The sequence below is a fragment of the Nostoc sp. NMS8 genome, from assembly GCF_017115045.1.
Classification (GTDB): Bacteria; Cyanobacteriota; Cyanobacteriia; order Cyanobacteriales; family Nostocaceae; genus Nostoc.
In genome coordinates this window covers 1-57,015 of the sequence record NZ_JABXKK010000034.1, presented here as the reverse complement: position 1 = coordinate 57,015, position 57,015 = coordinate 1, and the positions used below count along the sequence as shown (strand labels likewise).

The window sequence follows — 57,015 nt, the reverse complement described above, 5'->3', positions numbered from 1 at the left end:
TCTTTTTTAAGCTGTTCTTTCGCTAAAGCCAATGCTTGATGAGCATTTTTGAACTTAGTTGCATCTGTAAAATTATGACCAAAACGCTGTAAATAAGCTTCCAGATACCGAATACGTAAGCGTGGATCGGCTGGACTCACAAGAAAAGGGAGGTCAGCTTCAACCATAAACCGGATAGCTAATAAAGGTATAGGGCTACGAAGTGGACGAAAGTTGGGATTGTGCAGACCAGGACTTTCATTACGTTTATGAAATTCTCCTATCATCAATCCTGACTCAACAAATAAAGGTTTGAGTTTTTGTTGGATACGATCTACTACTTTAGAAGCATCGTCTATATCGATATCAGGCAAAATCAGTAAAAAAGCTTTATTAATTGCTGATTCCTGCTCATTATTATCTATTTCTAGAAATATATCTCGGTAGCGTCCAACAATCTCTTCTAATTGTTCTAGATACAAATTTTCTGTGTGAATAACTGCTAAACGAATACTATTTGACTTGAGAGAGTAAGGAACAAAAGGGCAAACTACGCCGGGTCTGCCTAAGTTAGGATGAGGTCTTCCTAAAAAGTTTTTCACCCACTCCATAATTTCAATTAAGGAAGAAAGGTCTTCGTGCTGTTGAAGTTGTTCGATTTCACGAGTTGTATAGAGTTGCATAGGCTGAAGTTAAATTGAGTAATTGTATAATTGTGAAATCCAGAATTATTTTTGCTATATTATCTGCCTGAAAATCATTATTGTGTTAGCAAGAAAACCAAGATAATTTTGATATTTTTTATGTTGTATTTATCTATAGTTTTTAGTAGATAAAAAGGCTCTGGCATCTTGATAAATTTGAATAATTTTACACTACAAAAGACATGAACATATTTTGCGATAAGCAACTTTTGTTCATTTATTTTTAGCATTTTACTTGGAATACAGATGTATTATCCAGCAGATGCTCTTTATTTTTACACTCTCAAGCTTCTATTATTTTTAACGAAAATATTATGAAGTTTATATCTAAATAGTTATTTTTACTGTGAAGGTTTAGTATTGCTTTAACAGCAACTATAAGCTTATAGCAGTTCTCGTTCATGTGAGGTACACCCGTAGGGGTAATTCATGAATTGCCCCTACACCTTTCGATATAATTTGGTACCGTATCTGAGTGAAAACCGCTATAATAACATCAATTGTTTTTAACAAGGATATTATGAAGTTTATATCTAAATAGTTATTTTTACTGTGAAAGTTTAATATTGTTCTAACAGCAACTATAAGTTTATTAGCAGGTTGGTATACTTTTATCTAAGTGAAATTATCAAAAATTCAGCTCAATTTTATTGTGCAAACTGACTTACAACAGTTTGCACGTAAGTGAGGTAGAAAATGTAAGACTTACGCATTAGATATAAAGAGTTTCTATCTCCTGCCTTGAAAGTGCTGAGTGAAGAGTTAGGAGTTATGAATTCTCGCCCTGCCTCCTGCCTCAAAATCTGTAACTTTATACTTCATGTAAGAGAAAACTGCTGTATCTATAGCGGTTCTCGTTTGGATGCAATACACAATAGGGCACAGCAATGCTGTACCCCTACAAATAGTCTGTATTCTATGCAAACCGCTATATTAATCGTAGGGAAGGCAGGATGAGAGGCAATACTTTTCGGTTAAGACAAGAGACGCGATGAATCGCCGTCTTTACAATAATCAGTCTTTCGTCTTGAGGGCGATTTATCGCGTCTTTGTATTGGATATTTTTTTATTTGGAAGTCCTTTAAAGCTTATTTGTCAACAAATTCTTTTACTACTGCCATAGCATCAGGAGGAATCTCTGTAATAAGGCGAAATGGAAATGCAGCAGTTGAAGCAAACTGAGCATAATCTGATGTCAAAAAGACAGCGTAGTTTTTAGCTTCTGGAGTCATCTGGAAAGCAAAGGCTAAAGCTATAGCTTTAACGTACTTGCGAACATCTGCTGCTTGTTCACCCACAACTTCACCGCCACTAATCGGTGTATTGGGTTGTCCTATCTGATCCAAAGTGGTGCTGGGGTCTTTGACGCTCAAATGAGTGCCTCCAACTATACCAACTAGCCATTTTGGGGATGGGATTTTGTTAAATCCTACAATCTGTTCAGTTAAAGCTGGGGTGGTTTTATCGGCGGAACCTGTTAACACTAGGGTAGGAACTTGTATCTTAGTTAACCCAGTTTCGCCAAAAATCAGAGAAGTTGTCGGATTGAAAGCGATCGCCTGTTTTATTCTGGCATCTCGTAGCTGATAACTATTTTCTGGTAGTTCTTGAGCTATGCACTGCATATCTTCTCCCAGACTCAAGATAGCCAAGTTCTTTTGACAGCGTTGTTTAAGATGTTCTAGTTGTAACTCGGCTCCAGCGAGTGCTAAAGCTGTACCACCGCCAAAAGAATAGCCAATAATCATTGCTTTATTGGTTGCAAGTTTCCCTTGCAGGGGATGATTAGCTGTTTGGTTGAGCTTTTCTAATTCGTCGAGAACAAAACTAATATCTTGAGGGCGATCCAAAAACTCCTGAGGCTTCATAACTCTGGTTTTGCCTTGGAATGCTAAGTCAGTATTTGCCTGATTACTACCGGGATGTTCTAAAGCTGCGACTACATAACCGTGGGATGCTAAATGTTCTGCTAGGTAACGCAAGTCTGTGCGGACTGACGCGAAGCCATGAGAAAGGACAATTACGGGTTTGTCGGGAGTTGCAGCAGTTGACCAATAAATATCAACTGGAATTTGGCGATTACGGTTTTGGTCATTCAGGCTTAAATTGAGTATTTTTACTTGAGCGTTTCCTGGTTGGCTGGGATCAAAAGAGAAAGCAATCTGTGGTGTTTTAGAGTCAAGTTGCGGAGCGATCGCTAGCATAAATTGTTGAGTACGCCAAAAAGCTGTATTCAAACTCCCTGCAACTAAAAAAGCCTGTGGCAAATCAATTTCTAGGCGTTTACTGGGATAAGCGGCGATAAAACTTAGTATAGAAAGACCCTGAGGTGCCGCAGAGCCTAATACCAATCCGGCTCTCAGTGCTTGTACCCCAGCTTTATCCTTTCTGGCTAAGGCCGTAGCGAAGTCATTGAGAATAGTTGTGCCAATTCGACTATTAACTAACTTATCAACGGTGACAATATTCATCGGTATATTCATACCCAACGCCCCCAGAAAGAAGCGGCGTTGTTGTTCAGATAATTCTTTAGTGTAAGGCTGCAAACTCTCAGGCAATTCCCCAGTTTTTGCAGCCTTTTGCAACTCAGTAAGAGAGATGGACTCTGTAAATAAGCCCAAACGCACAATCACTGTGTCAGCCGCAATGGCCGAAGCATTTCCCCCGAACTGTGTAAGTACAATCGCACCTAAGAAACCCGCAACTGTTTTAAGACTTCCCCAATTTATTCCCATAAATATTTATACCAAGTGTTACTTACGGGAATATAACGGATATTTGTGTATTTGACTACCCTATTAATGGCTGAGAAATAAAAGTAAATTTTTTCCTGAAGTTGATGGCGATGTCTACGACAGGCTACGCCTACGTCCAGATATGCTCAAAGTATCTGCTGATGGGAAAAAAGCCGATAAAAAGCAACAAATTGTAGAATTCATCACAGCTAAAAAAATGAGCATAAATCAGTGTTAATAGCCACAAAAGCCTAATTGTTTCTCCGCTAGGTTTAATACTGTAACAGTGACAATTAAAAATGATTTATCCAGAGCAATTTATATATGGAATTAATCCAAAATCTAAGACTGAGTATAAGTTTTGATAACACGAAAATTTAAAGACAAGTTAATGTTTTGTCTTTGACCTTTAGAGCATGTTGCAGGTAGATAGTCTTAGTGCTGTAGCTGCATTATCATTACTCATCAAATTCTACTAGCCGCATCAACAATTTCTCTTGGTTTTATGCGTCGCAGACTCCGCTATATTTTACTTTTGCTGCTCTCCCTGAGTATTATTACATTGTGGTGGACTGTGAATGATTCTGATTGCAACTTCGAGCCTTTTTTAGCATCAAAAACTACAAAATTCCAAGTACATGCTACTAAAGTTATTATTCAGCCGTGGCGTGGTCGTCACCACGTATATGGAATATTTATGATTCCTGATGAATACAAACAAGCTCCATTTTTTATAGTGACAGTTCAAGGTGCTGGTAGTTATTGTTCCAAACAATCTGGTTATAAAAAAAACTTTGATGATATCTTTGCTGAACCAGGAACTTATGTGGTCAGAAAGTTTATTAGAACTCGAATAGCTCTGCGGCTAATTCTCCAAGGTTTGTACTTTCAACTCAATGATAAACAGAACTGGACATTGACTTTCCCGGAAGCAAAGACTATTCAGTAGTGCTGAGTAATGAGTAATGAGTAATGAGTAATGAGTGGGGAATCTCGCTTCTTTACTCAGAACTGGGAACTAGCTCAACGCCCCGTTACCGCTAACGAACTGTTTTGCCCTCTGCCCCCTGCCTCCTTCAAAAGTCGGTCTTCTCTAACAAGGTAGTCGTAGCATTGACTACAATCTGTGCTGCTCCTGTGAAGAACGATCGCTCGATAGTAGCTGGAATATCGCTAGGTTTATGATAGTGCGGAGTACGTAAATTTGCGGTATCTGTCACTAGCACAGCACCTACGCCCTGATACCAAAATGGTGCATGGTCGCTGCGTAGGGTATCGGGTGTCAGTAAACCTTTAAAAGGAATCGGCAATGTTAGCACTGCTGGCAGATTTGATTCCTGTTTATTCAGGGCAGTTAATGGGATATTCTGTGAGTTTTGAAAGGCACTCAGTAAAGATAAATGTTCTGTATCAGCGATTACTGCTAAAAAATCGCCTTTGTCGCTAGGTGGAGTAACAGGCAATCCAGCAGGGTATTTCTGACATCCAGCAGTGTAACACGCATAACCTACCATATCCATAACGATCGCTCCGCCTAAGTTTTGCAAGCGTGCTGTCTTGCTAACGAAAGCCTGACTACCTAAAAGTCCTGCTTCCTCTTGGTCAAAAAAAGCTAGCTGTAATGTTCGTGGCGTGGGACGGGAACCCAGTAACCGGGCGACTTCCAACACTACAGCTACACCACTGGCATTATCATCAGCGCCGGGGGATGAGGCAACAGTGTCGTAATGTGCTGCTACCAGAATTGCTTTTGCGGCTTTGTTAGTTCCTGGACGTTCGGCAAAAATATTCACACCATCGGAGAACTTTTCTAATTTAGGCTTCCAGCCTAATTTTTTCAGTTCAGTTGTGATATAAGTGCGAGTAAGCGATCGCTCTGTTGTTGTGTAGCGCTGAAAATTTAACTTTTGGATATGGGTTAACAGCTTGTCAGTAGATACTTGTAGGATATTGTCAACTTCTTTCGACTCTGGCTGTAGTTGAGGTGTTTCTACTGGAATGCGCTCAACAATCGTCGGTGAGGGAGGCTGTTCAAAAAACGTGCTACCTCTGCTACCCACCACCACAACTGCCATCAGCGCTAACAGTATCAGCCAAATCCATTTTTTCATTATGATTGATCCTTGGCTTCCTGACTTAGGGTAACGCAAATCTACAAGCATAACTTTCCAGAATTGCTAGGAAGGGTTTAATATTTCGGTTCCCTAAATTATTAAGGAACAAACAATCAATACATTAGCGTCTGTCTTTACATCTGTTTCAAAAGACAAATATTAAATTAATTCCAACTCGTAAAGTTTTGGAATTATATGCTTTATTATCCATTAGTAGCTGGATACCATTTTTTTGTTCTATATTAATATGAAATTCATGTTTAAAAACTACTTTAGCAACAATCAAGGGCGGGTTTTCACGGCTTTAATCCTGAGTGGAATTTTATCTGTTTCTAGCGGTTTTACACTTATCAAAGGTGCTGTGGGCGCTTCTGCGAACTTTTCCCTAGAAACAAGCAATGAAGTTCTTAAAGACAATATTAAACCAAACCGCTTGCCACGTCTAGTAACTAATGCAGTACTGGGAGATTTAGCCAGTAGACAGGGAATTTCAACCAGAGAACTGCAAATTATTGACTATAATCAACAGACTTGGCGCAATGGTTGCTTAGAACTGCCTCAACCGGATGAAATCTGTACCCAAGCATTAATTCCGGGTTGGCGAATTGTGGTATCTAATGGCAAACAAAACTGGATTTATCATACCAATAACAATGGGCGCTCGCTACGTTTAGCTTCGGCAAACACTCCCTCAGAAAATCTGCCAGATAAACTACCCACATCTGTAAAAAATGCTGTTTTGCAAGCTGCATCCAGACGTTTGCAACAGCCAATCTCTCAGCTAACGATCATTCAGGCTCAACAGCAAACTTGGAGAGATAGCTGTTTAGAATTAGCTAATGCTGATGAATTTTGTACTCAAGCTTTAGTATCAGGTTGGCGGGTGGTTATCGGCGCGGTTGACCAAAACTTGGTTTATCATACCAATCAAACAGGTTCTTTACTCAGACTCAATCAAAAGGCTAATGAAAGTACACTAACTCCTGTGCAAATTCCAGTTAGCGAGTTACCACCACCCTTAGATAGAGATATAGTCTTTCGGCAAATCTCCAGTGGTGGTTTTACTGGTAGAACCTACGAGACTGTTTTACTCAAAGATGGGCGATTGATTCGCGTGCGGATTGGTGATGCCAATGATTCTGAGCGTAGTGTTCGCCGCGTTTCTGTACAACAGGTAAAACAATTTGTGCGATCGCTAGAACGTTCTAAGTTTAGTAAATTTAAGAATTTGAGTTACCCAGCCCCCAGTGGCGCTGCTGATTATATCACCTATACTCTGACCAGCCAAGAGGGTACGGTTCAGTACAACGATATTTCTCAAAATAACCTACCCAAGAATTTACAGACAGTAGTTAAAGCCTGGAATCAACTCGCAGCCAGCGCACAATCTTGAAGAAGAATTCAGAACCGTTAGCTCCGGTCAGAATCAAGATGCGACTCGAAAATACTCGCTAATGCTGCGCTATCTGTTAGTCGCTAGAATTCACTTCTAAATTCTAGCAACTTCTATTTTGTTAAAGTTAAAGATGAAGACCATTATTGAGTACAAATATTCAAAAAACCACTATTCTATTCAATTGTCAATCATCCAAAAGAAATACATTATAAATATTACGCGAGCTTATTTATGCCCACTTACTTAAGCAAGGTGTAGGGGCAATTCATGTAGACGCAAAGCGGCTATTGCCCCTACGGGTTTACCTCACATGAACGAGAACCGCTGCATCGTAAAAATTAGAGGTTTTGTCTTCCTATTTCTTAAAATCTTCTCTTTCCTCTAAATCTTTCTTTTAAAGATAAGTCTAAAGTCTGTTTCCATACCATAATGAAAGACCAAGTATTAGACTGGATTTTTAACAAACCTTCTTTTCCCCTTAAATTTGAACGCTTGGAACTGGATGAGAATTTCTGCATCATCGATACATCCGAGCAAGTGCAACGGTTTGCAGAACATCCTGAGGACGTGATTCGCGGAAAAGACATCCGGCTAAGTTTTCCTGAGTTGAGAGGACTGGAAAATATCCTGAAATCTCTTCTACAAGGGGACAAAGAACTGTTTGAACTACAAGCAATTGAACGATATTCAGAGCATAATCTTTATGTATATATAGATATATATATTATCGGCGAACAGCAAGAAAATAAATTAATTATCCTGATTGAAGATATTACCGACAGGCTTGTTTTAAAGCAAAAGCTAGCACAGCAAGCTAATGAAACGAATCTGCTATCAAGTGCTTTAATCTCATGTGAGAACTACATGGAACAAGTAATCACTTCAATGGCAGATGCTTTGTTAGTAACAAGTAACACAGGAAAAATAAAAAGAATTAATCATGCTGCTCAAAAGCTATTTGGTTTTAAAGAAGAAGAATTAATTAATCAACCAATATCACTGATTATTGACAATAATCAGATATCATTAAAAGCTATTTATCAGCATTCTTATTTGAAGCGAAGTTTACAGAATATAGAGGTAGTTTGCCGAACAAAAACTAGAGAAAAGCTGTTGATTGCTTTTTCTTGTTCAGTGATTGCGAAACAAACAGAAGGACTAGAAGATATTGTCTACATTGGTCGAGATATTACTGCTTGGCAGCACCGAGAACAGCGTACAAGTGCCCAATATGCTATCACTCGAATATTATCAGAATCTCAAAGTATCAAGCAGGTAATTCCGCAAATTTTGCAGTCGATTTGTCAAAACTTAGGGTGGGATTTAGCCGAGCTTTGGACACCAAGTCAATATATTGGTACTTCAGTACCAGGAGATAGCCTGAATGCAGTACTAAGGTGTGTGGAAATTTGGTCAAGTCGATTGATTTCTGTCCGAGAATTTAAAGCAATCACGTGGCAAACTACCTATACGCCTGGCGCTGGCTTACCTGGTCGAATTTGGATTAGACGTTTGCCTTTGTGGATTAAAGATATCACAGAAGATGCAGATAAAAGGCGATCGCAAGCCGCGACTGAGGCTGGATTACACGCAGCTTTTGGCTTCCCGATCTTAGATGATAGTGAAATCTTAGGAGTGATGGTTTTCTTCAGTCGGGATGTACAACCAAAAGATAAAGACCTCTTGCAAATGATGGGTTCTATTGGTAGCCAAATCGCCCAGTTTATCAAACGCAAACAAGTAGAAAATGCTCTTATAGAAAGTGAAGAACGATATCGAGATTTATTTGAAAATGCTAATGATTTGATTCAAGCTGTCAATGCTTATGGGCGTTTTTTATATGTTAATCGTGCTTGGCGAGAAACTTTGGGATACAGCGAAGCCGAAATTGCGAATATGAATATTTTTGATATTATACATCCAGACTTTAAACAACACTGTTTGCAAAGATTTTATCGGGTGCTATCAGGAGAAAAGCTTGGGCAAGTAACAGCTACATTCGTTACTAAAAATGGTCAAACAATATTTCTAGAAGGTAACATTAACTGTAAATTTGTCGAAGGTCATCCGGTTGCAATTCGCGGCATTTTTCGTAATGTCACCCAGCGACTAGCAGCAGAAGCAGCGCTACGCCACCAGCAAGTAGAAACCGAACGTTTATTGCTGAATCTTTTGCCAGCAGCAATTTCCAAAGAAATTCAAGAAGAACCAGCCGACATTGCCGAAGATTTTACTGATGTCACAGTTTTATTTGCAGATATCATCGGCTTTAGCGAAATTGCTGCTTCTATGAGTGCAATTCAACTAGTGAACTTACTCAACCCAATTTTCTCAGCTTTCGATCGCCTCACCGAAAAACATGGTTTACAGAGAATCAAGACTATTAACGATGCTTATATGGTAGTTGGGGGCTTGCACACACCCCGCCAAGATTGTGCTAAGGCGATCGCTATTATGGCACTGGATATGCAAACTGCGATCGCTCTCTTCAATACTGAGAATAACCAAAATTTCAGCATCCGTATCGGCATCCATAGCGGTTCCGTAGTGGCAGAAGAAATTGATCTAAACGAGTCTACTTGCGATCATCTCTGGAGAGACACAGTAAACATCGCTAGCTGTATGGAATCCCAAGGTATTGCTAATAAAATCCAGGTTACAGAAGATATTTATAAGTCCTTGTGTAATGAATTTTTATTTGAAAAGCGGGGCGAAATCGAAGTTAAAGGCAAAGGGAAGATGACAACTTATTTATTGATTGGACGGAAGGGATGAGGGGCATTGGGCATTGAAAAGATGCAGAGGGGCGGGGGGCGGAAGGGAAAACTCTTCTCCCTGCCCCCTGCCCCCTGCCTCTTCCCTAGTGAGTATTGGGAATCAGCCGACCACAGGGATAAGTCGCTGTTTGCTGTGAAGCACTTTCAGCAACTACTGCTGGAATCTGATCAGAGGGTTGGGTTTTGGCTGCTAGATAGTCTTTTTGCAGTTTATCGAAAATGACTTCTCGTCTGTCGTAAATACGCTTCAGGGGACGAGGCTGGCATTTGTTCAACACATACGCTGTCACCAGTGGTAAAGCGATCGTGCTATCGGTATAACAAACGATTGTGTTAGGTAACTCATCTGGGTCAATCTTACCCCAACTGACTGCTTCCGATGGGGTTGCCCCAGATAAACCGCCTGTATCTGGACGCGCATCGGTAAACTGCACAAAGTAATCGTGTCCTCGTTCTTCTAGTCCTAAGACCTCGTGAAGTTGCGGTTGAGTTTGTAGTAAAAAGTTCTTAGGACTACCGCCACCGAGAATTACAGCCGCACTTTTACCTCCTGATTCACGGGCATTATATGCGATCGCTGCTGTCTCATTCACATCAATTGATGGATCTATCACCAACTGCGAACCTTCCAATGCTAAAGCCGCCACGTTCATCCCAATTGAGCTATCTCCTGGAGAAGACGTATAAATCGGTACGCCATATTCATAAGCTGTAGCTAATAAGCAGGAATGCTGCACACCCAATTGCTTTTCTACTTCCCGGACATATTTACCTAATAAATGGTGAAACTCAGCTGTTCCCATCCGCTTTTGAAACGCTTCTCCTTGGAGAATTTTGCGGATAAACGCATCAGTTTCTAGCAGCACATCGTAGCCAAAGATAATATCGTAAATGCGAATAGTGCCTTCTTGGCGCAGTTTCACATCATCCAAAAATGGATTACCAGCAAAAAGTTCAAAACCTAATCCGTAGTGCATATCGTGGTAAAGATTTGCACCAGTACTAATCATCCAGTCAATAAAGCCGTTGCGAATTAAGGGTGCAAGCGCTGAAACCCCAAATCCTGCTGGCGTCATCGCACCAGAAAGGCTAACTCCCACCGTCACACTTTCGGTTAGCACATCGCGACTCAGTAGCTGGCAGATTTCCCGCAACCGCGCTGAGTTGTAAGCGGTGAAGTATTGATCGATCAAATCCACCACATTGATATCATTCGATATAGGTGTGGGTGCGATTTTTTGACCCAGCTGTTTAGACATTTTGGTACTCCCGAACAGTAAACACGCCCGAATCAATGTTATCTAGCTTTCAGCCCAAGTGACAGCAATACTTTTTGAGCGCTAGCTTGAAAAAGAGGCAAGGGAGCAGGGAGCAAGGGGGAAAGTTCAAATGGGGATTCGACCCAATCAAATCGAGAAGCACTTGTAAAAAGTGGGGGAATCAGTCCCATGTTCCGCTCCACAGCAAGAGTCAGGGGTCATTTTCCCCCGCTCCGTGCCCCATTCCCCCTGCCTCTTTGTTGAAAAAGTAATTCAGGAGTCCTGAGTACTGTTAGTGGTAACTCACCTTAGCGTCGCAAAAGCACCAGAGTCGTAGTTACTCGTGAAGTTTTGTAATATGCGTAATCTCATCAAAACAAACAACTTTTTACTTAAAGTTTTGATAAAGTCAGCGTTTAATTACGTAGTTGAATTGATTTTTTCCAACCAAGTTGGTATGATAGCTTCAATCGAAAATACAAACTTGTATAAAAAATACGCCATAAATAATGTTTCATGTTAATAAAAACAAAGTTTTTTCAAAAACCATTATAAGCAGGTGTCTACAGTTATTCTATTATCTAATTTTTTAAATATTCAATAGTAAACGGAGAATTTTTTATGCGTTTTAACCGCAAGATACCCATTGCATCTTTAATATTATCGATGCTGGTTTTATGGCAGCCTACTTTAGCTGAATCAAGGCGCGATGTTCGCTGGAATCGAGGAGAGAAAACACCTTCTGTCTGGAATCAAAATAAGTGTCTTGGAGGTTCTTCGCCGAGTTTTCGCTTGGGTGGAGAACTCAATAATCCAGCCACCTATAACTTGCAAAACCTAAGAAATTTGCGAGATTTATTAAAAAACCAAAATCCAGCATTAGTTACTGAAATTACTGTGAGCTTTCAAACCGGAGCAGGGCCACAAACAGAAACATACTATGGAATCCCCCTATGGGAATTGATTAATAATTCCAAAGCCGGAGGTGGTCTCAAACCTGGGAATTCTGGGGTGAATCCTAAAAACTCTTTTCTGAGGCAATATGTTCTAGTTGAAGCCACAGATTGTTATGGTGCAGTCGTAGCTATTGGTGAAATTCAACCTAACTTTGAAGGGAAAACAGTGCTAGTTGCATTTGAAAAAAAAGGTAGTGATGGTAGAGTTGTGCCTTTAATAGATGAAGGATTTGCTCGTTTAGTAGTTCCAGGTGATAAAGCTGGAGGTCGTTACGTTAGTAATGTGAGAAATATCGTTATATTATCTGCTCCTGCTTCTCCTTTAAAACCAAAATATTTCTGAAAAATCGTCTGATTCAAGATGCCTATAACGGAGAGTTTATTACAGAATAGCTCGAAGTGAGTAGATAAGTTGTGGCGCTTTAATAAGCAGATCGCCACAACTTATCTAACTATTTTGGTAATCTCTGTAAAGTATATAGGACTGATATCTGATTATAAATAAGTGTATTGTAGTTCTATATACACTTTTCTGATTCATTACCTGTAAAATTGGTATTTGTTCTAGACAATATTAAGGGAGCTATATATAAATATAGCGATGTCTACGACGGGCTACGCCTACGCGAATCAATACTGTTCAGTTATGTCTTTGTGATGATTCATCGCATCTTTGCAATCTATAATTTTCATCAAAAAATCTTAACCGAACTGTATTGGATTGCGAATAATGAAATAAACCCCAAAGCTTTGCTTTCGGGGTTTATTTCTCTCTAGTGGGATATACAGGAATGGCTAATGCAGATATTAGTGTGGCATCTATAACTGCTGCCTTTGGGTCATTTTGGGCGCGTCAAAGGACTTGTGCATATATACTACCTCGACCTACTGTAGCGATCGCAATTCTATGAGCGATCGCTCTACACGGGGCAATCAAACTGCCCCTCTTAATAGAATCCAAACAATTACTTTAGTCTACGGCAATTATTACGTCTGATGATTTGACTATGGCATATACTTCTTTGCCTTCAGTGAGTTTCAGACTTTCTGCTGATGATTTGGTAATAATTGAAGTTACTTCTACTCCAGGTGCAATTTCTAATGTCACTTCTGTATTTACAGATCCTATTACGATGCTTTTAACTGTACCTTTGAGAGCATTGCGAGCGCTAACTTGCATTTTATGATTCTTCCTCGTGTTTCTCTTAATACGTTAACAATAACAGCTAGTTACAGTAAATGGGACTGGGGACTGAGATTAGAGATTAGATGCTAAACCCTTAAAACTATGGTGGGAGAGGAACGCCGCGACCAGTTAAGATGCTGCAACAACAGCACGGTCATTTACTAGCTTGCCATCTTCCATGTAGACGATGCGATCGGCAATATCTAGAATGCGGTTGTCATGAGTAACCAAAAGAATGGTGCAATCTTGCTCTTTAGCTAATTTTTGCATGAGGTTGACCACATCTCGTCCCGATTTACTGTCAAGGGCGGCGGTAGGTTCATCCGCTAAGACAATTTTAGGACGACCAACTAAAGCACGTGCGATCGCAACTCTTTGTTTTTGTCCCCCAGATAAATCATCAGGATAATAATTCAGGCGATCTCCTAATCCTACGTCTTCTAACATTTGGGCTGACCGAGTTTTCATTTCTGCCGGCGAAATATTTTTATGCACTTCCAAGCCCATTCTGACGTTCTGAAGTGCTGTCAAGCTACCGTGCAAGTTGTGCGCTTGGAAAATATAACCGTTATTGCGTCGCACTTGGGTAAGTTGTGCTGTCTTAACGCCACAAAGTTCTTGTTCCAATATCTGCAAACTACCAGATTGGGCAGAACGCAAGCCGCCTACTAAGGTGAGAAGTGTAGTTTTCCCAGAACCAGAAGGCCCAGTCATTATAATAATTTCGCCAGCGTTAATATCCAGGTTGATATCAAAGAGAACTTGCTTGCGGAGTTGACCATGACCAAAATAGTGGTCGAGATTTTTAACAGAGATTACGGATTGACTAGTCATAAATAGCTCGATTATTCCTGATGATTGTCATTTGTCCTTAGTCATTTGTTATTACCAAGACTTACGCTAAAATGGCTAATTTCCTGTCGTAGATAATAATTCATAGAGTCTCCGTAAGTCCTAATTAAAAAGGACTAATGACTAATCACTAATGACAATTTTTAAAACATATCTGCGGGGTCGGCTGATTGTAATTTCCGGGTGGCGACCACACCAGAAATTATGCACATAATCATAGTCAGTGTTAATACCGTCAAGGCTCGTGCTACGGTCATGTAAACTGGTAAATTGGTGGCATTACGAGTTAAATGATAAAGTCCTAAAGGTGCGATCGCTCCTGGGATAAAGCCCAAAATCGCCAAAATTATCGCCTCTTCAAACACCACACCTAATAAGTAGAGATTGTTATATCCCATTGCTTTGAAAGTGGCATATTCTTTGATATGGGAATTCACATCTGTAGAAAGAACTTGATAGACGATAATCACGCCCACCAGAAACCCCATTGCTACACCCAGGCTGAAGATAAACCCGATGGCCGTATTTGTTTTCCAGTAATTTATTTCAAATTCGATAAATTCTGCTTTGGTTAAAACTTTAACATCATCATCTAAATGAGATTCTAAAGCTGTTTTCATCTGCTTTGGGTCGTAGCCTGGTTGTAGTTGCACCAAACCGAGACTGACACCGCTGGCTTCTCGTCTAGGAAATAGTCGCAAAAAGTTCTGGTCGTTGGTAATTAAAGTACCATCGGCGATGAAAGAAGCCCCGACTGAAAATAAGCCGCTAATGGTAATTGTCCGGCGTTCTATTTCGGTTGTAACAGTTTTACCTTGGTCAATTTTGGCGATCGCTTCGTTATAATCTCCTCTAGAGGCGCGATCAAACAAAACGGTATCTGGTAGCTTAACAGCATCTATCTGGCGATTTACATCTGCTAAGTTAAACACTTGCCGATCGGGATTGAATCCCATAACTAATATTGTCGTCTTCTGATGTGTTTGGGGATTTTTCCAATCAACAATGTTGAGATACATTCCTTCTACCGACTTGACACCTGGTACATCCATTGCTTGATAGAGCCGCCGCCGCGTAAAGCTAGACATATTTGCTAGGTTACGTGCTTGGGGACTGATGACAAACATATCAGCCTGCATACTCCGATGCAGCATTGTGTTACTTTCAAACAGGGCATTCTGAAACCCTAGCTGCATGAACATTAGAACATCGGCAAAGGCAATACCTGACAATGCCACCAAAAGACGACCTTTTTCATGACTCAGTTGCAGCCATCCTAAAGGCGTTCGCCGCCGTAGTTGCTGGATAAATCCAATCACAATTCAATCACCGCCTTCACTTGCAAATTAGTTAAGTTAGAAGCATTTTGGCTGGATAGTTTATTCAGTTGCACATGGACTTCCACTACTCTGGCATCAATATTGCTAGAGGGGTCAGCATTGATCAGATTTTGCCGCTTTACCTGCATACCAATCCAATCCACTCTTCCCTTTAATTCATTGCGGAGGGAATCACTGCTTACCAACACCTCCTGTCCCGGACGCACTCTCTTGATATCACTTTGGTAGACTTCTACTACTGCATACATCTGGTCGGTTTGACCTAAAGCCACAATGCCTTCATTGCCAACCGTTTCTCCGGCTCGTGTATTAATCTCCAAAATTCGACCGGCTTTAGGAGCCACAACGTATGCCTGTGCCAGTTCTACTCTAATTTTCTCCACAGTGGCTTGAGCACTGTCTATCTCTGCCTGTGCATTTGCTATATCTGTAGGACGAACTTCAGTGGTTTGATTTAGGTTAGCTCTTGCCTCGTTAATCTGCTGTTGCAAGCTGGCGAGGGTTTGTTCCTGGTTGGCTTTTGCCTCGTTAAGCTGCTGTTGTAGGGTGGCGACAGTTCTTGTCTGGGTGGCTTGGCTTTCAATTAACGCTTGAGTGGAAGTTTCGGCGCTTAGGCGTCTGTTACCAACTTCCTGGCTAGAAATTGCTCCTTGTTTATATAAAGTCTCGTAGCGCCGCACGTCAGCTTGGGCATTACCTTTCTCGGCTGCTACGCGAGCCACTGTTGCTTGCAAGCTGCGTTGTTGTCCAAGGAGTTCTGCTTCTAAACGATTAATTGTAGCTTGCTGAGTTTTAATGTTTCCTTGTAGTTCTACTTGTACACGATTCACCGTAGCTTGACGCGCTCCAATTTCTCCCTGTTTGGCTCCAGCTTTTACCTGGTTAAAGCGGGATTTGGCAACTTGAACTTGTTTTTGTGCTTCCCCCAAAGTAGCTTGTAGGCGATCGCGGTTGTCCATAATCGCAACTACCTGCCCAGCTTTGACGCGATCGCCTTCTTTCACCAATAGTTGCTCCACTCGGCTTCCTTCACCATTTAAAGAAGGTGCTGACAGTTTTATTACCTCTCCTTTTGGTTCCAACCGCCCTAATGCTGTGACTGTTTTGACCACAGGCTGAACTGCTACTGGTGTTTTTTGCTTTTCATTAGCTGTAGCCTGAAGCTTCATCACCGCATAAACACTGGTTCCACCTATTGCTAGCGATGCAATTATTGCAAGTAGAAGAGGCGATCGCAAAAGATTCTGAGAAGACGTTAAACTCTCTGCATTCCTGTTTTCCCTCATACTATTCCCCCCTTACCACCAGTAGCAACCTGTACTAAACTGTCCAGTTCAATTTATGCTAAACTAAACGGACTAGTTTAGTCAAGAGGATACAGCGAAAATTCTCAAGCGATTTGCTCGGCATTATACGGCGAAATTCGATTCACAATGCTGATAATAGAGGCTTTTGGGCTTTATTGAAGGGTATATTTATTTTCGCCATTTTGTACTGGGGTATTTTGCAGCATCTATTAATATTGTTTATAAGAAAGGATGATTAATAAATGGTACGTATCAAAACTGACGAAGTTGATCGAGATAATTCCGTTGATAAAGTAGAGCAAATTCTGCAAGGTGCAATGCAAGAGTTTCTCCAAAATGGCTATGCTGGTACAAGCATGGATCGGGTAGCAGTAGCAGCAGGTGTTTCTAAAGCGACAGTCTACAGCCACTTTCAAGATAAAGAAGGACTTTTTAAAGTACTGTTAGAGCAACTGACAAGTAAGAAGAATAGCTCAATTTTTGGCACAGAACCGATTGAGGGAGAACCAGTTACCATACTGCGCCAGGTAGTAACCAAAGCATTAGAGCAGATGCTTAACGACAAAGAACATAGTGCATTTATGCGAGTACTAATCGGGGAATCTGGCCGTTTTCCTGAGTTAGCTCAAATTTGTATTCGGGCAATGATTAAGCCAGTAGCAGAAACTCTCACTCACTACTTGGCGGCTCCAGAATTGAAGATACCTGATCCAGAGGCGACAGCGAGAATTCTCTTAGGAGCATTGGTGCATTTTCATATTACTCAAAATGTGATGTATGGACAGGATATTATTCCAATGGAAAGCGATCGCTTGATTGATGCCTTGACACACCTAATCACTAAAAGCGCCGATTGATTGGTTATATCCCGGCGCGTGGCGCTTGTTTGGTCGGAAAGTCAAATTCACCTTGAGTAACAGTTGACTGTTTTTTCCATAGAAGCTACAGTACTGTGTCCGGCTTTTTTCGTTCCTTACAAGCTGCCACAATACATCCTTCAGCGATCGCCAGATTAACTAAGCAGGAATAACTTGAACAATTAGTGCGCGTTTATCCAACGACTGGATTTTACCTACTTGACTGAGATCGTTTGCAATTCGGTCTAGCAGTTCTCCTGCTTGATCGCGATATTGATGTTCTCGGCCTCGTAAACGGATGGCAAATTTCACAGAATCGCCTTTACTCAACCACTCAACTGCTTTCTGAATGCGTAAATTGTAATCAGCTACACCCACGTTTAGTCCGAACCGAACTTCCTTTACCGTGGGTCTAGCACTCTGGCTCTGACGTTTTTTCTTTTGATACTGAAGCTTCCCATAGTTGAGAATCTTCGCGATCGGAGCATCTTTGCCTTGGGAAACTACAACTAAGTCAAGCTCTAAGCTTTCGGCTAGCTGTAGCGCCTCATTGGTATCGATCAGACCACGATTATTATTTTCATGGTCAATCAAGAAGACGCTAGGTGACTTGATTTGTGAATTAATCAGTTGCTTTTGGATTGCGATAATGAATTTCTCCTATTTGTTCAATACTTTGCTTTATAAGCAGGTAATGCCAATTTAACACAACACTGAATCAGAGCAACTTTAACAACACAATGGACGGCAATCTGTTAAAATAAAATACTGGGGTACTCGCTCTCAGTCTTTGCGCTAGTGCCCATCCAGCTTTTCAATAATTTTTATCCGTCCGCCTAAGACTGACGCCATCATTGGCGACAGGCCGATGTTATTTTTGGAGTCTTATGTCTTTTTCTGATCTCGGCTTGTCCAATGAAATTATCCGTGCTGTTACCGAACGAGGGTACACGGAACCCACCCCAATCCAGATGCAGGCGATTCCTGCTGTATTGTCGGGTAGCGATTTGTTAGCTGGGGCACAAACTGGCACTGGCAAGACCGCTAGTTTCACCTTGCCGCTCTTGCATCAGTTGTCTTCTAACAAAAGCAAAGGTACGCCTAATGGATACCCACCAATCCGAGCCTTGATTCTCACCCCGACTCGCGAACTCGCGGCACAAGTGGAAGAAAGCGTGCGCGAGTACGGCAAGTACTTAAATCTCAACTCAATGGTAATTTTTGGCGGAGTCGGTATTAATCTGCAAAAACAGCGGTTGAGGGGTCGAGTCGATATTTTGGTCGCTACTCCAGGGCGACTGCTAGACCACGTACAGCAGGGTACGCTGAACCTATCGCATATTGAGGTTTTGGTTCTAGATGAAGCTGATCGGATGTTGGACATGGGCTTTATTCATGATATCCGCCGCATCCTCTCACTTCTGCCCAAACAGCGGCAAAATTTGCTATTCTTCGCTACTTTCTCAGACAAAATTAAGGCACTGGCCGCCGGACTACTCAATAATCCAAAAATGATTGAGGTAGCACGCCGTAACGTTACCGCCGAAACGATCGCCCAGAAGATTTATCAGGTAGATCGTGACAAGAAACGTCAATTACTTGCTCATCTAATTCGGCGAGATAATTGGTATCAAGTTTTAGTCTTCACTCGCACTAAATATGGCGCTGACCGTTTGGTAAAGCAGTTGGGCGAAGACCGCATTCAAGCATTGGCAATCCACGGCAATAAAAGTCAGCCTGTGCGTACCAACGCTCTGGCAAAGTTCAAGAATGGCAGCTTGCAAGTACTAGTAGCAACGGACATTGCTGCTAGAGGTCTTGACATCAGCGAACTGCCCCATGTAGTTAACTTCGATCTACCCAATGTACCCGAAGATTATGTGCATCGCATTGGTCGCACCGGTCGCGCTGGCGCATCAGGTGAAGCCGTATCGTTGGTTTGCGTCGATGAATACCCTCTATTGAAAGATATCGAAAAACTGATCGAGCAGCGCTTGCCCAGGGAAGTAGTTGCTGGCTTTGGCCCCAACCTCGACATTGAGCCAGAAGCAATCCCCAATGGACGGCAACACAGACCAAAGCCAGGAAGTGACAAGCGTCCGGCTCGTACTGCTAAACCGTCGCCACCGACATCAGCTAAACGTAAAGCCGCACCGCCTGCCACCAATGGCGATAAACCTAGCGCTCGTTCATCTGCATCGCGCCGTTCTGCTAAACGCGATCGCTAATTTTCTTTAGCTGTTCAAGTAGAAAACCTTTCTCTTGTTAATAAGAGAGAGGTTTTGAATTTTTCATACAATCTCTATACGGTTCAGTTAAAGAACAAACCCTATTAAATCTTGAGTTTCGTTCCTCAAAGCAACTTACGTAGTTTAAGGTTTTTGGCTCTAACTGAACCGTATTGAGTTAATGATCTGTTTCTGCGACAAAATAAAAATCTCTAGCAAACTCAGCAGCAGCTTCAAGAACTTTTAGCCAGATTACAACAACAAGGAATTGACCCAAATTTACTATGAACTACCTCTGGCTCAAACTTTCGCACAGCAAGGGTCTATTATCGAACAGAATTCAGGAGTCAGAATACCCTTTCAGGGAAGCAAGCTACGCTTTTAGCGTTTTTTTGGCGAAGGTATTGCTATACATATTTTCATAAAGACTGTAGACTATTAAAAGTCCGGTAAATCGACCGACAAGCTGGAGTATATCATCTAAGCTGACGTAGATACCTGCCAGTAAATTATTTAACTGTACTAATTAACACATCTCAACTTTTGTCTTATTGCTTGAGTTGGAGTTGTGCAATTTCAAATAGTTTGCATTCACAATAATTGCAAGGAAAAGATTTCATGAGTAACATACAACTGTACTTCGCCCAAGCCTCTACCTTCTCTCAACGTACTCGTGTAGTCTTACTGGAAAAAGGCATTGATTTCACCCCAATAGAAATTGACTTACAGAACAAGCCAGATGAGTACACGCAGATTTCGCGCTATGGTAAAGTTCCGGCGATTAAACATGGGGATATTGAAATTTACGAGTCCGCCGTTATTAATGAATATCTAGAAGAGGTTTTTCCAGAACCACCATTGTTACCCCGCGATCCCGCAGCGAAAGCGATCGCTCGGATTTGGATAGATTACGCCAATACTCGCTTTGTCCCAGCTTTTAACAAATTTCTGCGCGGTAAAGATAGCCAAGAACAGGAACAAGGAAGAAAAGATTTCACAGAAGCGCTTCTATATATTGAACAAGAAGGGTTAGGCAAAGGTGATTACTTATTGGGAGATCGGTTTAGCCTTGTTGATATCAGCTTCTATCCTTGGTTTGAACGTTTACCACTCTTAGAACACTTCCGCAAATTCACACTACCAACAGAAACACCCCAGTTGCAGGCATGGTGGAATCTGGTAGGCGATCGCTCCTCAATTCAAGCAGTTGCAAATCCCGCGGACTTCTATTTAGAAAGATTCGCCAAAGTTCTCGGTGAACCTCTTCCCGTTGGTGCGGCACAAAAATAGGACACAGGGGCGTGGTGATGGGAGTGAATCATTAACTTTTTTCTTGCCATTCATACACCTCATCTTCTCTGTCTCCCCTCATTTACTTGAATATCTGACCCAATACTGTTCCGTTAAGTCAAGAGACGCGATGAATCGCCATCAAGACAATAATCAGTCTTTTGTCTTGACGGCGATTTATCGCGTCTTTAAGCGATCTAAAATGGTTAATTCCGATCACCCAATTTTTTGCCAACACTTCTTTGCGAACCTCCGCGTTTCCCTTTGCGCCCCTTTGCGTTAAAAACAGGACTCTAAGTAGTCCAATCAAAAATCTAAATATCTGTAATCCAGTTAAAAGCAATTCAGCAGGCAATTAAAACTGTAAATACAGTCAATGAATTACAGCAAGTTTTGTCAACCAACTTTACATAAAACACCAAAAACATAACCCCTCTCCGCCACCGGAAAGGGGTTAATCACTGCCGAAATTCAGCAATCTCTAATAAGCATCTTGCAACTCGTAGAAATCAGGCGAGATGTAATCCTTCCGCAAAGGCCAACCTACCCAATCTTCCGGCATCAAAATCCGCTTGAGATTTGGGTGTCCTTCGTAGATAATGCCGTACATATCGTAAGACTCGCGCTCTTGCCAATCTGCGGTCTTCCAAATCCAGTACACAGAAGGGACTACAGGATTTTCCCGTGGTAAGAACACCTTAACTCGAACTTCTTCGGGGCGATCGCTATTATCACCCACTTTATTCAAGTGATATACACTCACCAATTCTTGTCCTGGCCCAAGGTCAACACCACCTTGAAACTGGAGATAATTAAACCCGTAGGCATAAAGGGCTGTAGCAGTGGGAAGCAAAAAATCTGCCGCCACCTTAATTATCTCTATACCATTTTTATCTGGTGCCAAAAACTCATGGTCAAAGCCATTTTCCGTTAACCACTGGGAAACTTTACCGACTTGTACCAATGCTTCTTCTTTGGCTGCTGCTACTGGTTTAGATTCTTCTTCAGCCACGGGTTTGTTCCTCCTTTTGTGCCTTTGCTGTCAGCAGTGCAGGTGGTACTGGTAAACCAATCGCTTCCGCCAATTCTTTCGGTGGCGCAGAACGAGTTTCTGACTGCAAATACTTACCAGTTAGGATTTCATCTACTGGCTTCAAATTATGAGTCGTGCTGTAGTAGCGGTGAGTTTGCTTAATCTTATCCCGCTCTTGCATCGATTCATTGGCGATTTTCTTCCGCAGCTTAATAATTGCGTCGATAATTGCTTCGGGACGAGGAGGACAACCAGGTAAGTACACATCCACAGGAATCAATTTATCGACTCCACGCACTGCCGTAGGCGAATCAACGCTGAACATTCCGCCAGTAATTGTGCAAGCTCCCATCGCAATTACATACTTCGGCTCTGGCATCTGTTCATAAAGACGCACCAGTTGGGGAGCCATCTTCATCGTAATAGTCCCTGCCGTAATAATTAAATCGGCTTGGCGGGGGCTAGAACGGGGAATTAGTCCAAAACGGTCAAAGTCAAATCGGGAACCAATTAAAGCTGCAAACTCAATAAAGCAGCAAGCAGTACCAAATAACAACGGCCACAAACTAGAAAGCCGCGCCCAGTCGTAGAGATCATCAACCGTCGTCAAAATGACGTTTTCTGAAAGGTCTTGAGTGACATTGGTACGCTCAATGGGGTTGATGATTCGTTCTTTACCCTGGGTTGTTAAGTTAGAATTCAAGACCATTCCAAAGCTCCTTTACGCCATGCGTAAACTAAAGCGACTACAAGAATTGCAATAAAGACTAGCGCTTCAATAAAAGCCAATAGCCCCAAACGGTGGAAAGCTACCGCCCAAGGATACAAGAAAACAGTCTCCACATCAAAGACGACGAAGACCAGAGCAAACATGTAGTAGCGAATGTTGAACTGAATCCAGGCTCCCCCGATGGGTTCCATACCAGATTCATAGGTGGTGCGCCGTTCTGGGCTGTAACTACTGGGTCGTAGGAGCTTGGATGCTGAGAGCGCTAAGGCAGGTACTAGGCTACAGATGATGAAGAAGCCTAGAAGGTACTCGTAACCGCTGAGGACAAACACAATGAGTATCTACCGCTTATGGAGTATTTTAAGTAGGGAGTAGGGAGTGGGGAGCAGGGAAGAAGCAAGGGAGAAGGGAGCAGGGAGCAGGGAGAAGAATTTTCCCCTCCGGCCCCCGCCCCCTGCCCCTCTGCCTCTTTTCAATGCCCCATGCCCAATCCCTAAACTGCGTAACTTTCTTTTACATTATATCTGTTTGGTTTTTCTGAAATCTGGGAAACAGACGCACTTCAGGTATTTGATTCGCTTTTGCTAGTGATAGAAAAGTCTAACAATTATGTCATAATTTTTAACGTATATTTAAGATTTCTTCTCTGCGAGGCCTTAGCCATGAGCGAACCAGCTGTTGAGACTCCAGTGTTAGACCGCTACGAGTGTCGCGCCTGCGGTTATGTTTACGAACCTGAGAAGGGAGATGACAAGCATGATATTCCTTCCGGGACACTCTTTGCAGAACTGCCTATAAATTGGCGCTGTCCAGTTTGTTCTGCTAAAAAGACCGCTTTTGCCAACATCGGCCCTGCCGGTACTGCATCTGGGTTCAAAGAAAATCTCGGTTACGGTTTGGGTGTCAACAACCTAACGCCAACTCAAAAGAGTATCCTAATTTTTGGTGCTTTGGCTCTTGGTTTCTTGTTTTTTATCAGTCTCTACGGCTTACAGTAACAGCTGTTAAGCAATTCAAAATGACGTTGGCGGACTCGCTCTAAGCGTTCGCGCATCGTCTCTAAGAGTTGCCATGCCGTTGGCGGAGCCTCTCCAAGAGTTGGCTTTACGCTGCGCTAACAAAATGAAAAACCCAGGATTGTCAAGCATCCTGACTACCTACTCCTAGAGAAATTTAGAAACAACTAAGAAATACTGATGCATTCATTTTTGAAAAGTTGGCAACGAATATTTGCCTTGTTAATAGTAGTCGTAATATGCATAGGTTGTAGCAAAATTCCCTCTGTTAGCTACAACCCTTGGAAAGTCATTTCTGTGCCAACAGACTCGAATCTATTGGATATAGGTTTTACTGATAACCCTGAACATGGCTACTTAGTAGGTAGCAATGCCACCCTGTTGGAAACCAATGATGGTGGTAATACCTGGAAACCAATCACACTACAACTTGATGAGCAAAAGTATCGTTTTGACTCAGTAAGTTTTGCAGGTAAGGAAGGTTGGATTGCCGGAGAGCCTGGACTATTGCTGCATACAACTGATGAAGGTGCTTCATGGTCACGTATTCCTTTGAGCGAAAAGCTACCAGGTAGCCCGATCGCAGTTAAGGCACTGGCAGAAAGTACAGCAGAAATGGCTACTGATGTCGGAGCCATATATAAAACCACAGACGGCGGCAAAAACTGGAAAGCCCAGGTAGAATCAGCAGTCGGTGTGGTACGTAACTTAGAACGTTCTGCTGATGGTAAATATGTTGCTGTTTCGGCAAAAGGTAGCTTCTACTCAACTTGGGAACCGGGGCAGGATGCTTGGGTTCCCCATAACCGCAATAGTTCTCGACGGGTAGAAAACATGGGTTTTGCTAACAATGGGCAATTGTGGTTGCTAGCTAGAGGAGGCCAAATTCAGTTTAGTGACGAAACTAAACCTGACGAGTGGCAAAAGGCACAATATCCAGAGTTATCTACAAGTTGGGGTTTACTGGATTTGGCATATCGCACATCCAATGAAATTTGGATAGGTGGCGGTAGCGGTAATTTACTACGGAGTGCCGACGGTGGCAAAACCTGGGAAAAAGACCGTGAAGTGGAAGAAGTTGCGGCTAATTTGTACAAGATTGTATTCTTAGAGCCAGAACGGGGATTTATAGTTGGCGATCGCGGTGTTTTGCTCAAATATTTACCAAACCCGGAAACAACTACTCCAGAAGCAGCTTAATAGTGGCTGGGGACTAGGGACTGGGGACTAGGGACTGGGGACTAGGGACTAGCTAAGAGTTTTCCCAGTACCCAATCCCCAGTACCTATTTCTGAGAAGAACTTTGCAACTTGTAACTCTTTCTTAACTTTGTAGGATAATAAACTCTATAACATTCTTTGTGAAGGTAGGAATCTAAATGTCAGGTACCACTGGAGAACGTCCGTTTTCGGACATCATTACCAGCGTTCGCTACTGGGTAATTCACAGCATCACTATTCCGGCATTGTTTATTGCTGGTTGGTTATTTGTCAGCACCGGGCTGGCTTATGATGCTTTTGGCACACCCCGCCCCAACGAGTATTTCACACCAGCGCGGCAGGAAGTGCCAATTGTGAAAAACCGTTTTGAAGCTAAAAAACAAGTTGAAGAATTTATTGGAAAGTAGTTTGAGATCATGACTAGCGGAAACAACATCAATCAACCAGTTACCTATCCAATTTTTACCGTTAGATGGCTGGCAGTACACACCTTAGGTGTACCAACTGTATTCTTTTTGGGCGCGATCGCCGCAATGCAATTTATTCAACGTTAGGAGCAATTATGGCAGAAAGATCGCCCAATCCCAATAATCAGCCGGTTGAGCTAAACCGGACTTCGTTATACCTGGGACTATTACTAGTTTTTGTTCTGGGTATTCTGTTTTCCAGTTACTTCTTTAACTAACTGGAACTACTGTTGTTAATCTTTGTTTATTGAACGTGTGTTGAATTTTTGTTAAGGGAGGAGAGAAGCTGTGTCTGCAGGAAGTGGGAGAATTCCCCTGTGGGTCGTCGCTACGATCGCAGGTTTAGGTATAATTACAGTCTTGGGCATTTTCTTTTATGGTGCCTACGCCGGACTGGGTTCTTCAATCTAAACGTTAGTTTGAACCGAATACTATAAGTTAGAATTTTCTAGCATTTGTTGAGAAATCAACGTTAAAAAAACCGCCTGTCTCTATGAGATAGGCGGTATTAATTTTGGTGAATAGTCATTTGTCTTTTGTCTTTTGCAAATGACTAATGACTAATAACCAATGACTACATCAGTATTAGTTAATGTTGCTGATGTCGTCGCTTTCAATGTATAAAAACAGAAACGCGAATACCACAGCTGGCAAAACCCAACCGATTATGGGAACGAAAATAGCAGGCAAGTAGGAAGTACTAGCCAAGATAGAAGGCAAAAAAGAAGCTGCCATAGTAAAGGTTCCTATCGAATCACACTACAATTCAAAATGAGCTTACTGCAAATTCTGCCAAATATTTGAAATTCTTTCATATTTTTAACACAGGCAATATTGGGATTGGGGATTGAGGACTGGGAAAGAAGCAAGGGAGCAGGGAGCAGGGAGCAAGGGAGAAGAGTTTTCCCCTCTGCCCCCCGCACCCTGCCCCTCTGCCTCTTCTCAATGCCCAATACCCCGTCATCCCTAAGTTAGATACCCAGGAGTTCATCTAGCTGCAAATCTGGTAAGTCTGGAGGAATCACAGTTCGCAATATTGTGACTTTGTGACTTTCTTGTTGGGTTGTCAGATCAAGTGCGATCGCTTCTAAGCGAATTTCTAAACAGCCAAAGGGAATGTTTAATTGCGTCATCACTTCCAACCCACCTGATGCATTAGGTAGTAAATTTGTCAATAAATGGGGGCCATCTAGTAACCAACGAGTTTGATAATCTTCAACCCATAACTTGACAACAACTTGCGGAGGTACTTCAGGTAGTACTACCCGCACTATGACAAACTTACCAGCAATTAGTTCGCCTTCTGGCACATGCAGCTGTGGAATTGGCAAAACCTTAGTGGCTGCCGTAATTCTAGGTAAGGAAGGGGATAAATTTAATAATGGTTGCTCCTTCGGTTCAAAGGTGTAACCCCTAATTAAATCGGCTTCCAATTCACTATCTGTATCATCTACAACGATTTCTTGCGCCAACCAAGCTGACGCTATATTTGTTTTTCTTGGAGGAGGCGGCGGCGGTATTTGCGTTAACAAAGCCGATGAGAGTGTTGCTTCTTCTAGTGCTTTTTCTAGTTCTGTATTTTCTCCTATCCCCAGATCCGCTTCCCGCGCTGTGTCTATATCTTCCCCATAGTTACTCAACTCGTCAGCCAAATCTTGGACTTCTTCCCATGTCGCTTGTTCGCGCCATATCTCAGTGTTGGCATCTAGGTTTAATGGCAAGTTAACATCAACATTCGCTGTTTCTGAACTCAGAGAAAGGGGCGTCTGCTGTGCTGGCTCATAGTTATCGTAGTCTTGAGGTTGCAGATCATTGATTGATTCAGGCAAAGAATATCCTTGGCTCTGCATCCACTTTCTGAGTAAAGGAGATGAGTAAAGGTTGCCTGTTGTAATAAATTGTGCATTTGTCTGGGGTTCTACTTGAGCAACAGGTTCTTCCTGCAATTGCTTATTTTGCGGGGATTCTACTTCGGCAAGAAATTCTTCTTGAGATGTTGCATCAGCTACTACTAATTCAGGTGTATTTTCATCTTCAGGTACAATTTCATCTAATTGCGGGAAGTCTTCAGCCCCTTGAACTTCCAAGGCATCTGGGAGGAGATTTTTTTTAACTTCTTCTGTATCACCTGGCAAAGTTTGGAGGCGTCTCAAGTATGGCAAAGTAGTTTCGAGTATTGGCATTCGACGTTGCTTGATAACCAATTGCTCCAAGTTGATGGCGGCTATATTAGCATCCTTTTCTAGAAGTTCTTCCTGTATGAGTTGTTCTGCAACAACATCTGCGGGAATATTGGCATCGCTTTGAATAGGGGGCAGTTTCGGTAACTGAGGTGAAGTGCCTGAATTCTTTAGTTTAGATGTCCGTAGAGTAGCTTCTCGCAGAGCTTGTAGGTTAATTTGCGGTGGTAAGGGTATATTTGGGGATGGATTAACTATCTGAGACTGGTCTGTTTTTGCCATTTTGACCAGATTTAATAGTTTCAAATCTAGCCTAATAGGTGTCTCTGGTTCTATGAAAGCAGCAGATGAGTCCGATGGTATTGCATCTCTACTAGGTTTTGCTATGGCTGTGATTGCCAATAATTCTGTGACATCTGCTGTAATGGTGAAGGACTGGCTAGCTAACCGGATGACTTCACCAGTATCGGCGAATTTACCATACAAACTGATATCTGCCAAAATTAACTTAGATTCACAGTCAGCTGGAATATTAATTGAGGTATTGATGCTGAAAGGTAACTCTTGATCTGGTAAAATTTTCCGTACCTTGGTCAAGATTTTCGAGTTATTGGGCGATCGCAGTTCAATTCCTAGTTCAAGTGCCCGTAGCCTTTTTAGAGATAATGTTTCAGCCTGATCTAGATTTGTATTTTCTTTGGGTTCTATGTGCCCATTGATTGCAAGAGCTTGTCCCCAACGAGCAATATAATTATCCTGGTCTAAAGTTAATAGTAATGGTGGCGGTAGTTGTGTCGCTAAAAAATCTGTAACATTTTCATCGTTGGGCAACAGTTCAGAGGCGGGTAAAGCTAAATCTATTAAATTTTGTAAAATCTGTTCTACTGTCTCACCTTTGAGCCATAAAGGACTCACAGGCTCGTCGATCGCTATATTTTCTTCTGTTTCATCAGGCAGAACAGTTGTATTAGTGTTGCTGTCTGTAGTAATTGCCAGTTCTGCGCGAACAGCGATCGCTTGATCTAACCCAATTAAAGCTTCTGCTGGGGCAGTGTCTTCTAAGTTCCCTTCATCTGGCAGAACAATACTAATAGGGTTGCTGTATAGAACAATCGCCGATTCTGCGGGAATAGCGATCGCATCATCGAAATTAATTGCGAGTTTTGCTGGGACACTAGATTCCAGTTCTGCGGGAACAGCGATCGCATTATCTAACGTAATCGCGGGTTCTGCTGGGACAGTCGATTCCAGTTCTCCACTAATTGCCAGTTCTACCGGAATAGTGATCGCATTATCGAAATTAATTGCGAGTTCTGCTGGGACAGTAGATTCCAGTTCTCCAGTAATTACCAATTCTGCGGAAACAGTGATCGCATCTGGTTTTGCTGGGGCAGTGCATTCCAGATTTTCAGAGACAGTATTTTGCTGAACGAGTAAATTTGATTCTGCCTTCTCCCTCTGCTTCGCCTCCTCTTCTTCTTGAGACAAAACTTGTACTTGGACTCTGTATTGCCAAGATTTACCCAGCAGATCCGACATCAAATCGCCAGAACAGCGCAATTCCCAAACTCCCGCCTGGAAGTAGGTAAAAGGAATTACCGCCATTAAGCCTTCTGAGTTAGTGCGACGCGATCGCTTGAAAATTCGCCGCGTTGGTTGAACTTCCTGGGTTGAAGAGTGAGTTACCCGTACTTCCACATCTGTATTCGGAAGGTTAGAACGAGCCAAAACTCTATACTGCCCTTCCGAAATTTCCAAATTCGGCGATTCTAGGATATGCCACGAGCGAGCGCCTTGTTTCTGTATCAGAAATTGCCAGTGTTCCATTGTAAGTGATGCCCAGACCGACGAGCCGCTGAGTAATATTGTGTATTAACTTGCTTGCAAGTTTACCTCAGTATTTTAGAAATGCATCACTGAAATGGCTATCAAGTTAACTGAGTTTTACTGACTTGAATTATCACACTTTCACCAGTCACGTCAAGGAAATTTCAAAGATTCGCCGTGTTGCCTGTGCATAAAGCTTTTGTTATTTTCTGAATATTAAGTTTGACACTCTCAAGTGCTAAATTAACAGGGTTCAGTGGATACCCTTGGCTGTCTCTGCCCAACTTATTGCCAAAGATTTTGTATTATTTTTTACTACAATGTCCAATTTGCAATGTACACAACGTAGAATAAATTCAGATTTACTTGACAATTTTTATTGAATCGTAATTGTCCACATTTTTGCTACAAAGAAGTAGGATGTGGCTCTTAAGTGTCATCTGCGATCGCCAATCACAACACTTAACCCTAGATATGTCTATGGGGTTAATCCAAAATCCAAAATCTAAAATCCAAAATTGTTTGACAATGAGGATTTACAGGAGGGATTCGATGTTAGTCATTTTAATGGACGAGCAAATCCTTGCCCCTGAGCAAGTTTGTCAGTCTTGTTTACTCGCTGACGGGAGTGGTCAACCACGTTGGCGTGGTGGTCAACTACGCTGTGGTCAAGCTATTCGCAAACTTACTCAACAGCAGCCCGATCAGTATGAGTGCATGATGGGCTTTCGCATTGCCCATATACAATAGTTGAATTTGTCAGCAAGACCAAGCAACTGCGTTATCCTAAGCTCAAGTGACTATAGAAATTTAACCACAGGAGAACGCATAATGTCTTGGCGCGGGTCTACAACAGTTTCAGATCGGATTTTTGCTTCCTTGCCTTATTTGCTTCCTCTAGTCGAAGTTTTTGTATTTGGTAGATATTTGTTCTCAGAGTTTCCACCACTACAACTGCTGTTTTTGCCACTTTTGCCATTGTTAAATATTTACTATGGTGTACGTTATGCAGGAATGATTATTTTCTTTGCTTTATTTTTGCTGGTAGTGAGAAACGAGAAAATTAGTCATTTTATTCGTTTCAACACTATGCAAGCAATCCTTTTGGACATTATTATCTTTTTGTTTAGCATTCTGACTGATGTTGTGGGGCTAATTCCCGCTGGTGGTTTTGCAATCCAAACCCTATCCACAACTATTTTTATCGGCATAGTGGGAGCAGCAGTATATTCAGTCATTCAATCTGCGATCGGGCGTTATGCCGAAATTCCGGCGATTTCCGATGCAGTGTATATGCAGGTGCGTTAGAAGTTAACGAGCCGCTACGGTGTTTTCCAGGCGACCAATACCTTCAATTTCAACGCGGACGCGATCGCCTGGATGCAATGGATTGACACCCTCTGGTGTACCTGTAAGCACCAAATCACCAGGTAATAACGTCATCACCTGACTGATATAGGAAACTAAAACATCGGGGGAAAACACCATCTGATCGATACAAGCAGATTGGACTGGATTAACGTCGTCATTTACAAAAGTCTGTAATCTTGCTCCAGGATTTAATTCTCGTACAATCCAAGGCCCCAAAGGACAGAAAGTATCAAAACCTTTGGCCCGCGTCCATTGACCATCCTTTTTTTGTAAATCTCGCGCTGTGACATCATTAGCGATGGTGTAGCCCCAAATTTTGGTTTGGGCTACCTCTGGTGTGCATTCAAAAGCGTAATCGCCAATCACTAATGCTAACTCTCCTTCGTAGTCAACTCTTTGCGACTGGGGAGGATATTTAATTTCCCTCTCGGATGGAATGATCGACGTTGGTGGCTTGAGAAAGATTAATGGCTCAGAAGGTACTGGAGTTCCCATTTCGGCTGCATGATCGGCATAATTCTTACCCACCGCCACAATTTTTGAAGGAGCGCAGGGAGCCAGAATTTGGTAATTTTCTGGTGTCAAAGTTAAATCAGTGGGTTGTCCATGTAACCAGGGCGGAGCATCTAGCACCTGCACATTCAGGGAGAGATGTAGTAACCCGTAGTAAATCTGTCCTTCTGGATTTTGAATTCGCACGTAGCGCTGCGCCATAACCTTGATGAATATCCTTTTATACGCGATTACGAAGTTGTAAGCAGGTGGCAATCGTTCAGTTAGCTGTTTGACGAACCAATTGAGCCTTGAGCAAAAAAGCGATCGCCGCTATAGATACCTTCACAAAAAGATAACCTTTGGCAAAGCTGATAGCTCGACGATCAATCTTGCTAAAGAAATATCGGGGTTGCCTCCCGGCCTAGTTTTCATTATGGGCATCCCAAAAATCCAAATTTTGGCGATTTGGCTAATGATTCAAATTGAAAACTGGTAAGATTATAGTTCCTTGTTGCTTCAGATGTTGATCTATACTGGCATTTTTATGTAGAGAAGGTATAAATTAACATCAGCAGCCACTTTTGTCCATGAGGAATTGGAAAATATGACTACAAGTTACGAAACAATGTACATCCTCCGTCCTGACCTCGGAGAGGAACAGGTAGAGCAAGCAGTTACTAAATATCAGAATTTGCTTCGCGATCAAGGCGCTGAAGATATCCAAATTCAAAATCGTGGTAAGCGTCGTCTGGCTTATGAAATCAAAAAACATCGCGATGGCATCTACATTCAATTAAACTACGGTGCCCCGGCAACTGCGATCGCTCCCTTTGAACGTGCCATGCGCTTGAGTGAAGAAGTAATTCGCTATCTGACAGTTAAGCAAGAAATTGCCGAAGAAAAACCCCCTAAAGAGGAAAAAGAAAGGCCCACTAAAGTAGCTGCAACTGCAACAGTGTAATGAATGGGGAGTAGGGAGTAGGGAGTAGAGGAAGCAGAGGGGGAGAAATTTTTCCTAATTCCCAATCCCCAGTGCCCAATCCCCAATTCCCATTCAATAAAATTTTGTCTTTATTCTTTTCTCATGACTTGTTTGGGAATGCTAAATTAACAAATACTTGCCAAAGGTAGTACTCCCGCAGTTATACCTAAGAGTGGACAAGATTCTGAATGGGAGCTTTAAGCTACTGTGATCCAATCTGATACACCGAATATTCAAGTTCTCTCTACCGAAGTATCGCAGCTACGCCAGGAGTTGCAACTTCGCGATCAATTAGTACAACAACTATCTCAAGAACTTTTCCGGCTGGTAAAGGGTAATACTAGTTTTATGCCCCCACAGCCGGATATTGAGCGCGATTTAAGCCAGTTACACGCCTTGCAAGAGCAACTCCAGGCTGTAGAGCAGCAGGTGGGGTTCTACCAAGAGCAAATTACAACTCGTGACTCCGAGATTTATCAATTGCGACAGTCAGTTCAAGAACTCACCGATCGCACTCGGATGTTAGAGCAAGTAGTACAAGAGTTGCCTCAAATTTACCGACGTAAGTTTGAGGAGCGGATGACGCCAGTCAGAGAAAAAGTAGCAATGCTACAACGCGAAAACCGCCAACTACAAGCAGAACTGCAAAGCGTGAGTTACCGTTTAGCACTCAAAACTCGCAATGCTAGTCATAGCGGTATTGATTTGCCAAATTTTCCCCGTCCAGCGTCCGAACAAACTAACATTTCGACTCCCCAGAATGCCTAATATTACCATTATGGTGGAACCTTAAGAGGTAAGAAATTGTTGCGGCAAAGTATTTTGGAGACTACTTAATTATTTATGCCGCTCTACTTAGAAAAATTAGCTCAGAGTAATTTGTAATTTGAAAATCCCTGTCTTTAAAAGATTGGGGAGTGTCACCAAGAATTACATTTGCTTTGACCGATTTTTGCTGTTTTCTGCTTTAGAGGATGTTTGAAAAGTAGTAGAGCAGACCAAAAACCCTACTTGTATTCATTGCTCTCCCTGTTGGTGTCAGCCTGCCGTTAGGCAAGCAAAAAAATGCTTTGAAACCCCCATTCCCCGATCGGGAAGGCAGAGTGGTTTCATCCGAAAAAAGAAAAAGATAGAAGCTTTTATTTATCGTTTAGAGCCATAAATTTTTACCCATCTCCAAAGCTCTCTCCGAGGTGGAGAAAAGCTTTGCAACCCGGTTTTAATTTTTCTGAAACCATCTTGCCATTCAGAGGGTTAGGGGTTAGGTTTCTGAGATTGCCATGTTAGCAATAGTACTTTTCAAACATCCTCGTTTGGTAGATGGCTTGCAGCAAGCAGATTCATCTGGCATTCGCACCACCGAACTCAAAACCATGAGTTTTCCTCAACATTCTTCTCTAGATAAAAAGAATATAAGCCTGCTAGCACCAGACTGTTATCTTGGAGAATGTGAAAAAGTGCAAATATTGCTTGACTTTACCATCCTTCTATCGGTAGATTTATTAGCTAGCCTGCTAGCACCAGACTGTTATCTTTGACGGTGGTAAAAATGTCTTGGTAAGTATTGAAAATTTCAAACACTGTATCGAGTTGGGTAAGTTCCAAAATTAACCGTACAGGAGCCTGTACGTTGCATAAAACCAAGCGGCAACCACTCTGACGTGCAGCTTTTAACCCTTTTACTAAAGGGACTAATCCAGAACTGTCCATGAAATGAACCTCTGTGAGGTCGATAATCCAGAGTTGATGAGCTTGAGGCACAACTCCAGCCATCTGTTCACTTAAGGCCTTACCGCCTTCCAAATCTATGCTTCCTTCGGGTTTAAAGAAAATCACTGGAAATTCTTGTTGTGTGAGAGCCATGAATTTAACAGGGTAATTGGAACACTTGACAAAAAAACTGAAAAAAGACATCAATACTTCTTTTCTTTCAACAGCAAAATGACTGTTTTACCCAGATATTTGGGCAATTGCAGCCGTACAGTTGAAAGAAATTATTTCAGTATTCATGCCGTATAATTTGTAATAACTATCATAAATATAGGCATAAGGGTCTGATAATTTCGGTATCAAGCGTGTCTTTTACAAAATTTTTATAATTCAACTCGAAGTTTATGAAATTTCTATAAATTTTTTATTTTATTTTTAATAAATATTAATTTGTGGTAATAAATTTCAATAATCACATCGCTAATAGTCGAAAATTAATAGTTACCATAGGCTATAAGTTATGGATCGTGCAGAATTAAACTAATGACTTAATGAATGAATCTAGTGGTTTGATTGACACCCCACTCAAAAACAAGCAAAGATGTAGTAAAAGTAAAAATTTGTAAAGACGGCGGTGCGGGATGTCTTTAGAGCTGATTTCACTAGAAAATATCCAGAAAGTCGCCCACACTTACGGGTATTGGGCAATCTTTTTGGGAGTTTTGCTAGAAAATTTAGGCATTCCCCTTCCTGGTGAAACCGTGACCTTAGTGGGCGGGTTTCTAGCTGGCAGCGATGAACTAAATTTCTGGCTGGTTCTCGGTGACGCAATTATGGGTGCTGTCATTGGTGGCACTTGTGGCTACTGGATTGGTAGAGTTAGCGGTTGGGCTTTTCTGGTAAAAGTTGGTAGCATTTTTCGGATTTCGGAAGTGCGGCTACTGAGCATTAAAGAGCAATTTAGTCAAAATGCTGCTAAAGGGGTATTTTTTGGACGTTTTTTGGCATTGTTACGAGTTTTTGCTGCACCACTAGCTGGTATAGCCGAAATGCCCTTTGGAAAATTCTTTTTATACAACTTTTTAGGAGCAGTTGCTTGGGCTAGTCTGATGGTGACGTTAGCTTTTTTTGCTGGCCAAGTTGTCTCACTAGAACAATTGGTTGCTTGGGTGGGTCAATTTGCGATCGCAGCGTTACTGATTCTCGCTGCCTTAATTATTGTGCCCCTGTGGCTAGAGTCTCGGCAAGTTAAGGAAGTGAGGAGTGAAGAATAAAAAGTTAGGAGTGAGGAGTGAGAAGTAAAGGAAAAAGTTATTTTTTTAACTTTTACTTTTGCATTCCGCATTTTTAACTCCTAACTCTTAACTCCTAACTCCTAACTCTTAACTTTTAGCGTGCCGCGACCAAATGCGAGTTGGTAGCCCCCAAACGTAGATAAAGCCTTCGGCAGCTTTGTGATCGAATTGGTCTTCTGCTCCGTAGGTTGCCAAATCGGGAGTGTAGAGGGAATTATCGCTCGAACGCCCAACAATCGTAGAGTTGCCCTTGAACAACTTCACTCGCACAGTTCCAGAGACTCGTTCTTGTGTCTTTTGAATAAAAGCATCGAGTGCAACTTTTAGGGGACTGTACCATAAACCGTTGTAAACGATTTGGCTGTAAGTTTCTTCAATGCCGCGCTTGTAATGGGTGACATCAGCCGTTAAAGTCAAGCTTTCTAAATCTCTATGTGCCTGAATTAGCACCAACATCGCGGGTGATTCGTAGATTTCCCGCGATTTTATGCCAACCAGACGATTTTCAATCATATCAATCCGGCCGATGCCATGATTGCCTACAAGCTGATTGAGTTCTTCAATTAGCTCAACTGGCTTTTTAGCTATACCGTTGATGCTTGTCGGAATACCACCTTGGAAACCAATTTCGATGTACTCTGGCTCATTAGGAGTGTCAGCGATCGCTTTGGTCATTTCATAGATTTCTTCTGGTGGCTCAAATGACGGATCTTCGAGTAAACCAGCTTCGATACTACGACCAAGCAAATTCTTGTCAATGCTGTAGGGAGAAGATTTTTTGACTGGTGAGGGGATACCAAACTTTTCCCCATAGGCGATGGTTTCTTCACGGCTCATCCCCCATTCTCTAGCGGGTGCGAGAATCTTCAGGTTGGGGTTCAGAGCGGTTACAGAGACATCAAAGCGAACCTGATCGTTACCTTTGCCAGTGCAACCGTGAGCGATCGCATCAGCACCATATTTTTCGGCTGTTTCTACTAATACTTTAGCAATCAGTGGACGGGCAAGGGCAGTTCCTAGAGGATAACGATTTTCATAAAGAGCGTTAGCTTGAATCGCTCCAAAGGCGTAATCTTTAACAAAGCTGTCTTTGACATCCGCCACGAGGGATTCACTTGCACCGGATTTCAGAGCTTTTTCTCGAACTGGCTCTAATTCATCTCCCTGACCTAAATCTGCTGCTAGGGTAATCACCTCTTCCACACCCCACTCCTGTTTGAGGTAGGGGATGCAAACTGAAGTATCCACTCCACCAGAATATGCCAGGACAACCTTTTTGGCGCGACCCATTAATTTCTCCAGTTAGGACAACAAACAATGAGTCATTATTATATCTAAACTAATCCATGTATATTTTATTCATGCAACTGAATAATAAAAATCCCGACTTCTCTAGAAGTCGGGAATTCAAGCCTTACGATTTTCATTAATTAAATAGGATTGCGATCGCTTCTAGATAAAACTTTTTTTATATTGCTTTGTATCAGTTTTCACCAGACTCAAAAAATGTGAAAAATTGACAGGGTGGATAATCCCACCCTGTTTTAGATAGATGCAAATAAACCACTTAACAGTTTATTCTTGATAATCTGGATTAAGCTTTTGTGCTTGATGGTCTAGAAGATCCGATCTTTTTACCCAAGAACAAACTCAACCCGAATACAGACAATCCCAACATCAGACTTGGCTCTGGAACACTTGTGTAAGTGACGGTTTGAACACCCGCACCACTGAAATCATTCAAATCGATAAAACTATCACGGTAGACATTAAAAGCGCTAGGTGTAAAATACAACCCTAACCCCGCTTGATTCAAAATTGTTCCTGAAAAGTCAGTGAAAACTGACGCTAAAGGATCATCTGCTTCAGTGTATAACTGTCCACCATAGGTAGCAGAAATCTTTAAACCTTCGGCGATAGTTACTTCTTGATCGTCTGCTGCTGCTGCTTGGTCGAATGAAAAAGTGCCTGTGAGAGTTTTATCGTTGTTAGAAAAATTATAAGTTAGGGCTGCTGCTTGGGCGGGGATAGTCTCGCCTAAGGAAAAAATCAAAGCAGTTCCTACCGTTGCAGCTGCTAACTTCTTGAAGATGGAGTCAGTCATTTTTTTACGTTGATAAAAGAACCATTTTTTGAGACAGAGACGCGTGTTACCAAGTCTCTGCAACACAAAGCTTGTCAGTTAGTATTTGGCGAGTGGTGTGGACTTGCGATCGCAGTTTTCATCGCTTGGAAGATATGACTTTGGTCAACCACACCCCGAACACCAGGCGCAGTGTAAGTACCAGAACTATCTGTGAACTGGAGTTTTTGTCCAAAAGATCGAGTCAGGGTTGATGAATAAGCACCCTGATAGTACACAGGTACAATCCGGCGGCTATGGCTACCCCAGAGATACTTGTAATTTGAATCGGCTCCCCAGAAGTGACCAGCTTCTCTAGGGTTGTGCTTGTTGAAGGTGATGTCCTTGGCGTTATACTTCAAGCCTCTAGCCTGATTCGGGTCAGGATTAGGAGTCAATTTAGAGGCAAAATCGTTATTCAGAGTTAGATAGTGGTCATGGTCAGCAGTAACTAGTAGTAGGTTCTTACTCCAACCACCATGATTTTCTACCCAAGTAATCACCTGCTGGACTGCTTTATCAAAATCATTCATGGTACCAATTAGGTTATCCATATTGTTGTCATGAGCAGACCAATCGATATCGCCTCCCTCAACCATCAGCCAAAAACCATCTTTGTCTTTACCTAGAACTGTTAAAGCTGCTTTGGTCAGATCAGCCAAAGTCGGATTTTCGTTAATTTCTCTGGCGATAAAGCTAGCATCGGTTTCACCGGGAGCCAGAGGACGGACAGTATCAGGTGTGGGGCCACTAACTGGGTTTCCTGCTGCGTCAACGACAGGAACACAATCCCCAGATGTACCAGGAATGATCTGACCTGATGGACAGGGATTTACATTCTTAACAACAGAGCTATAAAGCGAGCCGTTGTTCAGACCTGTGAGACTGTAGTCTCCCTTAGAAGAACTAGTGGGAAGGTTGCCTTCTTGTCCACGCGCACCATATAGACCAAATAATTTATCTCCCTTATTTGGATTGAGTTTAGCAGCCGTATTTAGCAATGTCTGAGTTGCATTTGGCCCGCGTTCCAAAAAGGTATAGCCATAACGATTTGACGTAGGGTTATTGCTGAGATGTTGATAAGTGTCTTCTGTAATATACGTATAGTTAAAGACGCCTTCTGCGGTACTTGTACTAGCTTTATTGTCAAAGTCTTTCGGATGACCACCACCCAATAAAACATTAGGCTGAAAGTTTAGTAAAGTCTGTTGCAGAACACTGTCTTGGTTAGTCTTGGTGGGGTCATACTTACTATCGTATTTGCTACGACGATTCACAAAAGAAGCAGCAGCACCAGGTGTTGCGTGGCTAATGGGTACGGAAGTAACTAGTCCTGTAGACTTATTATTTTCCTTGGCAATTTCCAGGATGGTTTTCAACTTTTTCTCGTAAATGTCTACACCCATCGCGTTGTTAAAGCTCTTTACGCCAGTATAAAGAGTTGTAGCGGTGTTAGCAGAGTCGGGATAACTGTGTTTGATGTACTCTTTGTCATAAGTACCAGCATTAGCAGGGGTCAGAGGAATCCAAGGAAGAGGGCCGCCCTTACTAGGGTCGTAGCCTGTGAGATTACCTTCTGCTAAACTGTTGCCATCAAGCCGATCGCCTGGATTAAAAGGAGTAGGCTTGAATGAGAAGTTGGGACGAACAGGACTTGCACCTGTGAATGTATCAGATCCATCCAGAGCAGAGTTACTTGTTAGGTGGGGCTGACCTGTTGGGTTGGCTGGTGTATTTCCTTCAATTGTTGTGCCGTAAGTTGTTACCAGCCCATATCCACTTAGCTTTTGGAAGCTCAAACCTGAGCCTTTACCACTTGTATAAAAAGGAGCGCCTTTGGCAACGGCTGCGGCTCGGGCCATATTCCAACCCATACCATCGCCAATCATGATAATTACGTTAACTCCATTACCAGCGGCTAGAGTCGGCTGAAAAACAGAATTAGCAAATACCAGTAGGACAGTACAGAGCAAGCCGACCATAGTCAAAGCTAGCGATCGCTTGTACTTTCGCAATAATGAAATCATTACAGTGTGCCTTAAAATTAATTGAGCAAGTATTAGCCGTTAGTACTGATAAAAGTTTGGTTCTAGGTGAGTAGCACCAAAGTCTGAGTATGTAGAAGTCACATTTGGCATAGGTGATGGGGTAGGATAACTTGGGTTAGAGGCGGTTGCTGGTTGTTGATTTGATGTTCCCAAGAACAACAAAACTGCCAAAACAAGACCAGAGATGAACCAAGCCAAGATGCGTTTGTACTGTTTCAGTAATGAAATCATTGGGGATTTTTGCATGAAACTCATCATCAGGAAACCTCCTAATTAATAACTGGTCGCGATGCTTTGACAATTAAAGTCAATGTCAATAAGCATGATTTTAAAATTTTAATTTAAGTAATTTAGGCAGAAAAATCAACACAAATGCGCTGGTTTTAATTTGCTTTATTAGGAGATAACATAAAAACTAAATCTTGTTTAAATAAAGGATGAATTGGCATTAATGAAGGTTTTTTGTAGCTAGTTAGCTGCAAAGTTATTTCAGCAATATAAAAAGTTTGTCGGATGTGATTTTCCAACTTATTGAGTAAGCGATCGCGTTCTTGGATAGTTGTACATTCAACCGTCAAATTGGCACAAAGCATTATCTTATTTGAGCTAAGTGTCCAAATGTAGAGTTTTTCTACTTGCACAACACCAGGAAAAGATTTGAGAGATATTTCCACCTCAAGGGGGTCAATTGATTCTGGTGCATATTCCAAAAAAATCTTTAAACTTTCTTGCACTAAAGGTAAAGCACTTAAACCCGTAAAAATTGCAACTACTAAACTAATAGCAACATCTGCCCACCACCAATCCCAAAGATGAACGGCTATTGCAGCTATAATTACGCCCACAGAACTAGCAGTATCAGCGATGACATGAAGCAAAGCTCCGCGCAAGTTTAAATCGTCGTGAGTGTGGGGATGAAGCAAAGTAATATTGAGCAGATTGACGATTAAACCTAATACGGCAATCCCTAACATTGGTAAGCCTAAAATTGCTGCTGGATGTTGCCAGCGTTGAATAGCTTCCAATATGATAAAAGTAGCGATCGCCAGCAAACCTAATCCATTTAACAAGGCTGCTAAAACTTCAATTCGCTGATTTCCAAAGGTTGCTTTTTTCTTCGCTGGTTGCTGTGCTAAAAAACTAGCAATTAGAGATATTACTAAGGCTGTAATATCCGATAAAATGTGTCCTGCATCCGCCTGTAAAGATAAACTTTGACTCCATAAACCCACACTCCACTCAGCAACGAAAAAAACCGCAAGTAAGGCTACTGTTAGCCACAATACTTTAGATTTCTGCTGATTATTCAATACTTTTGCCGAATCATGTTCACATCCACACCATTCAAGTGAAAGCATTACTAGAAAAGCCTTTTACAGTACAGGATTCGCTCAATTGGTATGCCGCTTAAATTCACAAATATGTGAACACCAGAAAAATATCAACTTATAAAAAGTTATCTTGCTTAGTTTAAGAAATGGTAATAATTGTGTTAAAAATGAATTTGCAGAAAATTAAGTAGCAAATATCCTATTAGTAATTTATTGTTAATTACACAATGACTTTATTTGTAATCAAAACTTGCGATCGTCTTTTCAAACAGATAGGGGATGATAACCATTATCTTTTGCTTTCTACTGGTATCATGTTTAGTAAATCACTTACGATATATTAGGGAACTGCGAGAAATAAATTATCCAATATTGTGGGGTGGGCAACATGAGCGCTCACCCCACAAGAGTTAATTGAATATTTTTTTATTTGGAAGTCCCTTAAATAAACTTACTGCGAGAATTTTTTGGGTGAATACCAATTACAGATGGTCGGGGAATACCTGTAGATTGCTCCTTACCACCATCAGTTTTTGAGATATTACTTGGCCAACTACTACCACGAGGTAAACTCCGAGTTTGATTAAATGTAGTACCATTCAAATCTAATAATTCAATACTGCGACTCAGCATTGTGCCATCATTTATTGGACAGTCTTCACCAGGATGTTGTACTGAAATAATCAGTGTATTTCCAACAAAAGTTGGCCCTGTCATTTCACAACGCACTGGCCCATAAGCAAACGGTGTTACTTGTCCCGCATTAGCACCACTAGTAGGGATAAAAAATAGCCAGTTATTACCGAAAACTCCTGTAAAATCAGAAATATTACCGCTAGCTGTGTGATCAATTTTGGTTTGTTTACCCTCAGCACCAACATCAAAACCATTGTGAGTGCCGGTAGACATATCTGTGACACCCCAAATATTTCCTTGATTGTCGAACACCAAATTATCGACGTTGGCAAAACCAGCACCATTCACCGATCCGGCTTCGCCACCTTGGGCAAATCTCTGCCACCGGAAGGTTAAACTTGTTGCATCGGCATTATCTTCAATAATTTTGTACAGTCCGCCTGATTGCTGAGTCGCCCTGGCATCTGTACTTAACTTGGCAACTTGAAAAATTCGGGAATCAGGATAACCATCGCTTCCCGGCGCACCATCAGTATAGGCAATGAAGACTTCTTTGGTGGTTGGATGCACTTCTATATCTTCTGGACGCGCTGTGGGAGTTCCCCCAACTAAGTTTGCAGCTAAAAAGGCATCACTGAGGACAGCACCTTGGCTAGAGTAGAAGTCAGATAGCTTTTTATTTTGATAATCAGGTAGTGCTTTTGCTTCGTTAGTGCGATCGCATTTAAATGTACCACCATCTTTGGTTTCACCTGCAATGCCATTACGTCTCGGTAGTGGTAAAAGACCTTCTCTTTGTACTTTCTGCAATGCAGCAAATTCTACAGAAGATAGAACTGTCGGTGTAATTGGATTGGTAGCAGTTGTTAAAAGTAACGGTATCCATTTACCTGTACCGTCTGGATTATAGCGGGCAACATACAAAGTCCCATTTTCCCATAAGCTACTGTTAGTTTTGCTGGTGGGTGAAGAAATAGTGTTGGCACTGACAAATTTCCAAGTGTGTCCGCCACGTCTGTCGTCACCCAAGTAAGCAACTAATTTCTGGCCTTTTTCAACGCGCACGGCAATATTTTCATGGCGAAACCGACCTAACCAAGTGTGTTTACGGGGGCGAAATTTCGGATTCGCTGGGTCAATTTCTACAATCCAGCCGTATTTTTCGCCAACTAAGCCAAAAGTTTTGCCGAGAGTTTTATCTGTGTAACTCGTTTGAGTACCATTAGCTTTGACTCCTTCTGTGACGCTATTTTGGAAGTTTTCTTCCGCAGATAAAATCGTTCCCCAAGGAGTTTTACCACCAGAACAGTTGAAGGCAGTTCCAATAATTTTGTTACCCAATTCATCGGAGGAGAGATTAAAAACTTGGGTTGCAGCTGGCCCAGTCGCAATTAAATAATTTTTGTCCCCTTTTTGATGGTTGCGACTTCCCCAAGCTGTGATATTTTTGTAGTCATCCTTGCGTTGACTATTGATTTCCAAGCCAGAAAGACCATGAATGCGGCGATTTTTGGCATCTTTAACCACAGCAAAACGTTTATTGGCATTCTGGCGAGATATGCGGACGATTGAGCCGCCTTGGTTATATAAAAATTCACCTTCAACTTCAATATTTCTGCTGGAAGGTAAAGCCCAACCAATTACCTTTTCAAAAGCGTCGGGCAGTCCTTTAAGATCGGAAGAATCTTCTACTACTAAATTAGAAAATGGAAAACTAACGTATTCATGATTCACCCATAAATACCCGGCATCATTAGTTTTTCCCAAGGGAATAAAACCAGTAAAATCGTTGTTGTAACCGAAATAATCATCTTTGTTAGGAAAGACGCGATCGCCCCAACTGACAATTACATAACGTTCGTACTCTGGCGGCACTACTACATCATCAATAACGTTGTAGTTACCTAACTTAATATCCGCAGATACATTAACTACTTCTCCCTGACCAATTCCTGTTGGTAAGAAATTTTTCTGCTGTTGATAAATTGGTAGTGGATGTGGTAAGCGTACAGGTGTAAAGCTGAGTGGCGCGGTTTTTACTTCTGCACTGCTAACAACACCGTTTAAGAATTTATCTCCCAAAATAGCAGCACCAGCACTGCCAGCAAAAAATATTAAAATTTCTCTCCGACTCAATTTAGACATCAAACTTTCCTCTGATGTGATAGGAAAAATTTAGTAGATATAAAAAACTCTTAATTTAATAAAATTTCCTATTTTTTAAAAATAACCAATTGAAAAAAGCAGAATTAACTATTTTTTACAAATAAATATAATTAGTCTATTATTTAACATAATTATCAATGATTAAGGTTAGGTTATGTATTAGTTAATTAAAAATTATTCCCTCTGACATTCTCTTAACTAGAATCAGCTAAGTACATGTCACCGTAAAAGAGGTTCGGAAATATTGAGGGTTGGTGATGGGACTTTGGCAAAACTCCGCGTACCTCTGCGTTTAAAAAAGTAAGGAACAGTGTCAGCGCCCCATCTGTCCTATCCTGGAGATGGATAAATAGTGTTGTGGGTGGAGACTGTGTTTTTCAGCGTTGTGATACCGACTTATAATCGCCAACCGATTTTAGAAAAGTGCCTCCGCGCTTTGGAGGTGCAGGAGTTGAGTCAGCCAAATTCGGTTATTGATTACGAGATTGTCTTAGTAGATGATGGTTCTACTGATGGTACATTAGAGTGGTTGGCAGAACACAAAGAAGAGTTTCCCCATGTGCGCTGGTTTCAGCAAGACCATGCTGGCCCAGCTGCGGCTCGGAATTTGGGGGTAAAAGAGGCGCTGGGAGACACAATTATTTTTATTGATAGTGATTTAGTAGTGCTGAATAATTTCCTGCAAGCTCATGATAACGCCTTAGTGCAGGGGAAAGAGAAATTGGGGAGCGATCGCCTTTTCACCTACGGAGCAGTTATTAATACTTGTAATTTCAACAATCCAACGGCTGAACCCTACAAAGTCACAGATTTTTCAGCAGCTTTTTTTGCTACGGGGAATGTCGCAATCCCCAAACATTGGCTAGAGAAAGCCGGACTTTTTGACACCAGCTTTCAACTCTATGGTTGGGAAGATTTAGAACTAGGTGTGCGACTGAAAAAACTAGGTTTGACACTAATTAAATGTCCAGAAGCCGTAGGATATCACTGGCATCCAGCATTTAACTTAGAACAAATTCCCCGATTAATTGACCAAGAAATTCAACGTGGACGTATGGGAGTTTTGTTTTATCAAAAACATCCCACATGGGAAGTGCGAATGATGATTCAAATGACTTGGCTGCATCGCTTACTTTGGGGTATTCTTTCACTCAATGGTGTACTGAATGAACGGACAATGGCTCCGTTATTGCAATGGCTAATTAATTTAGGTAAACCGCAACTAGCTTTAGAAATCGCTCGAATCTTCCTCAACTGGTATAACGTGAAGGGTGTTTATGAAGCTTATGCTCAAATGCAGCAAACATTGTGATTGAAAAGTGGAGATCAGCAGGCAGAATATAGCATAGGGCGACAATGCAAAAACTTCTTTTTAGTGACAGAGATAGATTTAGAGCGCAGGCCCTATTTCTTGGTGAGGATATTAACTTACAGACGTTGGAGAATTACATTTGCTTGGCGACTATGCCAGTAATGATTTCAGTCGGTAAACACGGCTGTGCGGTACTGCTGGACTATGGTGCAGTTGTCCTGTTTAATCTTGAGCCGATAGAAAAGGCAGTCTTCTTGACCAAACTATCCTCTCAAGTTAGTGACTCTTTTGCCGACCCGGAAACAGAAGAGGTGGAAGTTTATCTCAACATTGTGGAGAGTGAGCGAGTTAAGGAAGGAAAAATTTTTCTCCATGAATTTAGTGTAGAACGCTTGCAGATAGTGGCAGATATTCTCGCTAAAAGTGTTGTACTGTCTCATTATGAAACTAGCCTCGCGGCTGTATTCGATCAAATTGAACCGTTTGCGGCTAGTCTCCAGCGTGAACAAAGGGGAAGACGCCAGAGTAGGGAATTACTGCGTCAACTTGGGACTACTCTGTTAGTTCAACATAAGATTGTAGGTCGAGTAGAGATCATTGATAAGCCGGAGTTGCTCTGGGAGTCCCCACAGCTAGAAAACTTATATCTGCGCTTGGAGGATGAATACGAAATCCGTGAGCGTCACAATGCCTTAGAACGCAAACTAGAGCTAATTACCCAAACAGCACAAACAGTATTGGAGTTCATGCAGCATAGTAGTAGTCAGCGAGTGGAGTGGTATGTAGTGATTCTGATTGTGGTAGAGATTCTGCTGTCACTGTACGACATCATTTTTAAAGGCTGAAGACGCGATAAATCGCGTCTCTACATCAGGATTCTGGGCTTATCGGAATTGTTTGCAACTTCTACTAAGTAGGTAGGCGAGAAAATTTACAACTATGTCATTATGAATTGAGTGAAGTGAAGTGTTCGCGTAGCGTCTCGTAGAGAAGTAATTGCAAGGATTTTAAGCATTTTTTATTTCGTTACATAGTTGGGTTTATTTGTACCTACCTAGTTATCTCCTTCCCCAGAACCCCCGATATTCATGCTCTCCTTTAATCTTTTGCGGTACAAAGCCTGGAATGTCAGTAGCATCAATTGCAAAGACGAAAAACTTGTTTGGGTTGTCGATACCTACTGGATGCAAAGCATCCGAAGTTATAGTACCAACGAAGTCATTATCATTGCTGATAAAGAGCGTATGCTTCCTCGCGTGGTTGATAACTACATCTGGCCCAAAAGCCAAACCTTCAAGTTTGGCAGGTATGTCTTCTGGTTTGATCCCATTCTGAGTTAGCGTCGCTACGACATCAAGGAAGAGGGTTTTGCTAACTTCTTTACCTACAAGGTTGCTTTCTCCGGTGATATTGCTGACTTCTTGAGCATTGGTCAGATCGATATGATATATCTTCTTGAAGACAGCCTGAGAGCCATCACCCAACCCCTTGCCATCTCGTTCGTCTACTAAGAATTCGCGATCGCTGATGGACACAATTTCACTTACTGTCGGGTACTTCGGTTTAGCTGGTGTGCCGATATTATCTAGCTTATAGGCGTATTCTTGAGTAGCGCCTGTTGCAATGTCGATCTTAACAATTCTGGTGTAAGCGCCATTAGTACCCCCATCCTGAATCAGCGGACTTTGCAGTATGCCAACTAGGGTCTTGCCATTAGGAGTAATCGCTAGCCCTTCCATACCCTTGTTTGCAACACGTCCAGATGTGTTACCGCTAATCTCTGTAGCACTAACAGGATTTAGATTGCTGACAGCGAACTTGCTGTTGAGTGTAAAGAACTTGATGCGCTTACCTGTCTTGCGATCGAATTGGTACACATAAGGGCCGTATTCATCAGAGATAAAGATGGACTTACCATCATTGGATACACGCACGCCTTCAGGATCGAAACGGGCATTATTGGGATTGGTCGATATCTGAGTGGGGTCGAAGTTGTCTGAGCGTCCAGTGAAATAGTAGGTGTTCTTGGCATTCAGAGCAGGGGAACCGTTAGGCACTCCCAGTCCTACGCCAGTACCGTAGTAAAGAGGCTTATTACTGGATAGCAGAGTCGTGTCAACTAAATAAGGAGTAAGAGTAAAGGGCAACCCTAAAGGAGATCGACTTGGTTCGAGTTCCACAGTGATAGTTTGGAAGCGGTTGATATAGGATGTTGTGTCATCCACAGCGCTATTGTATGCCTTGGCATTCGGGCCTCGATCTGGGATTGCAATGAAGGTGTTACGACCTGCATAGGCCAGTCCTGACCCAAAACCACCAAGGAGGTTTCCCTGAACACCATTTTCGAGCGGAGCGGAGGTTTTCTGGGAGCGATCGCTGATATTACCACTCAGGCTTCCAATTGCGATCAGCTTAACATCTGCGTTGGCTGCGGGGGCAACAAAAAATGATGCTAACAAGAACAGAAAAAGATTTCTCTTGAGCATATCAGTATTCCTACTAGGTACAATATTTGCTTACGGATATTGTATTTTTTTCACTTTTTTATTATCTATGCCTGATAATTAAGCTGTTTTTAAGCAAGGATTAAGCAAAGGTTAATGTAGGAATGGCTGATTAGCTTATCAGTCTTAAGTTTCCATCCCCGTGAGGGGAAGTGATTGAAAAGCCCTAGACAGGAGAGGTTAAACGGTTCTTTCACTAAAAGCTGTTTCCATCCCCGTGAGGGGTAAGTGATTTGAAAACTTGGTGAATTACTTTTAGACTTGATTGAAGCACAGTAGTTTCCATCCCCGTGAGGGGTAAGTGATTTGAAAACCCCACCCTTCTATAACCCTTACGGTGGCTGGTTTTGAAGGCTCATTTTCGAGGGGGTCTAATTTATTTGTCAATAAGCAAAAACTATTGACAAAAATCTAACAGTACATCCCCTGAAATGTTTACACAGCAGCTTGTCGAGGGGGTCAACGAAAGAATAAGGGTTTTAGCGATCGCTAAAACCCTGCGAAAAACTTGCGTGTGCAAAGTCAAAATAAATACTTTTGCTTTCAACAGGAAACTTGTGATTGAATTGTCAAGGTTCTGTTATTAATGGGCGCGAGCATAACATACTACTCTTGAATTATCAAGTTGGTACTAATTCACCAGGACGCAACTTTGACCACTTCCCGGTTTCCCGCTTAAAGCTCAGACAACCAACAACGTCCCATTCCATTTCAATTACATCATCTTGAGTCCGAATGTTAACATTGATAGAAGGTTCATTCGGATCAAAATCTGGTGTTTCAGTCAAGTGAGGCTGTTGGTGCTGCCCTTCCACGGCATGATAGGTAAAACAGCTGTCTACATAGTGGCAGTTCACGCAAATACACATAATAGAACCAACTCCAGGGGCCTTTATTGTTAATGTAACTTAAGCCCAACTGTTATTCATGAGTTGATGGGTTGATTTTTATTACAATGCACGAATCAGTTCCTTCTAGCCTAGCTCCCGAAAATTGGCCTTTCAGCTTGGAATTTTTGCCACAACCTGCTTATATGGTAGGTGGCGCTGTCCGAGATGCCATCCTTGGCAGAACTCGTGAATATCTGGATCTAGATTTTGTTATCCCATATAAGGCGGTAAAGGTAGCGAGAGCGATCGCTCATCATTATAAAGCTGGTTTTGTGCTACTCGATGCCGAGCGACAAATTGCCCGTGTGGTTTTTCCCAACGCTACAGCCGATTTTGCCCAACAGGAAGGAAATAGCTTAGAAGTTGATTTGCACAGACGGGATTTTACAGTAAATGCGATCGCCTATAATCCCCATACGCAAGAAATTATCGATCCTCTGCAAGGTTGTGTAGACTTACAACAGGGAATTTTGCGAATGGTTTCACCCGCAAACCTAGAAGACGATCCTTTGCGGTTGATGCGAGGTTATCGCCAAGCTGCTCAACTAGGTTTTACTATTGAGCCAGCTACCCAAGCCGCAATTCGTTCTTTGGCATCACATATCAGCACAATTGCAGCCGAACGATTTAGGGTAGAAATTGGCTATCTACTGGCAAATTCTCAGGGTACTCCTTGGATTACAAGCGCTTGGGAAGATGGTTTACTTGCTCCTTTCTTCAAAAACGCCACCCGTGAAAACTTACTCAAACTAGCAGCAGTTGACAATGCAGCTGCCTTACTTACAGAAAATTGGCAACAATTAGGGACACAACTGCAAGAGTCTGTCCGCGATACTATCAAAACTACTTGGTTAGGTATTGCCAAACTTGCTTGTCTTGTCAACCCAAATCCAGAATTAGCAGAAATAGAGTTACAGGAACTCACTTATAGTCGTGCCGAAATTCGGGGTGTAACCACTGCACTCAAACTATTACCGCAATTTCAAATAGTCGATATGTCCTTGCGAGAACAATACTTTTTATTCTATGACGCAGATATTGTGTTTCCCGCCACGGCAGTGCTAACTGTAGCAGTTGATAATTTTGTAGAGGCGATATCTGCTGACAAGCTACTACACACAACACAAGAAACTAAACCAAAACGCTGGCAAGTCTTAGCATCTTTGATTAACCGCTACCTGAACCCTGATGATTTGATCGCTCATCCCACTCCGCTACTGAGCGGGAAGGAGTTGATCATAGCATTAGATATTCCCGCTTCGCCAATCATCGGCCAACTGTTGAGAGAAATTGCCGTAGCACAAGCTGAGGGGAAAGTCTCAACACCAACAGAAGCGATCGCTCTTGCACGTCAGTTACTTGATGGTTAAATATACTTAATCCATTTATGCTGATACTACCTTATGCAATGTCTGGGGCGATCGCTAACTTTTGTCGCAGTGCGGGATACACCTACGCAATTTTGGTATCTTTGCGTCAGGCTGGTAAATCTACAACCCCAAGTCCTTTACGTGTCACCTACTTAATAAAAAATTGCAATTCTTTTAGTCAACCTTTGCAAATACATACATCAGTTATGCTAGTATTTGCTTGACATTATAGTTATCTTGTTATATTATTCGCTAACATTCAGCGAAAATAAGCAGTTTAATGGATTATACACCAGCCTATTCATTTTATGCCTCAATTAGTGACCTGAATATATCCTCGCATATTTACTTAAGTACTTACTATAAAAAAATACCTCAAAATTTTCCTGATGGATGGAATCTTTATGCGTAGCTTTTATTAGACAGGATTAACTGCTTGCTTATGAATGAACAGCCTTTAATTTTGGTTGTAGAACAGAGTCTACATGATTTAGAACTGCTTAATTCTCATCTAGGAACATTAAATTTGTCATGCATTTGTACCAAACAAGGAGTGAGAGCTGTGGTATTGGCACAAACTCATCAACCAGATTTAATTTTGCTAGATATGATGTTATCTAATTTGAGTGCTAACCAAGTCATTGATGACCTCAAACACGACTCAAAAACTGCTACTATTCCAATCATTGCAGTAGCACCTCCAGCAATGGCACAAGATAAAGTATCTCCAATGCTCACAGGATTTGATGATTGCATTACTAAACCCTATGATTTTAATCAATTAGAAGTAGTAATCAATCGCCACATTAGTCAACCACATTCCTGACGTTTACTTTGGGATATAGATTCGGGATTACAAGCCTCAGATAATTGATTCAAAACCACAATAATAGCAGTACGACCTGTTGCTAAATTTGTGTTGATCGTGAGGTCAAGGACTGGCTTATCAATAATTTCCTAAATCAAACTTTTTAATTCTAGTTTAATTATTTTCTCTAAATATAATCGTGCTTGTTCAGCTAAATTAGCATAACCTCCCTTCAGTAGACTTTGTTCAGCTTGGGTAACTGAGTTTTCTAGAGAAATCACAATTTTAATATCAAAAAAATGGCAAATGATTTGGCTAGGAGGCTTACCTATTCTATCATTATAGAATTTGATTATCCGCTGTGATAGTTCTCTTTCTAATTTCATGGTATAAAAAAATATGCCTCACCCGTGCTTATAGCATCAACCCCAGCACTCATCCAAAATTCCCTGTTCTTTGGTGGTGCGTAAAAGCCCCCACCATAATTTTAAGGGTTTGGCACCCAATGCCTAATCCCCAGCCCCTTTTTCAACAGCTAAACACGTCAGAACCGTTGCATTTATGCTTATACCCACATAGCTACAGGGTTTTTGAGAGCAGCGATCGCACTAAATCACCGATAATATACACTGTCATGCCCCCAGTTGCCGCAAAAATACTTTATGGTCGGCTTTTTCTCATTTCATGGCGATTCACCAAATTTTCAAGACGTTCACGGACACGAGAAAGCAAGTCTGTAAACATCTTGATTCTGAATTCTAAATTCTTCTTCAAGACTCTAAATATCTAGCATGGTATCAGTCACATTGCTGAATACAGTCAAGAACACAGAAAATTCATAAATAGCAATTAATCACTGCAAATTTAAAGATGACTTTAAAAATGATTTAATCGATATATTTTGTGAGAAAGTTAATACAAAGGTATATTCACTGATTTCAAATTCATGGATTCTTTATCTATCAATTCCTTACTTGAAGAGTTAAAAAACCCCGATGCCACAGTCCGGGACAAAGCAACCAGAAAAATCTGGCGGATCTGGTTTCAGCAAAAGGGAATCTATGGGCTGGAAATAATTGACCGCAGTCAAAAATTACTGGATGCAGGCGAAATTGCTGAAGCTGAAACAGCGCTGACAGCACTAATTAAAGACCAGCCAGACTTTGCTGAAGCTTGGAATCGTCGGGCTTTCCTCTATTACAGTGTTGGTGATTATCAAAAATCTCTGGCAGATTGTCAGATGGTTGTGCAGATAAATCCAATACATTTTGGTGCGCTTCATGGTATGGGCTTGTGTTATGCCGCACTAGGAGAGTATAGTCAGGCTATCCGAGCCTTTCAGCGCGCTTTAGAAATTCAGCCCTATTCGCTAGTGAATCAAAAGTTGATTCTAGAATGTACATTTAGATTTAGCTATAAGGGCAGATAGGAGAGAAAATTATACTGTTTTATGAATCCGTCATCACCCTCATCAACAGCAATTCATCGCCTTAGTCGCCGCAATTTTATTCAATACGGTTCCATCTGCATTGGTAGCAGCGTTATTGCTGCTTGTACTAACAGCAACCAACCGTCAGCTAGCAGTTCTCAGTTGAATAAAGTTACCTTTAGTACAAACTAGATAGCACAAGCAGAACATGGTGGATTTTATCAGGCAATGTTTACGACGGTCTGCGCCTACGCCACTGGTATTTACAAAGAGTACGGTTTAGATGTAACTATCAAAATCAGCGTCTCTCAGGTTCACAGTGGTACTCAATTATTGATGGGGAGTGCGGTAGATTTCTTTATGGGTTATGGCATGGATACCTTGAACGTGTAGCACAAAATATTCCCAAAATCACAGTCACAGCAATTTTCCAGAAAGACCCCTGGTGTCTGATTGCACATCCCAACCCAGCAATTAAAACCCTTGCCAATCTTAAAGGCAAAGCAATTTATGTCTCTGCTGCTAACATTATTGGCCATTACTAGAAGCTAACTATGGTTTTACCGACGCTCAAAAGTGTCCTCACAACTATCTTTTCAATTCGGTAATCTTGCAACTATTTTATGCTTAAAAAAGAAAATTTACCATTTATACCATTTGGTTCCATCTTGAGTTGGGCAACGTAAAACTCCTTTTGAATTACATCACCTACTGGTGTAAAAGCAATTTCACCGAGAGGAGTTTGAAAGTTTTTTGTTAGTAATTCCTTATTCAATTCTGCACGCAACTGTGGCAGTTTGAATTTGTTAATGTTGTTTTTTTTATCTAAAGATTGAAGAGCTTCTACATATACCTGTAAAGCAGTAAAAGCTTGAGCGCTTACTTGGGGTGGTTCTCTATGATATTGTTCAAGGTAGGCTTTGCGAAATGCGGTGTTAATTTCACTGGGATATACAGGGCTATAAGCTTGAGCCACAATCACGCCATCACAAAGCGCTCTGCACACAGAAAATATATGAGATGTATTAAAACCATTGCCACCAACAATTATTCCTTTATAACCAAGTTCTCGTAATTGTTTAACTAAATTACCTCCATCTACAGCTAACCCAGATATAATCACCAAATCTGGTTTTAAATTAATAGCATCGCTGGCTTGAGCTTGAAAGTCGGTATCTGTAGTTTGAAATTTTTGGACTGTCACTAAATCCAATCCTAAATTTTTAACTGTTTTCTGAAATATTTCTGTTTCCGACTTATTGAAAGCATCATTTTGAGCGTAGAATACAGCTACTCTTTTGATTTTAGGATTTTGTTTGAGTGCAGCTTTTACCGAATAAGGAGCGACAACAGCAACAGATGAAGAAACACGAGCCACATAATCACCAATTTCGGGAATACCTTTAGCAGTATTTGATGCTCCAATTACTGGAACTTGATTACGTTCTGCTACAGGATCAGCACTAAAAGCTTGTTGTGATAAGGTAGGGCCAATAATACCAACAACTTTATCTTTACTAATTAAAGTTTGAAAAGCATTAATAGCACCAACTTCATCGCCACTAGTATCTTGATAGACTAATTTAATTGGTCTACCATTAATACCTCCTTTGTTATTAAAATACTTTTCAGCAATTTTTACTCCATCAGTTCCCTCTTGACCTAATAATGCTACATTGCTCGTTTGGGCAAAGGCAATCCCGATAGGAATAGCATTCGGATTATTCGCAGAATTGGCATCATTACTGCCACTTTTACCACAAGCTACCAGCAGCATAGAGCATGTAAATAGTAAAGCAGTTTGATGTGTGAGATATTTTTTCATAGATGAGTGAACATGATGTTTGCTAAGATAATAATAGATTATACATCTAATAGTAATATTGCTATAATTTTAACATTTAACTTTGAAGTTATATGCTGTTTATCCGTTGCACTCAATCACAAGAAAACGATAATTTTTTCTGCTGACGTTCTTGTACAAATGGTAGTTGGAACTATAGCATTATTACTATGGGATATATTTGTGCGACTAAAATATCTACCTCCTTATATCTGATATACGATTCAATTAGGAGCTACAGGCAATAATTTTGAGTTTTATAGACACGACAACTCGCCGTTCGTACAAGTATTTTTGGCTGATATAAACTGGATTAATTTATATCATTTCTGGAGATATATTAGCATTTAATAATTTAATTACTGACTGGAATTAGCTATATTAAGTAAGTGGCATGAAAGTGCTGTGAGACAATAAAATTGGGATTTTAAAACGCACCAAGTAGCAAAGGTTTACGTAGAGGAGTTAATTTTCTGCGAACCTTTGCGCTTCCCTCAGCGTCCCTCTGCGTTAAAAAAAAGGATATATTATGACGACAACATTAGATGCTCTAATTAATTCTCTAGAAGGCATAGAAACCATCACCGATTCCGCCCAAGTCGCAAAATTATCTCAAGATTATCACACCTTTAGCCCAGTGTTAGTACCGAAACTAGAGGGAAAAGTCGGGGATATCGTAGTGCGTCCCGTCAATGAAGCAGAAGTTTTAAAAGTTGCAGCCGCCTGTGCGAAACATCGCGTACCCATAACTGTACGGGGTGCGGGAACAGGGAATTATGGGCAATGCGTACCACTGCATGGTGGCGTAATTTTAGATATGACGCGGATGCAAGAGATTCTTTGGGTAAAACCGGGGGTGGCGCGGGTAGAAGCCGGGGTAAAGTTAGCGGCTTTGGATAAAAAAACACAAGAAATCGGCTGGGAAATCCGCATGGCACCCTCCACATACCGCACAGCGACAATTGGCGGATTTATTGCTGGGGGTAGTGGGGGCATTGGTTCAATTCAATATGGGTTACTAGCCGAACGCGGTAATATCCTAGCATTGCGAGTGGTAACTGTAGAAGATCAACCCCGTGCGATCGCATTACGCGGCGACGATGTACAAAAGGTAAATCATGCTTGGGGAATTAATGGCATTATCACCGAAGTCGAAATCCCCTTAGGGCCAGCTTATCCCTGGGCAGAAGTCATTGTGACATTTAATGAGTTTATGACAGCAGCAAAATTTGGTCAGGCTCTTGGCAATGCTGATGGCATGATTAAGAAGTTGATTTCTGTCTTTGCATCCCAAATTCCCCAATATTTTCACGCCCTACAAGAGTACATTCCTGAAGGGACTCACCCAGTATTTTTGATAATTGCTGAATCAAGTTTGGAATTCTTACCGGGTTTGGTGCAGCAATACGGCGGCCAGATTACATACAGAAAACCAGCAGAGGAAGCGGCTAAAGGTATACATTTAGCAGAATTTGGCTGGAACCATACCACCTTACTTGCCCGGAGTGTAGATACGGGTATTACCTACTTACAAAGTATGTTTCCTGGCAAGCATAGTTTGCAACTAATAGAGCAAATGTATCATCACTTCGGCGATGAGGTAATGATGCATTTAGAATTTTTTCGGGTGAATGGTGTTGTAGTTCCTGGTGCTTTGCAACTTGTGCGTTACACCACAGAAGAACGTCTTAACGAGATTATCCGCTATCACGAAGAACAAGGTGTGAGTATTGCTAATCCCCACACATATATTATTGAAGACGGCGGTAGAAAAGTTATCGATCCTGAGCAGTTAAAATTTAAAGAAATTGTTGATCCTTATGGGTTGATGAATCCCGGTAAAAGCAAGGTTATTCAATTCCAAATTCAAAATTGAACTGGGGATTGGGGATTGGTAAAATTTGTATGGGTACACCGTAGCTAGTTTCTCTGTATATTTGTGTAACCTCATACCAAAAAGCTAGTTGCTGGGCGCTTATAATTTGTGGTTTGATTTTAAGAGTCGTGGGGATAACCCAAAATCCAACATCTCAGAATCGCCCATGATTGAAATTGACGGTTCCTACGGAGAGGGAGGCGGACAAGTTCTTCGCACTTCCTTAAGTCTAGCCGCTATTACTGGCGAAGCCATACGAATTACAGGTATTCGCGCTGGACGCAAAAAACCAGGGTTAGCAGCACAACACTTAACAGCAGTTCGGGCTGCGGCGAGAATTTGTAATGCCCAACTACAGGGTGATGCTTTGGGTTCAACGCTGCTAGAATTCATTCCAGGTAGTGCTGTGCAAGCGGGAATTTATACCTTTGATGTTAGTAAAGCACAACAGGGTGGTTCAGCGGGTGCGATCGCTCTGGTTTTACAGACAATTCTCTTACCTTTGGCACTAGCATCTGGTAATTCTCAGGTAACACTCAAAGGCGGAACTCATGTGAACTTTAGCCCAACAGTGACATATATTGAGCAAGTTTATTTGCCGATACTGCAACGTATGGGAGTGGAAGCCCAAGTCAAGTTAGGCGCTTGGGGGTGGTTTCCTCAAGGTGGGGGAGAGGTAGAATTACAGGTGGATGGCGGTGGTAAACTCGGCGGGATTAACTTGTTGGAACGGGGCAATTTACAACAAGTGCGGGGAATAGCAGTGGTGACAGAATTGCCTTCGCATATTCCCCAACGGATGGCGAATCGGGCTGAAAATTTGTTACGCGAAGCCCATTTGAAAGTTGCTATACAAACTTTGCGAGAAAGAGGTGTAGCACCAGGGGCGGGTATTTTCCTCACTGCTGAGTATGAAAACAGTTTGACTGGCTTTGGTGGATTTGGGCGTTTGCGGTTGTCGGCGGAAACAGTTGCAGAGATTGCTTGTCAGCAACTCCTTGAGTTTCATTACACTGGCGCACCAGTAGATGAACATTTAGCAGATCAGTTATTATTGCCAGCCGCTTTAGCATCACAGGAAAGTCATTATCGAGTGGCTGAGGTGAGTAGACATTTGACGACAAATGCAGCAGTAATTGAACAATTTGGACTGGCCCAGATAACAGTAGATGAAACTGAGAGAGTAGTGTCAGTGATGCCTGTAATTGGTGGATAAAATTAGAGGCTAAACACTTTCTTAAGAGTCTTGATTTTTATAGTATCAATGCCACATTCAAGTTTGGAGATAGGATTTACAGCAATTTTCAGGTAAATAGACGACAGTGGTTGAACCAACCGAAGGCATCATCTTCGGTAATATAATTTACAGCCTCT

At 41.7% G+C, this 57,015-nt stretch carries 56 protein-coding genes (1 of these 56 only partly in view); 30 read left to right on the top strand and 26 right to left on the bottom strand.

Annotated features, from left to right (window positions below):
• Positions 1-662, bottom strand: the 5' portion of a protein-coding gene (locus tag HWQ39_RS04825; protein ID WP_292842157.1) for a DUF6875 domain-containing protein. The gene continues 25 nt to the left of window position 1, outside the view; only the first 662 of its 687 coding nucleotides appear in the window; the start codon lies at positions 660-662; its stop codon lies off the left edge, out of view.
• A 1,109-nt stretch (positions 663-1,771) separates the two neighbouring features.
• Positions 1,772-3,418 (bottom strand): alpha/beta hydrolase, encoded by a 1,647-nt coding sequence (locus HWQ39_RS04820; RefSeq protein ID WP_292842155.1) that lies wholly within the window; start codon positions 3,416-3,418, stop codon positions 1,772-1,774.
• 505 nt (positions 3,419-3,923) lie between these two features.
• Between HWQ39_RS04820 and HWQ39_RS04815 the strand changes: the two genes are divergently transcribed.
• On the top strand, positions 3,924-4,367 hold the full coding sequence (locus tag HWQ39_RS04815) for a hypothetical protein (RefSeq protein WP_292842153.1): 444 nt from the start codon (positions 3,924-3,926) through the stop codon (positions 4,365-4,367).
• A 127-nt stretch (positions 4,368-4,494) separates the two neighbouring features.
• Here HWQ39_RS04815 and HWQ39_RS04810 read toward each other — a convergent pair whose 3' ends face one another.
• Positions 4,495-5,529 (bottom strand): M28 family peptidase, encoded by a 1,035-nt coding sequence (locus HWQ39_RS04810; RefSeq protein WP_292842152.1) that lies wholly within the window; start codon positions 5,527-5,529, stop codon positions 4,495-4,497.
• A gap of 250 nt (positions 5,530-5,779) precedes the next feature.
• On the opposite strand from HWQ39_RS04810, the gene HWQ39_RS04805 reads away from it, so the two are divergent.
• Together HWQ39_RS04805 and HWQ39_RS04800 are read left to right on the top strand one after the other, a co-directional pair.
• Complete coding sequence (locus HWQ39_RS04805) at positions 5,780-6,925, top strand: hypothetical protein (RefSeq protein WP_292842150.1); 1,146 nt, start codon at positions 5,780-5,782, stop codon at positions 6,923-6,925.
• A gap of 432 nt (positions 6,926-7,357) precedes the next feature.
• Positions 7,358-9,703: an adenylate/guanylate cyclase domain-containing protein gene (locus HWQ39_RS04800; protein ID WP_292842148.1), complete on the top strand. Its 2,346-nt coding sequence runs from the start codon at positions 7,358-7,360 to the stop codon at positions 9,701-9,703.
• A gap of 85 nt (positions 9,704-9,788) precedes the next feature.
• On the opposite strand, the gene speY is transcribed toward HWQ39_RS04800, so the two are convergent.
• On the bottom strand, positions 9,789-10,964 hold the full coding sequence (gene speY / locus HWQ39_RS04795) for a deoxyhypusine synthase (protein ID WP_292842146.1): 1,176 nt from the start codon (positions 10,962-10,964) through the stop codon (positions 9,789-9,791).
• A gap of 621 nt (positions 10,965-11,585) precedes the next feature.
• On the opposite strand from speY, the gene HWQ39_RS04790 reads away from it, so the two are divergent.
• Positions 11,586-12,263, top strand: a complete 678-nt coding sequence (locus tag HWQ39_RS04790; RefSeq protein WP_292842144.1) for a hypothetical protein — start codon at positions 11,586-11,588, stop codon at positions 12,261-12,263.
• Positions 12,264-12,890: 627 nt separating this feature from the next.
• Here the strand turns inward: HWQ39_RS04790 and HWQ39_RS04785 are convergent.
• The 4 genes from HWQ39_RS04785 to HWQ39_RS04770 form a co-directional block, all read right to left on the bottom strand.
• Positions 12,891-13,100 (bottom strand): molybdopterin-binding protein, encoded by a 210-nt coding sequence (locus HWQ39_RS04785; protein ID WP_292842142.1) that lies wholly within the window; start codon positions 13,098-13,100, stop codon positions 12,891-12,893.
• 135 nt (positions 13,101-13,235) lie between these two features.
• Complete coding sequence (locus HWQ39_RS04780; RefSeq protein ID WP_292842140.1) at positions 13,236-13,940, bottom strand: DevA family ABC transporter ATP-binding protein; 705 nt, start codon at positions 13,938-13,940, stop codon at positions 13,236-13,238.
• A 161-nt stretch (positions 13,941-14,101) separates the two neighbouring features.
• Complete coding sequence (gene devC / locus HWQ39_RS04775) at positions 14,102-15,277, bottom strand: ABC transporter permease DevC (RefSeq protein WP_292842138.1); 1,176 nt, start codon at positions 15,275-15,277, stop codon at positions 14,102-14,104.
• Positions 15,274-16,584, bottom strand: coding sequence for an HlyD family efflux transporter periplasmic adaptor subunit (locus HWQ39_RS04770; protein ID WP_292842136.1), 1,311 nt, complete (start codon positions 16,582-16,584; stop codon positions 15,274-15,276). Before HWQ39_RS04770 ends, devC begins: the two co-directional genes overlap by 4 nt.
• Before the next feature lie 263 nt (positions 16,585-16,847).
• Between HWQ39_RS04770 and HWQ39_RS04765 the strand changes: the two genes are divergently transcribed.
• The gene (locus HWQ39_RS04765) at positions 16,848-17,462 is read left to right on the top strand and encodes a TetR/AcrR family transcriptional regulator (protein ID WP_292842134.1); all 615 of its coding nucleotides are present in this window, start codon (positions 16,848-16,850) and stop codon (positions 17,460-17,462) included.
• 159 nt (positions 17,463-17,621) lie between these two features.
• Here HWQ39_RS04765 and infC read toward each other — a convergent pair whose 3' ends face one another.
• Positions 17,622-18,089 (bottom strand): translation initiation factor IF-3, encoded by a 468-nt coding sequence (gene infC, locus HWQ39_RS04760; protein ID WP_292842179.1) that lies wholly within the window; start codon positions 18,087-18,089, stop codon positions 17,622-17,624.
• A gap of 260 nt (positions 18,090-18,349) precedes the next feature.
• On the opposite strand from infC, the gene HWQ39_RS04755 reads away from it, so the two are divergent.
• Together HWQ39_RS04755 and HWQ39_RS04750 are read left to right on the top strand one after the other, a co-directional pair.
• Complete coding sequence (locus HWQ39_RS04755; protein ID WP_292842132.1) at positions 18,350-19,690, top strand: DEAD/DEAH box helicase; 1,341 nt, start codon at positions 18,350-18,352, stop codon at positions 19,688-19,690.
• 618 nt (positions 19,691-20,308) lie between these two features.
• Positions 20,309-20,980 carry a glutathione S-transferase family protein gene (locus tag HWQ39_RS04750; protein ID WP_292842130.1) on the top strand — a complete coding sequence of 224 codons (672 nt, stop codon included), beginning with the start codon at positions 20,309-20,311 and terminating at the stop codon, positions 20,978-20,980.
• A 481-nt stretch (positions 20,981-21,461) separates the two neighbouring features.
• On the opposite strand, the gene HWQ39_RS04745 is transcribed toward HWQ39_RS04750, so the two are convergent.
• Genes HWQ39_RS04745 through ndhC form a run of 3 tightly spaced genes read right to left on the bottom strand, consistent with a single transcriptional unit; the run spans position 21,462 to position 23,075 of the window.
• Positions 21,462-21,992 (bottom strand): NAD(P)H-quinone oxidoreductase subunit J, encoded by a 531-nt coding sequence (locus HWQ39_RS04745; RefSeq protein WP_292842128.1) that lies wholly within the window; start codon positions 21,990-21,992, stop codon positions 21,462-21,464.
• Positions 21,985-22,722, bottom strand: a complete 738-nt coding sequence (ndhK, locus tag HWQ39_RS04740; protein ID WP_292842126.1) for a photosynthetic/respiratory NAD(P)H-quinone oxidoreductase subunit K — start codon at positions 22,720-22,722, stop codon at positions 21,985-21,987. Before ndhK ends, HWQ39_RS04745 begins: the two co-directional genes overlap by 8 nt.
• Complete coding sequence (gene ndhC / locus HWQ39_RS04735) at positions 22,713-23,075, bottom strand: photosynthetic/respiratory NAD(P)H-quinone oxidoreductase subunit C (RefSeq protein WP_104908259.1); 363 nt, start codon at positions 23,073-23,075, stop codon at positions 22,713-22,715. The genes ndhK and ndhC overlap by 10 nt, the downstream gene beginning before the upstream one ends.
• A gap of 330 nt (positions 23,076-23,405) precedes the next feature.
• Here ndhC and HWQ39_RS04730 point away from each other — a divergent pair, with 330 nt between their 5' ends.
• The 6 genes from HWQ39_RS04730 (at position 23,406) to HWQ39_RS04705 (ending at position 25,857) form a co-directional block, all read left to right on the top strand.
• Positions 23,406-23,741 carry a rubredoxin gene (locus HWQ39_RS04730; protein ID WP_292842124.1) on the top strand — a complete coding sequence of 112 codons (336 nt, stop codon included), beginning with the start codon at positions 23,406-23,408 and terminating at the stop codon, positions 23,739-23,741.
• 198 nt (positions 23,742-23,939) lie between these two features.
• Positions 23,940-24,959 (top strand): photosynthesis system II assembly factor Ycf48, encoded by a 1,020-nt coding sequence (locus HWQ39_RS04725; protein WP_292842122.1) that lies wholly within the window; start codon positions 23,940-23,942, stop codon positions 24,957-24,959.
• 178 nt (positions 24,960-25,137) lie between these two features.
• On the top strand, positions 25,138-25,386 hold the full coding sequence (psbE, locus tag HWQ39_RS04720) for a cytochrome b559 subunit alpha (protein WP_094348030.1): 249 nt from the start codon (positions 25,138-25,140) through the stop codon (positions 25,384-25,386).
• A 9-nt stretch (positions 25,387-25,395) separates the two neighbouring features.
• On the top strand, positions 25,396-25,533 hold the full coding sequence (gene psbF, locus HWQ39_RS04715; protein WP_015115279.1) for a cytochrome b559 subunit beta: 138 nt from the start codon (positions 25,396-25,398) through the stop codon (positions 25,531-25,533).
• 8 nt (positions 25,534-25,541) lie between these two features.
• On the top strand, positions 25,542-25,664 hold the full coding sequence (locus tag HWQ39_RS04710) for a photosystem II reaction center protein L (protein ID WP_094332364.1): 123 nt from the start codon (positions 25,542-25,544) through the stop codon (positions 25,662-25,664).
• Positions 25,665-25,734: 70 nt separating this feature from the next.
• Positions 25,735-25,857 carry a photosystem II reaction center protein J gene (locus HWQ39_RS04705; protein ID WP_179065658.1) on the top strand — a complete coding sequence of 41 codons (123 nt, stop codon included), beginning with the start codon at positions 25,735-25,737 and terminating at the stop codon, positions 25,855-25,857.
• A 174-nt stretch (positions 25,858-26,031) separates the two neighbouring features.
• Here HWQ39_RS04705 and HWQ39_RS04700 read toward each other — a convergent pair whose 3' ends face one another.
• Together HWQ39_RS04700 and HWQ39_RS04695 are read right to left on the bottom strand one after the other, a co-directional pair.
• Positions 26,032-26,181: a photosystem I reaction center subunit VIII gene (locus HWQ39_RS04700; protein WP_292842119.1), complete on the bottom strand. Its 150-nt coding sequence runs from the start codon at positions 26,179-26,181 to the stop codon at positions 26,032-26,034.
• A 236-nt stretch (positions 26,182-26,417) separates the two neighbouring features.
• Positions 26,418-29,453, bottom strand: coding sequence for a hypothetical protein (locus tag HWQ39_RS04695; RefSeq protein ID WP_292842117.1), 3,036 nt, complete (start codon positions 29,451-29,453; stop codon positions 26,418-26,420).
• A gap of 552 nt (positions 29,454-30,005) precedes the next feature.
• Here HWQ39_RS04695 and HWQ39_RS04690 point away from each other — a divergent pair.
• Positions 30,006-30,203, top strand: coding sequence for a hypothetical protein (locus tag HWQ39_RS04690; RefSeq protein ID WP_292842115.1), 198 nt, complete (start codon positions 30,006-30,008; stop codon positions 30,201-30,203).
• An 81-nt stretch (positions 30,204-30,284) separates the two neighbouring features.
• Positions 30,285-30,761 (top strand): Tic20 family protein, encoded by a 477-nt coding sequence (locus HWQ39_RS04685; RefSeq protein ID WP_292842113.1) that lies wholly within the window; start codon positions 30,285-30,287, stop codon positions 30,759-30,761.
• 3 nt (positions 30,762-30,764) lie between these two features.
• On the opposite strand, the gene HWQ39_RS04680 is transcribed toward HWQ39_RS04685, so the two are convergent.
• Entirely contained in the window at positions 30,765-31,538 is a 774-nt protein-coding gene (locus HWQ39_RS04680; protein WP_292842111.1) for a fumarylacetoacetate hydrolase family protein, read from the bottom strand.
• A gap of 70 nt (positions 31,539-31,608) precedes the next feature.
• Here HWQ39_RS04680 and HWQ39_RS04675 point away from each other — a divergent pair, with 70 nt between their 5' ends.
• The 4 genes from HWQ39_RS04675 (at position 31,609) to HWQ39_RS04660 (ending at position 33,839) form a co-directional block, all read left to right on the top strand.
• Complete coding sequence (locus HWQ39_RS04675) at positions 31,609-31,815, top strand: hypothetical protein (protein ID WP_292842109.1); 207 nt, start codon at positions 31,609-31,611, stop codon at positions 31,813-31,815.
• A gap of 108 nt (positions 31,816-31,923) precedes the next feature.
• Positions 31,924-32,280, top strand: coding sequence for a 30S ribosomal protein S6 (gene rpsF / locus HWQ39_RS04670; RefSeq protein ID WP_179065663.1), 357 nt, complete (start codon positions 31,924-31,926; stop codon positions 32,278-32,280).
• A 228-nt stretch (positions 32,281-32,508) separates the two neighbouring features.
• Positions 32,509-33,069: an Npun_F5560 family protein gene (locus HWQ39_RS04665; RefSeq protein WP_292842107.1), complete on the top strand. Its 561-nt coding sequence runs from the start codon at positions 32,509-32,511 to the stop codon at positions 33,067-33,069.
• Between the two features lie 512 nt (positions 33,070-33,581).
• Positions 33,582-33,839 carry a hypothetical protein gene (locus HWQ39_RS04660; protein WP_292842105.1) on the top strand — a complete coding sequence of 86 codons (258 nt, stop codon included), beginning with the start codon at positions 33,582-33,584 and terminating at the stop codon, positions 33,837-33,839.
• Here HWQ39_RS04660 and HWQ39_RS04655 read toward each other — a convergent pair.
• Positions 33,808-34,164 (bottom strand): STAS domain-containing protein, encoded by a 357-nt coding sequence (locus tag HWQ39_RS04655; RefSeq protein ID WP_292842103.1) that lies wholly within the window; start codon positions 34,162-34,164, stop codon positions 33,808-33,810. The genes HWQ39_RS04660 and HWQ39_RS04655 overlap by 32 nt on opposite strands.
• 488 nt (positions 34,165-34,652) lie before the next feature.
• On the opposite strand from HWQ39_RS04655, the gene HWQ39_RS04650 reads away from it, so the two are divergent.
• Positions 34,653-35,285 carry a DedA family protein gene (locus HWQ39_RS04650; protein WP_292842101.1) on the top strand — a complete coding sequence of 211 codons (633 nt, stop codon included), beginning with the start codon at positions 34,653-34,655 and terminating at the stop codon, positions 35,283-35,285.
• Positions 35,286-35,393: 108 nt separating this feature from the next.
• Here the strand turns inward: HWQ39_RS04650 and HWQ39_RS04645 are convergent, their stop codons facing one another.
• From HWQ39_RS04645 to HWQ39_RS04620, 6 genes are all read right to left on the bottom strand, one after another.
• On the bottom strand, positions 35,394-36,596 hold the full coding sequence (locus HWQ39_RS04645) for an argininosuccinate synthase (protein WP_292842099.1): 1,203 nt from the start codon (positions 36,594-36,596) through the stop codon (positions 35,394-35,396).
• Between the two features lie 304 nt (positions 36,597-36,900).
• Positions 36,901-37,410 carry a PEP-CTERM sorting domain-containing protein gene (locus HWQ39_RS04640; protein WP_292842097.1) on the bottom strand — a complete coding sequence of 170 codons (510 nt, stop codon included), beginning with the start codon at positions 37,408-37,410 and terminating at the stop codon, positions 36,901-36,903.
• A 74-nt stretch (positions 37,411-37,484) separates the two neighbouring features.
• On the bottom strand, positions 37,485-39,455 hold the full coding sequence (locus HWQ39_RS04635) for an alkaline phosphatase (protein WP_292842095.1): 1,971 nt from the start codon (positions 39,453-39,455) through the stop codon (positions 37,485-37,487).
• Between the two features lie 39 nt (positions 39,456-39,494).
• Positions 39,495-39,707 (bottom strand): hypothetical protein, encoded by a 213-nt coding sequence (locus HWQ39_RS04630; protein ID WP_292842093.1) that lies wholly within the window; start codon positions 39,705-39,707, stop codon positions 39,495-39,497.
• Between the two features lie 152 nt (positions 39,708-39,859).
• Positions 39,860-40,834 (bottom strand): cation diffusion facilitator family transporter, encoded by a 975-nt coding sequence (locus tag HWQ39_RS04625; RefSeq protein ID WP_292842091.1) that lies wholly within the window; start codon positions 40,832-40,834, stop codon positions 39,860-39,862.
• Between the two features lie 414 nt (positions 40,835-41,248).
• Positions 41,249-43,588, bottom strand: coding sequence for a PhoX family phosphatase (locus tag HWQ39_RS04620; RefSeq protein WP_292842089.1), 2,340 nt, complete (start codon positions 43,586-43,588; stop codon positions 41,249-41,251).
• Positions 43,589-43,979: 391 nt separating this feature from the next.
• On the opposite strand from HWQ39_RS04620, the gene HWQ39_RS04615 reads away from it, so the two are divergent.
• The gene (locus HWQ39_RS04615; RefSeq protein ID WP_292842087.1) at positions 43,980-44,921 is read left to right on the top strand and encodes a glycosyltransferase; all 942 of its coding nucleotides are present in this window, start codon (positions 43,980-43,982) and stop codon (positions 44,919-44,921) included.
• Between the two features lie 44 nt (positions 44,922-44,965).
• Positions 44,966-45,766, top strand: coding sequence for an RMD1 family protein (locus HWQ39_RS04610; protein ID WP_292842085.1), 801 nt, complete (start codon positions 44,966-44,968; stop codon positions 45,764-45,766).
• Positions 45,767-45,979: 213 nt separating this feature from the next.
• Here the strand turns inward: HWQ39_RS04610 and HWQ39_RS04605 are convergent, their stop codons facing one another.
• Positions 45,980-47,407 (bottom strand): esterase-like activity of phytase family protein, encoded by a 1,428-nt coding sequence (locus tag HWQ39_RS04605; protein ID WP_292842083.1) that lies wholly within the window; start codon positions 47,405-47,407, stop codon positions 45,980-45,982.
• 638 nt (positions 47,408-48,045) lie between these two features.
• Positions 48,046-48,294, bottom strand: coding sequence for a Ycf34 family protein (locus tag HWQ39_RS04600; protein ID WP_292842081.1), 249 nt, complete (start codon positions 48,292-48,294; stop codon positions 48,046-48,048).
• Between the two features lie 86 nt (positions 48,295-48,380).
• Between HWQ39_RS04600 and HWQ39_RS04595 the strand changes: the two genes are divergently transcribed.
• From HWQ39_RS04595 to HWQ39_RS04585, 3 genes are all read left to right on the top strand, one after another.
• Positions 48,381-49,685, top strand: coding sequence for a CCA tRNA nucleotidyltransferase (locus HWQ39_RS04595; protein WP_292842079.1), 1,305 nt, complete (start codon positions 48,381-48,383; stop codon positions 49,683-49,685).
• A 17-nt stretch (positions 49,686-49,702) separates the two neighbouring features.
• Positions 49,703-49,909, top strand: a complete 207-nt coding sequence (locus HWQ39_RS04590) for a hypothetical protein (protein ID WP_292842077.1) — start codon at positions 49,703-49,705, stop codon at positions 49,907-49,909.
• A 218-nt stretch (positions 49,910-50,127) separates the two neighbouring features.
• Entirely contained in the window at positions 50,128-50,511 is a 384-nt protein-coding gene (locus HWQ39_RS04585) for a response regulator (protein WP_292842075.1), read from the top strand.
• A 131-nt stretch (positions 50,512-50,642) separates the two neighbouring features.
• On the opposite strand, the gene HWQ39_RS04580 is transcribed toward HWQ39_RS04585, so the two are convergent.
• On the bottom strand, positions 50,643-50,879 hold the full coding sequence (locus HWQ39_RS04580; protein ID WP_292842073.1) for a Na-translocating system protein MpsC family protein: 237 nt from the start codon (positions 50,877-50,879) through the stop codon (positions 50,643-50,645).
• 560 nt (positions 50,880-51,439) lie between these two features.
• Here HWQ39_RS04580 and HWQ39_RS04575 point away from each other — a divergent pair.
• From HWQ39_RS04575 to HWQ39_RS04565, 3 genes are read left to right on the top strand one after another with little or no spacing between them, the layout of a single operon-like run.
• Positions 51,440-51,922 carry a tetratricopeptide repeat protein gene (locus HWQ39_RS04575; protein WP_292842071.1) on the top strand — a complete coding sequence of 161 codons (483 nt, stop codon included), beginning with the start codon at positions 51,440-51,442 and terminating at the stop codon, positions 51,920-51,922.
• Between the two features lie 21 nt (positions 51,923-51,943).
• Positions 51,944-52,114 (top strand): hypothetical protein, encoded by a 171-nt coding sequence (locus HWQ39_RS04570; RefSeq protein WP_292842069.1) that lies wholly within the window; start codon positions 51,944-51,946, stop codon positions 52,112-52,114.
• A gap of 36 nt (positions 52,115-52,150) precedes the next feature.
• Entirely contained in the window at positions 52,151-52,315 is a 165-nt protein-coding gene (locus tag HWQ39_RS04565; protein WP_292842067.1) for a hypothetical protein, read from the top strand.
• Positions 52,316-52,538: 223 nt separating this feature from the next.
• Here the strand turns inward: HWQ39_RS04565 and HWQ39_RS04560 are convergent, their stop codons facing one another.
• Positions 52,539-53,747 (bottom strand): ABC transporter substrate-binding protein, encoded by a 1,209-nt coding sequence (locus HWQ39_RS04560; protein WP_292842065.1) that lies wholly within the window; start codon positions 53,745-53,747, stop codon positions 52,539-52,541.
• Positions 53,748-54,294: 547 nt separating this feature from the next.
• Between HWQ39_RS04560 and HWQ39_RS04555 the strand changes: the two genes are divergently transcribed.
• Both HWQ39_RS04555 and rtcA read left to right on the top strand, forming a co-directional pair.
• Positions 54,295-55,641: an FAD-binding oxidoreductase gene (locus tag HWQ39_RS04555; protein WP_292842063.1), complete on the top strand. Its 1,347-nt coding sequence runs from the start codon at positions 54,295-54,297 to the stop codon at positions 55,639-55,641.
• Positions 55,642-55,807: 166 nt separating this feature from the next.
• The gene (gene rtcA / locus HWQ39_RS04550; RefSeq protein ID WP_292842061.1) at positions 55,808-56,857 is read left to right on the top strand and encodes an RNA 3'-terminal phosphate cyclase; all 1,050 of its coding nucleotides are present in this window, start codon (positions 55,808-55,810) and stop codon (positions 56,855-56,857) included.
• Positions 56,858-57,015 lie beyond the last annotated feature (158 nt).

Coding starts and splice junctions, on each gene's coding strand:
- rtcA (WP_292842061.1), top strand. CDS start 55,808: ATGATTGAAATTGACGGTTCCTACGGAGAGGGAGGCGGACAAGTTCTT.
- HWQ39_RS04750 (WP_292842130.1), top strand. CDS start 20,309: ATGAGTAACATACAACTGTACTTCGCCCAAGCCTCTACCTTCTCTCAA.
- HWQ39_RS04650 (WP_292842101.1), top strand. CDS start 34,653: ATGTCTTTAGAGCTGATTTCACTAGAAAATATCCAGAAAGTCGCCCAC.
- HWQ39_RS04580 (WP_292842073.1), bottom strand. CDS start 50,879: ATGAAATTAGAAAGAGAACTATCACAGCGGATAATCAAATTCTATAAT.
- HWQ39_RS04700 (WP_292842119.1), bottom strand. CDS start 26,181: ATGGCAGCTTCTTTTTTGCCTTCTATCTTGGCTAGTACTTCCTACTTG.
- HWQ39_RS04610 (WP_292842085.1), top strand. CDS start 44,966: ATGCAAAAACTTCTTTTTAGTGACAGAGATAGATTTAGAGCGCAGGCC.
- HWQ39_RS04765 (WP_292842134.1), top strand. CDS start 16,848: ATGGTACGTATCAAAACTGACGAAGTTGATCGAGATAATTCCGTTGAT.
- HWQ39_RS04605 (WP_292842083.1), bottom strand. CDS start 47,407: ATGCTCAAGAGAAATCTTTTTCTGTTCTTGTTAGCATCATTTTTTGTT.
- HWQ39_RS04770 (WP_292842136.1), bottom strand. CDS start 16,584: ATGAGGGAAAACAGGAATGCAGAGAGTTTAACGTCTTCTCAGAATCTT.
- HWQ39_RS04710 (WP_094332364.1), top strand. CDS start 25,542: ATGGCAGAAAGATCGCCCAATCCCAATAATCAGCCGGTTGAGCTAAAC.
- HWQ39_RS04635 (WP_292842095.1), bottom strand. CDS start 39,455: ATGATTTCATTATTGCGAAAGTACAAGCGATCGCTAGCTTTGACTATG.
- HWQ39_RS04790 (WP_292842144.1), top strand. CDS start 11,586: ATGCGTTTTAACCGCAAGATACCCATTGCATCTTTAATATTATCGATG.
- HWQ39_RS04560 (WP_292842065.1), bottom strand. CDS start 53,747: ATGAAAAAATATCTCACACATCAAACTGCTTTACTATTTACATGCTCT.
- HWQ39_RS04725 (WP_292842122.1), top strand. CDS start 23,940: ATGCATTCATTTTTGAAAAGTTGGCAACGAATATTTGCCTTGTTAATA.
- HWQ39_RS04575 (WP_292842071.1), top strand. CDS start 51,440: ATGGATTCTTTATCTATCAATTCCTTACTTGAAGAGTTAAAAAACCCC.
- HWQ39_RS04590 (WP_292842077.1), top strand. CDS start 49,703: ATGCTGATACTACCTTATGCAATGTCTGGGGCGATCGCTAACTTTTGT.
- rpsF (WP_179065663.1), top strand. CDS start 31,924: ATGACTACAAGTTACGAAACAATGTACATCCTCCGTCCTGACCTCGGA.
- ndhK (WP_292842126.1), bottom strand. CDS start 22,722: ATGGTCTTGAATTCTAACTTAACAACCCAGGGTAAAGAACGAATCATC.
- HWQ39_RS04730 (WP_292842124.1), top strand. CDS start 23,406: ATGAGCGAACCAGCTGTTGAGACTCCAGTGTTAGACCGCTACGAGTGT.
- HWQ39_RS04660 (WP_292842105.1), top strand. CDS start 33,582: ATGTTAGCAATAGTACTTTTCAAACATCCTCGTTTGGTAGATGGCTTG.
- HWQ39_RS04755 (WP_292842132.1), top strand. CDS start 18,350: ATGTCTTTTTCTGATCTCGGCTTGTCCAATGAAATTATCCGTGCTGTT.
- HWQ39_RS04620 (WP_292842089.1), bottom strand. CDS start 43,588: ATGTCTAAATTGAGTCGGAGAGAAATTTTAATATTTTTTGCTGGCAGT.
- HWQ39_RS04630 (WP_292842093.1), bottom strand. CDS start 39,707: ATGATTTCATTACTGAAACAGTACAAACGCATCTTGGCTTGGTTCATC.
- HWQ39_RS04810 (WP_292842152.1), bottom strand. CDS start 5,529: ATGAAAAAATGGATTTGGCTGATACTGTTAGCGCTGATGGCAGTTGTG.
- HWQ39_RS04695 (WP_292842117.1), bottom strand. CDS start 29,453: ATGGAACACTGGCAATTTCTGATACAGAAACAAGGCGCTCGCTCGTGG.
- HWQ39_RS04555 (WP_292842063.1), top strand. CDS start 54,295: ATGACGACAACATTAGATGCTCTAATTAATTCTCTAGAAGGCATAGAA.
- HWQ39_RS04785 (WP_292842142.1), bottom strand. CDS start 13,100: ATGCAAGTTAGCGCTCGCAATGCTCTCAAAGGTACAGTTAAAAGCATC.
- HWQ39_RS04680 (WP_292842111.1), bottom strand. CDS start 31,538: ATGGCGCAGCGCTACGTGCGAATTCAAAATCCAGAAGGACAGATTTAC.
- psbF (WP_015115279.1), top strand. CDS start 25,396: ATGACTAGCGGAAACAACATCAATCAACCAGTTACCTATCCAATTTTT.
- psbE (WP_094348030.1), top strand. CDS start 25,138: ATGTCAGGTACCACTGGAGAACGTCCGTTTTCGGACATCATTACCAGC.
- HWQ39_RS04780 (WP_292842140.1), bottom strand. CDS start 13,940: ATGACTAGTCAATCCGTAATCTCTGTTAAAAATCTCGACCACTATTTT.
- HWQ39_RS04800 (WP_292842148.1), top strand. CDS start 7,358: ATGAAAGACCAAGTATTAGACTGGATTTTTAACAAACCTTCTTTTCCC.
- HWQ39_RS04690 (WP_292842115.1), top strand. CDS start 30,006: ATGTTAGTCATTTTAATGGACGAGCAAATCCTTGCCCCTGAGCAAGTT.
- HWQ39_RS04600 (WP_292842081.1), bottom strand. CDS start 48,294: ATGTGTATTTGCGTGAACTGCCACTATGTAGACAGCTGTTTTACCTAT.
- HWQ39_RS04585 (WP_292842075.1), top strand. CDS start 50,128: ATGAATGAACAGCCTTTAATTTTGGTTGTAGAACAGAGTCTACATGAT.
- HWQ39_RS04595 (WP_292842079.1), top strand. CDS start 48,381: ATGCACGAATCAGTTCCTTCTAGCCTAGCTCCCGAAAATTGGCCTTTC.
- HWQ39_RS04685 (WP_292842113.1), top strand. CDS start 30,285: ATGTCTTGGCGCGGGTCTACAACAGTTTCAGATCGGATTTTTGCTTCC.
- HWQ39_RS04565 (WP_292842067.1), top strand. CDS start 52,151: ATGTTTACGACGGTCTGCGCCTACGCCACTGGTATTTACAAAGAGTAC.
- HWQ39_RS04820 (WP_292842155.1), bottom strand. CDS start 3,418: ATGGGAATAAATTGGGGAAGTCTTAAAACAGTTGCGGGTTTCTTAGGT.
- HWQ39_RS04645 (WP_292842099.1), bottom strand. CDS start 36,596: ATGGGTCGCGCCAAAAAGGTTGTCCTGGCATATTCTGGTGGAGTGGAT.
- HWQ39_RS04570 (WP_292842069.1), top strand. CDS start 51,944: ATGAATCCGTCATCACCCTCATCAACAGCAATTCATCGCCTTAGTCGC.
- HWQ39_RS04815 (WP_292842153.1), top strand. CDS start 3,924: ATGCGTCGCAGACTCCGCTATATTTTACTTTTGCTGCTCTCCCTGAGT.
- HWQ39_RS04805 (WP_292842150.1), top strand. CDS start 5,780: ATGAAATTCATGTTTAAAAACTACTTTAGCAACAATCAAGGGCGGGTT.
- HWQ39_RS04640 (WP_292842097.1), bottom strand. CDS start 37,410: ATGACTGACTCCATCTTCAAGAAGTTAGCAGCTGCAACGGTAGGAACT.
- HWQ39_RS04655 (WP_292842103.1), bottom strand. CDS start 34,164: ATGGCTCTCACACAACAAGAATTTCCAGTGATTTTCTTTAAACCCGAA.
- speY (WP_292842146.1), bottom strand. CDS start 10,964: ATGTCTAAACAGCTGGGTCAAAAAATCGCACCCACACCTATATCGAAT.
- HWQ39_RS04625 (WP_292842091.1), bottom strand. CDS start 40,834: ATGCTTTCACTTGAATGGTGTGGATGTGAACATGATTCGGCAAAAGTA.